Source organism: Enterobacter sp. JS8-1, assembly GCF_049187015.1.
Classification (GTDB): Bacteria; Pseudomonadota; Gammaproteobacteria; order Enterobacterales; family Enterobacteriaceae; genus Enterobacter; species Enterobacter mori.
Window position 1 is genome coordinate 3,081,083 of the sequence record NZ_CP185805.1, and the last position, 57,671, is coordinate 3,138,753.

General features: G+C 51.0%; 54 protein-coding genes and 1 other annotated feature (2 of these 55 running past the window's edge). Of the genes, 12 read left to right on the forward strand and 42 right to left on the reverse strand.

What is annotated here, in order from left to right:
* On the forward strand, positions 1–25 hold the 3' portion of the coding sequence (gene sbcB, locus ACOQH0_RS14715; RefSeq protein ID WP_421510703.1) for an exodeoxyribonuclease I. Its footprint begins 1,400 nt before the window's first position; only the last 25 of its 1,425 coding nucleotides appear in the window; the start codon falls outside the window, past its left edge; its stop codon occupies positions 23–25.
* Between the two features lie 108 nt (positions 26–133).
* Here the strand turns inward: sbcB and ACOQH0_RS14720 are convergent, their stop codons facing one another.
* From ACOQH0_RS14720 to ACOQH0_RS14735, 4 genes are all read right to left on the reverse strand, one after another.
* Positions 134–1,492: an APC family permease gene (locus ACOQH0_RS14720; RefSeq protein WP_010432055.1), complete on the reverse strand. Its 1,359-nt coding sequence runs from the start codon at positions 1,490–1,492 to the stop codon at positions 134–136.
* A complete protein-coding gene (gene yoeI / locus ACOQH0_RS14725) occupies positions 1,482–1,544 on the reverse strand; it encodes a membrane protein YoeI (protein ID WP_100166194.1) in 63 nt (20 codons plus the stop codon). Before yoeI ends, ACOQH0_RS14720 begins: the two co-directional genes overlap by 11 nt.
* A gap of 219 nt (positions 1,545–1,763) precedes the next feature.
* Positions 1,764–2,693: a LysR substrate-binding domain-containing protein gene (locus tag ACOQH0_RS14730; protein WP_042716033.1), complete on the reverse strand. Its 930-nt coding sequence runs from the start codon at positions 2,691–2,693 to the stop codon at positions 1,764–1,766.
* Between the two features lie 41 nt (positions 2,694–2,734).
* Positions 2,735–3,559, reverse strand: coding sequence for an SDR family oxidoreductase (locus ACOQH0_RS14735; protein WP_042716031.1), 825 nt, complete (start codon positions 3,557–3,559; stop codon positions 2,735–2,737).
* Between the two features lie 173 nt (positions 3,560–3,732).
* On the opposite strand from ACOQH0_RS14735, the gene hisL reads away from it, so the two are divergent.
* The 9 genes from hisL to hisIE all read left to right on the forward strand — a co-directional run bounded on the left by hisL (position 3,733) and on the right by hisIE (position 10,949).
* A complete protein-coding gene (gene hisL / locus ACOQH0_RS14740) occupies positions 3,733–3,783 on the forward strand; it encodes a his operon leader peptide (RefSeq protein ID WP_099516347.1) in 51 nt (16 codons plus the stop codon).
* Positions 3,759–3,882, forward strand: a sequence feature (His leader region). Its footprint overlaps the gene before it by 25 nt.
* A gap of 45 nt (positions 3,883–3,927) precedes the next feature.
* The gene (gene hisG / locus ACOQH0_RS14745; protein ID WP_028018500.1) at positions 3,928–4,827 is read left to right on the forward strand and encodes an ATP phosphoribosyltransferase; all 900 of its coding nucleotides are present in this window, start codon (positions 3,928–3,930) and stop codon (positions 4,825–4,827) included.
* 5 nt (positions 4,828–4,832) lie between these two features.
* Positions 4,833–6,137, forward strand: coding sequence for a histidinol dehydrogenase (gene hisD / locus ACOQH0_RS14750; RefSeq protein ID WP_421510704.1), 1,305 nt, complete (start codon positions 4,833–4,835; stop codon positions 6,135–6,137).
* Positions 6,134–7,195: a histidinol-phosphate transaminase gene (hisC, locus tag ACOQH0_RS14755; RefSeq protein WP_042716029.1), complete on the forward strand. Its 1,062-nt coding sequence runs from the start codon at positions 6,134–6,136 to the stop codon at positions 7,193–7,195. Before hisD ends, hisC begins: the two co-directional genes overlap by 4 nt.
* Positions 7,192–8,259, forward strand: coding sequence for a bifunctional histidinol-phosphatase/imidazoleglycerol-phosphate dehydratase HisB (gene hisB, locus ACOQH0_RS14760; RefSeq protein WP_042716027.1), 1,068 nt, complete (start codon positions 7,192–7,194; stop codon positions 8,257–8,259). The genes hisC and hisB overlap by 4 nt, the downstream gene beginning before the upstream one ends.
* A complete protein-coding gene (hisH, locus tag ACOQH0_RS14765; protein ID WP_042716025.1) occupies positions 8,259–8,849 on the forward strand; it encodes an imidazole glycerol phosphate synthase subunit HisH in 591 nt (196 codons plus the stop codon). The genes hisB and hisH overlap by 1 nt, the downstream gene beginning before the upstream one ends.
* On the forward strand, positions 8,849–9,586 hold the full coding sequence (gene hisA / locus ACOQH0_RS14770; RefSeq protein WP_089600476.1) for a 1-(5-phosphoribosyl)-5-[(5-phosphoribosylamino)methylideneamino]imidazole-4-carboxamide isomerase: 738 nt from the start codon (positions 8,849–8,851) through the stop codon (positions 9,584–9,586). Before hisH ends, hisA begins: the two co-directional genes overlap by 1 nt.
* Positions 9,568–10,344, forward strand: coding sequence for an imidazole glycerol phosphate synthase subunit HisF (hisF, locus tag ACOQH0_RS14775; RefSeq protein ID WP_421510705.1), 777 nt, complete (start codon positions 9,568–9,570; stop codon positions 10,342–10,344). Before hisA ends, hisF begins: the two co-directional genes overlap by 19 nt.
* Positions 10,338–10,949: a bifunctional phosphoribosyl-AMP cyclohydrolase/phosphoribosyl-ATP diphosphatase HisIE gene (gene hisIE, locus ACOQH0_RS14780; RefSeq protein WP_421510706.1), complete on the forward strand. Its 612-nt coding sequence runs from the start codon at positions 10,338–10,340 to the stop codon at positions 10,947–10,949. Before hisF ends, hisIE begins: the two co-directional genes overlap by 7 nt.
* 40 nt (positions 10,950–10,989) lie before the next feature.
* Here the strand turns inward: hisIE and wzzB are convergent, their stop codons facing one another.
* Positions 10,990–11,970, reverse strand: coding sequence for an LPS O-antigen chain length determinant protein WzzB (wzzB, locus tag ACOQH0_RS14785; RefSeq protein WP_238460023.1), 981 nt, complete (start codon positions 11,968–11,970; stop codon positions 10,990–10,992).
* A 191-nt stretch (positions 11,971–12,161) separates the two neighbouring features.
* Between wzzB and ACOQH0_RS14790 the strand changes: the two genes are divergently transcribed.
* On the forward strand, positions 12,162–13,166 hold the full coding sequence (locus ACOQH0_RS14790; RefSeq protein ID WP_421510707.1) for an NAD-dependent epimerase: 1,005 nt from the start codon (positions 12,162–12,164) through the stop codon (positions 13,164–13,166).
* 53 nt (positions 13,167–13,219) lie between these two features.
* Here the strand turns inward: ACOQH0_RS14790 and ugd are convergent, their stop codons facing one another.
* From ugd to ACOQH0_RS14975, 37 genes are all read right to left on the reverse strand, one after another.
* The gene (gene ugd, locus ACOQH0_RS14795; RefSeq protein WP_421510708.1) at positions 13,220–14,386 is read right to left on the reverse strand and encodes a UDP-glucose 6-dehydrogenase; all 1,167 of its coding nucleotides are present in this window, start codon (positions 14,384–14,386) and stop codon (positions 13,220–13,222) included.
* A 240-nt stretch (positions 14,387–14,626) separates the two neighbouring features.
* The gene (gene rfbA / locus ACOQH0_RS14800; protein ID WP_421510709.1) at positions 14,627–15,508 is read right to left on the reverse strand and encodes a glucose-1-phosphate thymidylyltransferase RfbA; all 882 of its coding nucleotides are present in this window, start codon (positions 15,506–15,508) and stop codon (positions 14,627–14,629) included.
* A complete protein-coding gene (gene rfbB, locus ACOQH0_RS14805; RefSeq protein ID WP_421510710.1) occupies positions 15,508–16,593 on the reverse strand; it encodes a dTDP-glucose 4,6-dehydratase in 1,086 nt (361 codons plus the stop codon). Before rfbB ends, rfbA begins: the two co-directional genes overlap by 1 nt.
* Positions 16,594–16,687: 94 nt before the next feature.
* Positions 16,688–18,094, reverse strand: coding sequence for an NADP-dependent phosphogluconate dehydrogenase (gndA, locus tag ACOQH0_RS14810; protein WP_421510711.1), 1,407 nt, complete (start codon positions 18,092–18,094; stop codon positions 16,688–16,690).
* A 150-nt stretch (positions 18,095–18,244) separates the two neighbouring features.
* Entirely contained in the window at positions 18,245–19,681 is a 1,437-nt protein-coding gene (locus ACOQH0_RS14815) for an undecaprenyl-phosphate galactose phosphotransferase (protein WP_421510712.1), read from the reverse strand.
* Between the two features lie 14 nt (positions 19,682–19,695).
* Complete coding sequence (gene glf / locus ACOQH0_RS14820; protein ID WP_421510713.1) at positions 19,696–20,841, reverse strand: UDP-galactopyranose mutase; 1,146 nt, start codon at positions 20,839–20,841, stop codon at positions 19,696–19,698.
* Positions 20,838–21,602: a DUF4422 domain-containing protein gene (locus tag ACOQH0_RS14825; RefSeq protein WP_421510714.1), complete on the reverse strand. Its 765-nt coding sequence runs from the start codon at positions 21,600–21,602 to the stop codon at positions 20,838–20,840. The genes glf and ACOQH0_RS14825 overlap by 4 nt, the downstream gene beginning before the upstream one ends.
* 61 nt (positions 21,603–21,663) lie before the next feature.
* A complete protein-coding gene (locus ACOQH0_RS14830) occupies positions 21,664–22,635 on the reverse strand; it encodes a glycosyltransferase family 2 protein (RefSeq protein WP_421510715.1) in 972 nt (323 codons plus the stop codon).
* A complete protein-coding gene (locus tag ACOQH0_RS14835; RefSeq protein WP_421510716.1) occupies positions 22,628–23,953 on the reverse strand; it encodes a DUF6418 domain-containing protein in 1,326 nt (441 codons plus the stop codon). The genes ACOQH0_RS14830 and ACOQH0_RS14835 overlap by 8 nt, the downstream gene beginning before the upstream one ends.
* Positions 23,954–25,351 carry a hypothetical protein gene (locus ACOQH0_RS14840; protein ID WP_421510717.1) on the reverse strand — a complete coding sequence of 466 codons (1,398 nt, stop codon included), beginning with the start codon at positions 25,349–25,351 and terminating at the stop codon, positions 23,954–23,956.
* Positions 25,326–26,591, reverse strand: coding sequence for a lipopolysaccharide biosynthesis protein (locus tag ACOQH0_RS14845; RefSeq protein ID WP_421510718.1), 1,266 nt, complete (start codon positions 26,589–26,591; stop codon positions 25,326–25,328). Before ACOQH0_RS14845 ends, ACOQH0_RS14840 begins: the two co-directional genes overlap by 26 nt.
* Before the next feature lie 41 nt (positions 26,592–26,632).
* Entirely contained in the window at positions 26,633–27,682 is a 1,050-nt protein-coding gene (pseI, locus tag ACOQH0_RS14850) for a pseudaminic acid synthase (protein WP_421510719.1), read from the reverse strand.
* A complete protein-coding gene (gene pseG / locus ACOQH0_RS14855) occupies positions 27,682–29,214 on the reverse strand; it encodes a UDP-2,4-diacetamido-2,4,6-trideoxy-beta-L-altropyranose hydrolase (protein ID WP_421510720.1) in 1,533 nt (510 codons plus the stop codon). The genes pseI and pseG overlap by 1 nt, the downstream gene beginning before the upstream one ends.
* Positions 29,192–29,902, reverse strand: a complete 711-nt coding sequence (pseF, locus tag ACOQH0_RS14860) for a pseudaminic acid cytidylyltransferase (RefSeq protein WP_421510721.1) — start codon at positions 29,900–29,902, stop codon at positions 29,192–29,194. Before pseF ends, pseG begins: the two co-directional genes overlap by 23 nt.
* On the reverse strand, positions 29,903–31,054 hold the full coding sequence (pseC, locus tag ACOQH0_RS14865) for a UDP-4-amino-4,6-dideoxy-N-acetyl-beta-L-altrosamine transaminase (protein WP_421510722.1): 1,152 nt from the start codon (positions 31,052–31,054) through the stop codon (positions 29,903–29,905). It abuts the gene before it with no gap.
* Entirely contained in the window at positions 31,054–32,052 is a 999-nt protein-coding gene (gene pseB / locus ACOQH0_RS14870; protein WP_047625690.1) for a UDP-N-acetylglucosamine 4,6-dehydratase (inverting), read from the reverse strand. The genes pseC and pseB overlap by 1 nt, the downstream gene beginning before the upstream one ends.
* Positions 32,053–32,426: 374 nt before the next feature.
* Complete coding sequence (gene galF, locus ACOQH0_RS14875; protein ID WP_010431970.1) at positions 32,427–33,323, reverse strand: GalU regulator GalF; 897 nt, start codon at positions 33,321–33,323, stop codon at positions 32,427–32,429.
* Between the two features lie 177 nt (positions 33,324–33,500).
* A complete protein-coding gene (gene wcaM, locus ACOQH0_RS14880; protein ID WP_421510723.1) occupies positions 33,501–34,892 on the reverse strand; it encodes a colanic acid biosynthesis protein WcaM in 1,392 nt (463 codons plus the stop codon).
* A 12-nt stretch (positions 34,893–34,904) separates the two neighbouring features.
* Entirely contained in the window at positions 34,905–36,125 is a 1,221-nt protein-coding gene (wcaL, locus tag ACOQH0_RS14885; RefSeq protein ID WP_010431964.1) for a colanic acid biosynthesis glycosyltransferase WcaL, read from the reverse strand.
* Entirely contained in the window at positions 36,122–37,402 is a 1,281-nt protein-coding gene (gene wcaK, locus ACOQH0_RS14890) for a colanic acid biosynthesis pyruvyl transferase WcaK (protein WP_100165926.1), read from the reverse strand. Before wcaK ends, wcaL begins: the two co-directional genes overlap by 4 nt.
* A 15-nt stretch (positions 37,403–37,417) precedes the next feature.
* Entirely contained in the window at positions 37,418–38,896 is a 1,479-nt protein-coding gene (wzxC, locus tag ACOQH0_RS14895; protein WP_421510724.1) for a colanic acid undecaprenyl disphosphate flippase WzxC, read from the reverse strand.
* Position 38,897: 1 nt separating this feature from the next.
* On the reverse strand, positions 38,898–40,292 hold the full coding sequence (gene wcaJ / locus ACOQH0_RS14900) for an undecaprenyl-phosphate glucose phosphotransferase (protein ID WP_108418179.1): 1,395 nt from the start codon (positions 40,290–40,292) through the stop codon (positions 38,898–38,900).
* 114 nt (positions 40,293–40,406) lie between these two features.
* Positions 40,407–41,777, reverse strand: coding sequence for a colanic acid biosynthesis phosphomannomutase CpsG (gene cpsG, locus ACOQH0_RS14905; protein ID WP_421510725.1), 1,371 nt, complete (start codon positions 41,775–41,777; stop codon positions 40,407–40,409).
* 110 nt (positions 41,778–41,887) lie between these two features.
* Positions 41,888–43,324 carry a mannose-1-phosphate guanyltransferase gene (cpsB, locus tag ACOQH0_RS14910; RefSeq protein ID WP_089598073.1) on the reverse strand — a complete coding sequence of 479 codons (1,437 nt, stop codon included), beginning with the start codon at positions 43,322–43,324 and terminating at the stop codon, positions 41,888–41,890.
* Positions 43,325–43,327: 3 nt separating this feature from the next.
* Complete coding sequence (gene wcaI, locus ACOQH0_RS14915; protein WP_421510726.1) at positions 43,328–44,551, reverse strand: colanic acid biosynthesis fucosyltransferase WcaI; 1,224 nt, start codon at positions 44,549–44,551, stop codon at positions 43,328–43,330.
* Entirely contained in the window at positions 44,548–45,027 is a 480-nt protein-coding gene (locus ACOQH0_RS14920) for a GDP-mannose mannosyl hydrolase (RefSeq protein WP_100166191.1), read from the reverse strand. Before ACOQH0_RS14920 ends, wcaI begins: the two co-directional genes overlap by 4 nt.
* A gap of 2 nt (positions 45,028–45,029) precedes the next feature.
* Positions 45,030–45,995, reverse strand: a complete 966-nt coding sequence (gene fcl / locus ACOQH0_RS14925; RefSeq protein WP_421510727.1) for a GDP-L-fucose synthase — start codon at positions 45,993–45,995, stop codon at positions 45,030–45,032.
* 2 nt (positions 45,996–45,997) lie between these two features.
* Positions 45,998–47,119 carry a GDP-mannose 4,6-dehydratase gene (gmd, locus tag ACOQH0_RS14930; protein WP_010431938.1) on the reverse strand — a complete coding sequence of 374 codons (1,122 nt, stop codon included), beginning with the start codon at positions 47,117–47,119 and terminating at the stop codon, positions 45,998–46,000.
* A gap of 21 nt (positions 47,120–47,140) precedes the next feature.
* Positions 47,141–47,695 (reverse strand): colanic acid biosynthesis acetyltransferase WcaF, encoded by a 555-nt coding sequence (gene wcaF, locus ACOQH0_RS14935; RefSeq protein WP_010431937.1) that lies wholly within the window; start codon positions 47,693–47,695, stop codon positions 47,141–47,143.
* Between the two features lie 16 nt (positions 47,696–47,711).
* A complete protein-coding gene (wcaE, locus tag ACOQH0_RS14940) occupies positions 47,712–48,458 on the reverse strand; it encodes a colanic acid biosynthesis glycosyltransferase WcaE (protein WP_089598071.1) in 747 nt (248 codons plus the stop codon).
* Positions 48,459–48,474: 16 nt separating this feature from the next.
* Entirely contained in the window at positions 48,475–49,695 is a 1,221-nt protein-coding gene (gene wcaD, locus ACOQH0_RS14945; RefSeq protein WP_089598070.1) for a colanic acid polymerase WcaD, read from the reverse strand.
* Positions 49,670–50,887 carry a colanic acid biosynthesis glycosyltransferase WcaC gene (wcaC, locus tag ACOQH0_RS14950; protein WP_174339811.1) on the reverse strand — a complete coding sequence of 406 codons (1,218 nt, stop codon included), beginning with the start codon at positions 50,885–50,887 and terminating at the stop codon, positions 49,670–49,672. Before wcaC ends, wcaD begins: the two co-directional genes overlap by 26 nt.
* A complete protein-coding gene (gene wcaB / locus ACOQH0_RS14955; protein ID WP_042715911.1) occupies positions 50,884–51,375 on the reverse strand; it encodes a colanic acid biosynthesis acetyltransferase WcaB in 492 nt (163 codons plus the stop codon). Before wcaB ends, wcaC begins: the two co-directional genes overlap by 4 nt.
* Positions 51,375–52,217, reverse strand: a complete 843-nt coding sequence (gene wcaA, locus ACOQH0_RS14960; RefSeq protein WP_089598068.1) for a colanic acid biosynthesis glycosyltransferase WcaA — start codon at positions 52,215–52,217, stop codon at positions 51,375–51,377. Before wcaA ends, wcaB begins: the two co-directional genes overlap by 1 nt.
* Positions 52,218–52,312: 95 nt before the next feature.
* The gene (gene wzc, locus ACOQH0_RS14965) at positions 52,313–54,475 is read right to left on the reverse strand and encodes a tyrosine-protein kinase Wzc (RefSeq protein WP_421510728.1); all 2,163 of its coding nucleotides are present in this window, start codon (positions 54,473–54,475) and stop codon (positions 52,313–52,315) included.
* A gap of 2 nt (positions 54,476–54,477) precedes the next feature.
* The gene (gene wzb, locus ACOQH0_RS14970; protein WP_010431923.1) at positions 54,478–54,921 is read right to left on the reverse strand and encodes a low molecular weight protein-tyrosine-phosphatase Wzb; all 444 of its coding nucleotides are present in this window, start codon (positions 54,919–54,921) and stop codon (positions 54,478–54,480) included.
* 6 nt (positions 54,922–54,927) lie between these two features.
* Positions 54,928–56,064 carry a polysaccharide export protein gene (locus tag ACOQH0_RS14975; RefSeq protein ID WP_063144532.1) on the reverse strand — a complete coding sequence of 379 codons (1,137 nt, stop codon included), beginning with the start codon at positions 56,062–56,064 and terminating at the stop codon, positions 54,928–54,930.
* A gap of 694 nt (positions 56,065–56,758) precedes the next feature.
* On the opposite strand from ACOQH0_RS14975, the gene ACOQH0_RS14980 reads away from it, so the two are divergent.
* On the forward strand, positions 56,759–57,671 hold the 5' portion of the coding sequence (locus ACOQH0_RS14980; protein ID WP_120157864.1) for a TerC family protein. 671 nt of this gene lie beyond the right edge of the window; only the first 913 of its 1,584 coding nucleotides appear in the window; it begins with the start codon at positions 56,759–56,761; the stop codon falls past the right edge of the window.

Here is a 57,671-nt window from a genome sequence, read left to right on the forward strand (position 1 = left end):
CCAGTACGCGCAAGAGATTGTTTGAGTCATGGGTACAAAAAAGCCGGAGACATTGTCTCCGGCTTTTTTTTCGCCCGGTGGCGCTACGCTTACACGGGCCTACGGGTGTACAGGTCGGGCACCCGACATTATGTTACGCAACGTCTTCGTACTGAGGTACCGGGTTACGGAAGCTTTTGGTTACGCAAGCCAGATAGATCAGACCGATAGCACCCCAGATCAGACCCAGAACCATTGAGCTCTCTTCCAGGTTAATCCACAGCGCACCCACCGTCAGCGCGCCACACATTGGCAGCACCAGATAGTTGAAGTGGTCCTTCAGCGTTTTATTACGCTTCTCGCGGATCCAGAACTGAGAAATCACCGAGAGGTTAACAAAGGTAAACGCCACCAGCGCACCAAAGTTAATCAGCGCGGTTGCAGTCACCAGGTCAAACTTAATGGCCATCAGTGCAATTGCGCCAACCAGCAGTACGTTCCACGCCGGGGTACGCCATTTCGGATGAACGTAGCCGAAGAAACGGGTTGGGAACACACCGTCACGACCCATTACGTACATCAGGCGAGAAACCCCTGCGTGTGCCGCCATACCCGATGCCAGTACGGTGACGCTGGAGAAGATCAGCACGCCCCACTGGAAGGTTTTCCCTGCAACATACAGCATGATTTCAGGCTGTGATGCGTCCGGCTCTTTAAAGCGAGAGATGTCCGGAAAGTACAGCTGCAGGAAGTAGGAAGCACCGATAAAGATCATACCGCCAATCAGCGCGGTCAGGAAAATCGCTCTCGGGATCACGCGCTCGGCGTCTTTGGTCTCTTCAGACAGAGAAGAGATACCGTCGAAGCCCAGGAACGAGAAGCACAGGATGGTCGCACCGGTGATCATCGGCACAACGTGCGCGCCTTCAGACCAGAACGGACGGGTGCTGGCCAGCGTACCTGCGCCTTCACCATGAGACACGCCGTAAATGATCAAACCCACGATAACCGCAACGATACCCATCTGCAGAATAACAATCAGGGTGTTGAAGTTAGCCACGGTCTTGATGCTGCGCAGGTTAGAGATGGTCATAAAGGCCACCAGCGCCACCACGAAGATCCATGACGGTACGGAAGGTACCAGCGCTTCGAAGTAAATTTTTGCCAGCAGAATGTTGATCATCGGCATGAACAGGTAGTCCAGCAGAGATGACCAGCCCACCATAAAGCCAACCGCCGGGCTAATGGATTTCTGAGCATAGGTGTAGGCAGAGCCTGCTGACGGGAAACGGCGAACCAGTTTTCCGTAGCTCAGCGCTGTAAAGAGAATGGCGACCAGCGCAAAGGCGTACGCCGTTGCAACGTGACCGTCAGTAAGGCCTGATACGATACCGAATGTATCGAACAGCGTCATCGGTTGCATATAGGCAAGGCCCATCATAACAACCGGAATCAACGTAAGCGTTTTACGTAATTCCACGCGAGAGGTGTTTGGAGTTGCGTTATGCGACATCGTTATTCTCCTTTACGGTAATAACCGCCACGTAAGCGAAAAATTGCCCCATTTCTTTCTTCCTCAGCGACAACAACTGTCGGATTTTAGTAAATATCTATCCGGTACGAAGCCCGGCCTCTTGGTTTTTAGTTTCGTTTCGTACATGCAAAAAAAAATAACCGACGCCTTTTATATCGTCGATTATTCATTTGTTTGCAGCGGCGGCATTTTGCCCCACATCAGATACAAAAGGCAATAGTTTGCAACGCACCGGGTAATTTTCTTTTTTCTAACTGGCTGATTTCTCGACACTGCCCTGAGAGTAAACTGCAGCGATAGCACTATTTGCTAAAATTTCGTCCCGCCACCATGCGCTGGCAAGCCCGGCAGTTTGTTCATTCCAGCCCACCCAAACCGATTCGTTGCTGCTTTGAGCAAGTACCTGTTTTTCAACAAGCGCACCGCTATCAATAAAGCGCTGCGCCAGATAGCGCGGCAAATAGCCGCACCCCAGACCGCTTATTTGCAGTTCCAGCTTGGTTTTAAAATCAAACACGGTGATCGCCTCTTGCTCATCAAGCAGTTGCGAAGAGACGCCACATTCAGGCCGGGAGCTGTCGCCCACCACAATAGCACGGTAGTTTTTAATAATACGGCGGTTAATGGGCTCCGGTTCATTCGCCAGCGGATGATGGGGCGCGACGGCAAAAATTTGCTCCAGTATACCCAGTCGCGCAAAGCCAAAATCGCTCAACTGGGGGGGCTCATGCAGTGCCCCAACGATGATATCCGCCCTGCCCCGCGTCAGGGCATCCCAGGAGCCGCCGAGCACACCATTAATGAAGATTAACCGGGTCACGCTGTGGCGCTGATAAAACGCTTCGATCAGCGGCGTCAGGAGAGAAAAGGGAAAGGTATCATCCACGCCGATCACCAGTTCATTTTCCCACCCCTGATGAAGTTTTATGGCCTGCTTTTCCAGTTCGCGAACCGTATGGAGAACATCACGCCCCTTTTCCAGCAGCATCTGTCCGGTTCGCGTAAAACGCGCGCGATGCCCGGAGCGATCAAGCAGCTCAATGTTCAGATCGCTTTCAAGTTTATGCACGGTATAGCTGAGCGCCGAAGGCGTTTTATAAAGCTTCGCTGACGCCGCGGCGAAGCTTCCCTCTTTTTCCAGCGCATCCAGAATAATAAGAACATCCAGCAGCGGTTTCATCTTCGCCCCCTTACGGTGTGCGATCGTCTCCGCTGATGGCATTATTCCATGGGCATCACCAGCGGATCGGGATACTGATACTCAAATCCCAGTTCATGACAAATACGATTGCCATCAACAATTTTGCCTTTCCCTTCCCCTTTCGCATCGCCAAAGACTGGCGGAGCCAGACCCAATTGACGAGCCATCAGCGGATAGAAGGTACTTCTCGATGGATGAGAGGGTGCACATATATTATAGATGTGCCCACCCTTCGGAGCCTGTAATAGCAGCTCAATTGCCCCAATAACATCCTCAAGATGGACGAGATTGACGCCATGTTGTCCATCCGGAGCCGATTTTCCGGCAAAGAACCGTCCTGGATGGCGGCCCGGCCCCACCAGCCCGGCCAGACGCAGGATATCTACCTGAGTGCCCGGCAGGTTATGCAGCCAGTCCTCCAGTTCTTTCAGCACGCGACCACTCGCGGTTACCGGTTGACGTTCACTGTTTTCCTTCACCGTCCCCTCAACGTCACCGTAGACTGAGGTGGAACTGGTGAAAATGATGCGCGGGATGTGATGCGCCAGCGCGCTGTCGACAATCTCCTGCATCGCCTGCAGATAAAAAGACTCTCCCGGCCCGCTGCGACGGGCGGGTAAGGTAATAACCAGCGCATCGACATCCATCAGCGCATCCAGATCGTCAGCATCACAAACCAGTTCAGGCTCAAGGCGCAGCTCAACGCCCTCGATGCCACACATGCGTGCGGCTTCTACCCCATCCGACGTGGTTTTGCTCCCGGTCACCTGCCAGCCTTTCGCGGCTAATGACATCGCCAGCGGCATTCCTAACCATCCTAAACCGACAATTGCGACCTTTTTCATGAAAACTCTCCGCTTACACATGCTTGTATTAAGGCTACGCCAGCCCGGCAGAACACACAATTCATAGCATCAATATGAAATGAATTAATGATCACAAAAAGCCCTTGCAATCTGCCGGGCAAGTGGTTTAGGTTAAAAGACATCAGATGCATAAGCATTCAACGAGAATTTATATGACACGCGTTCCATTTAAAAACCACCATCACCACCATCATCCTGACTAGTCTTTCAGGCGATGTGTGCTGGAAGACGTTTGGATCTTCCAGTGGTGCGCGAACGCAAGAGAAAGCCCCCGGAAGATCATCTTCCGGGGTTTTTTTTTTGGACCGCATTCAGACAGGTTAAAACAGGTTAACGAGGAATAAAGAATGTTAGATAACTCACGTTTACGCATAGCTATTCAAAAATCAGGCCGTTTGAGTGACGATTCACGCGAACTGCTGGCCCGCTGCGGGATTAAAATCAACCTGCACACCCAGCGCCTGATTGCCCTGGCTGAAAATATGCCTATCGATATTCTGCGCGTGCGTGATGACGATATTCCTGGCCTGGTGATGGATGGCGTCGTTGATCTCGGCATCATCGGCGAAAACGTGCTGGAAGAAGAGCTGCTGACCCGCCGCGCGCAGGGCGAAGACCCGCGTTACTTCACCCTGCGTCGTCTGGACTTCGGCGGCTGCCGCCTGTCGCTGGCTACGCCGGTCGATGAAGCGTGGGACGGCCCGGCTGCGCTGAACGGCAAACGTATCGCCACCTCTTACCCTCACCTGTTAAAGCGATACCTCGACCAGAAAGGCGTGCAGTTTAAATCCTGCCTGCTGAACGGCTCTGTTGAAGTGGCACCCCGTGCGGGTCTGGCTGACGCCATCTGTGACCTGGTCTCTACCGGCGCGACGCTGGAAGCGAACGGTCTGCGCGAAGTGGAGGTTATCTATCGCTCCAAAGCCTGCCTGATTCAGCGCGACGGCGACATGGCCGATGCCAAGCAGCAGCTCATCGACAAACTGCTGACCCGTATTCAGGGCGTGATTCAGGCGCGTGAATCCAAATACATCATGATGCACGCGCCGACCGAGCGCCTGGACGAAGTGATCGCCCTGCTGCCGGGTGCGGAGCGTCCAACCATTCTGCCGCTGGCGGGCGATCAGCAGCGCGTGGCGATGCACATGGTGAGCAGCGAAACCCTGTTCTGGGAAACCATGGAAAAGCTGAAGGCGCTGGGCGCAAGCTCTATTCTGGTGCTGCCAATTGAGAAGATGATGGAGTAATGGCCATGAGCTTTAACACAATCATCGACTGGAATAACTGTAGCGACGCACAACAGCGCGAACTGCTGATGCGTCCGGCGATTTCCGCGTCGGAAAGCATTACCCGAACCGTGGCCGAGATCCTCAACAACGTCAAAACCCGTGGCGACGACGCGCTGCGTGAATACAGCGCGAAGTTTGATAAAACCGAAGTTGGCGCGTTAAGGGTCACCGAAGAGGAAATCGCGGCAGCGGAAAGCCGTCTTGGTGACGACATCAAACAGGCGATGGCCGTCGCGGTGAAAAACATTGATACCTTCCACACCGCGCAGAAATTACAGACTGTTGATGTGGAAACCCTGCCCGGCGTGCGCTGCCAGCAGGTGACGCGCCCGGTTGCGTCGGTCGGCCTTTATATCCCTGGCGGCTCTGCCCCACTGTTTTCCACCGTACTCATGCTGGCTACCCCTGCGCGTATCGCCGGGTGTCAGAAAGTGGTGCTCTGCTCGCCACCGCCGATTGCCGACGAGATCCTTTACGCCGCGAAACTGTGCGGCGTGCAGGAGGTGTTTAACGTGGGCGGTGCGCAGGCAATTTCCGCGCTGGCCTTTGGCACAGAGTCCATCCCGAAGGTTGACAAGATTTTTGGCCCGGGCAATGCGTACGTGACAGAAGCCAAGCGCCAGGTCAGCCAGCGTCTGGACGGCGCGGCAATTGACATGCCAGCCGGTCCGTCTGAAGTGCTGGTGATTGCCGACAGCGGCGCGACGCCGGATTTCGTAGCCTCCGACCTGTTATCTCAGGCGGAACACGGCCCGGACTCGCAGGTCATCCTGCTGACGCCGGATGCCGACATGGCGAAACGCGTAGGCGAAGCCGTTGAGCGCCAGCTTGCGGACCTGCCGCGTGCCGAAACCGCACGCCAGGCGTTGTCCGCCAGCCGCCTGATTGTGGCGCGCGATCTCGACCAGTGTATTGCCATCTCTAACCAGTACGGTCCCGAGCACCTGATCATTCAGACCCGCAGCGCGCGCGATCTGGTCGACAGCATCACCAGCGCGGGCTCGGTGTTCCTCGGCGACTGGTCACCGGAGTCCGCGGGCGATTACGCCTCCGGCACCAACCACGTGCTGCCGACATATGGTTACACCTCCACCTGCTCAAGCCTGGGCCTCGCGGATTTCCAGAAACGGATGACCGTGCAGGAACTCTCCCGCGAGGGATTTGCATCACTGGCTTCCACCATTGAAACCCTGGCCGCCGCCGAGCGCCTGACCGCCCACAAAAACGCCGTGACCCTGCGAGTTGCCGCCCTGAAGGAGCAAGCATGAACATTGAAGAATTAGCCCGCGAAAATGTCCGACGACTGACTCCGTATCAGTCTGCCCGTCGCCTGGGCGGTAACGGCGATGTCTGGCTGAACGCCAATGAATTCCCGACGGCGGTGCAGTTCGAGCTGTCGCAGCAAACGCTGAACCGCTATCCGGAGTGCCAGCCGAAAGCGGTTATCGAAAACTACGCCCAGTATGCGGGCGTGAAGCCGGAGCAGGTGCTGGTCAGCCGCGGCGCGGATGAAGGTATTGAACTTCTGATCCGCGCATTCTGCGAGCCCGGTAAAGATGCGGTGATGTACTGTCAGCCTACCTACGGCATGTACAGCGTCAGCGCGGAAACTTTCGGCGTGGCGTGCCGCAACGTGCTGTCCCTGGAAGACTGGCAGCTCGATCTGCAGGGCATCGCCGACAACCTCGACGGCGTGAAGGTCGTCTTCGTCTGCAGCCCAAATAACCCGACCGGCCAGATTATCAACCCGCAGGATATTCGTACCCTGCTGGAAATGACCCGCGGCAAGGCGCTGGTGGTGGCGGATGAAGCCTATATTGAATTCTGCCCGCAGGCGACGCTGGCAGGCTGGATTGAAGAGTACCCGCACCTGGTGGTGCTGCGTACGCTGTCGAAAGCTTTCGCCCTCGCCGGTCTGCGCTGCGGCTTTACGCTGGCCAATAAAGAGGTCATCGACCTGCTGCTGAAAGTTATTGCGCCTTACCCGCTCTCCACGCCGGTTGCCGACATTGCCGCACAGGCGCTGGCGCCGCAGGGTATCAACGCCATGCGTGAACGCGTGGCGCAAATTCTGGAAGAGCGTCAGTACCTGGTGACGGCCCTGAAAGCGATCCCCTGCGTAGAGCAGGTGTTTGACTCTGAAACCAACTACATTCTGGTGCGCTTTACTGCTTCAAGCTCCGTATTTAAATCTTTATGGGATCAAGGCATTATCTTACGAGACCAAAATAAACAACCATCCTTAAGCGGCTGCCTGCGTATTACCGTCGGCACCCGTGCAGAGAGCCAGCGCGTGATTGACGCCCTGAAAGCGGAGAAAGTATGAGTCAGAAGTATCTCTTTATCGATCGTGACGGCACCCTCATTTCGGAGCCACCTACCGATTTTCAGGTCGATCGTTTCGACAAGCTGGCTTTTGAACCCGACGTAATCCCGGTTCTGCTCAAACTGCAGAAGGCTGGCTTTAAGCTGGTGATGATCACCAATCAGGACGGGCTGGGTACGGACAGCTTCCCGCAGGCCGACTTCGACGGCCCGCATAACCTGATGATGCAGATCCTCACCTCGCAGGGCGTGGCGTTTGATGAAGTGCTGATTTGCCCACACCTGCCAGCCGACGAGTGCGACTGCCGTAAACCGAAAGTGAAGCTGGTTGAGCGTTATCTGGCGGAAGAAGCGCTCGATAAAGCCAACAGCTATGTGATTGGCGATCGCGCCACCGACATCACCCTCGCCGAAAACATGGGCATCGCGGGCCTGCGCTACAGCAGCAGCGATCTCAACTGGGCGAAGATTGGCGAACAGCTGACCAAACGCGACCGTTACTCACACGTTGAGCGCAACACCAAAGAGACGCAGATTGATGTGAAGGTCTGGCTGGACCGTGAAGGCGGCAGCAAGATCCACACCGGCGTCGGATTCTTTGACCACATGCTGGACCAGATTGCGACCCACGGCGGTTTCCGCATGGAAATTACGGTAAAAGGCGACCTTTACATTGACGATCACCACACCGTGGAAGACACCGGCCTGGCGCTGGGCGAAGCCCTGAAGCTGGCGCTCGGTGACAAACGCGGCATCAACCGTTTCGGCTTCGTCCTGCCGATGGACGAGTGCCTGGCACGCTGCGCCATGGACATCTCGGGTCGCCCGCACCTTGAATATAAAGCCGATTTCACCTACCAGCGCGTGGGCGATCTCAGCACCGAAATGGTAGAGCACTTCTTCCGTTCGCTCACCTACACTATGGGCCTGACGCTGCACCTGAAAACCAAAGGCAAGAACGATCACCACCGCGTGGAGAGCCTGTTTAAAGCCTTTGGCCGTACGCTGCGCCAGGCGATCCGCGTTGAAGGTGACGCCCTTCCCTCGTCGAAAGGAGTGTTGTAATGAACGTGGTGATTCTGGATACCGGATGCGCCAACCTGAACTCTGTGAAGTCGGCGATTTCCCGCCACGGCTACGAGCCGGTGGTGAGCCGTGACCCGGACGTGGTGCTGCGCGCCGACAAACTCTTTTTACCCGGCGTGGGCACCGCGCAGGCGGCGATGGATCAGATTCGCGAACGCGAGCTGGTCGATCTGATCAAAGCCTGTACCCAACCGGTGCTCGGCATTTGCCTGGGTATGCAGATCCTGGGCCGCCGCAGCGAAGAGAGCAACGGCGTCGACCTGCTGGGCATTATTGACGAAGACGTGCCGAAAATGACCGACCATGGTTTACCGCTGCCGCACATGGGCTGGAACCGCGTTTACGCCAAAGCGGGCGACCGGCTGTTTCGCGGCATCGAAGACGGCGCGTACTTTTACTTCGTGCACAGCTACGCCATGCCGGTGAACGCGAACACCATTGCCCAATGCAACTACGGCGAGGCGTTTACCGCAGCGGTACAGAAAGATAATTTTTACGGTGTGCAGTTTCACCCGGAACGCTCTGGTGCCGCGGGCGCACAGCTGCTGAAAAACTTCCTGGAGATGTGATGATTATTCCCGCTTTAGATTTAATTGACGGCACGGTTGTTCGTCTCCACCAGGGCGATTACGGCCAGCAGCGCGACTACGGTAACGACCCGCTGCCGCGCCTGCAGGACTATGCGGCGCAGGGCGCTGAGGTGCTGCACCTGGTCGACCTGACCGGCGCGAAAGATCCGGCGAAACGCCAAATCCCTCTGCTCAAAAAGCTGGTTGCTGGCGTGGATGTCCCCGTGCAGGTTGGCGGCGGCGTGCGTACGGAAGACGATGTTGCCGCCCTGCTGGACGCGGGCGTGGCGCGCGTGGTGGTCGGTTCTACCGCCGTGAAAGATCCTGATACGGTGAAGGGCTGGTTCCGCCGCTTCGGCGCCGATGCGCTGGTGCTGGCGCTGGACGTTCGCATTGATGAACAGGGTAACAAGCAGGTTGCCGTTAGCGGCTGGCAGGAAAACTCCGGCGTAACGCTGGAAGAGCTGGTCGATATTTATCTTCCTGTCGGCCTGAAGCACGTGCTGTGCACGGATATCTCCCGCGATGGCACGCTGGCCGGCTCTAACGTTTCGCTGTACGAAGAGGTCTGCGCGCGCTATCCGCAGGTGGCATTCCAGTCTTCTGGAGGTATCGGTGATATTGGCGACGTGGCCGCGCTGCGCGGTACCGGTGTGCAGGGTGTGATTGTGGGACGGGCCTTACTGGAAGGCAAATTTACGGTGACGGAGGCGATTCAATGCTGGCAAAACGGATAATCCCTTGCCTGGACGTACGTGACGGCCAGGTGGTGAAAGGCGTGCAGTTCCGCAACCACGAGATCATTGGCGACATCGTTCCGCTGGCGAAACGCTATGCCGATGAAGGTGCCGATGAGCTGGTATTTTATGATATCACCGCCTCCAGCGATGGACGCGTGGTCGACAAAAGCTGGGTCGCACGCGTGGCAGAAGTGATCGACATCCCATTCTGCGTGGCGGGCGGAATCAAATCCGCTGACGACGCGGCCAAAATTCTCTCGTTTGGCGCGGATAAAATTTCCATCAACTCTCCTGCGCTGGCCGATCCGGAACTCATCACCCGCCTGGCCGATCGCTTTGGCGTGCAGTGTATTGTGGTCGGTATCGACACCTGGTTTGACGATACCACCGGCAAGTACCACGTTAACCAGTACACGGGCGACGAAAGCCGCACCCGCGTCACCCAGTGGGAGACGCTGGACTGGGTGCAGGAAGTGCAGAAGCGCGGCGCGGGCGAGATTGTCCTGAACATGATGAACCAGGACGGCGTGCGTAACGGCTATGACCTGGAGCAGCTGAAAAAAGTGCGCGCCGTGTGCCACGTTCCGCTGATTGCCTCCGGCGGCGCGGGCACCATGGAACACTTCCTTGAAGCCTTCCGCGATGCGAACGTTGACGGCGCGCTGGCCGCGTCCGTGTTCCATAAACAAATTATCAATATTGGTGAGTTAAAAACGTACCTGGCCGAACAGGGCGTGGAGATTAGGGTATGTTAACAGAGCAACAACAGGCGCAGCTGGACTGGGAAAAGACTGACGGATTATTACCGGTAGTTGTCCAGCATGCTGTTTCAGGTGAAGTGCTGATGCTGGGGTATATGAACCAGGACGCGCTGGCAAAAACGCTCGACAGCGGTAAGGTCACCTTTTTCTCGCGCACCAAACAACGCCTGTGGACCAAAGGCGAAACCTCCGGTCATTTCCTGAACGTGGTCAGCATTACCCCTGACTGCGATAACGATACCTTGCTGGTGCTGGCAAACCCCATTGGGCCGACGTGCCACAAAGGGACCAGCAGCTGCTTTGGTGAGGCGAGCCACCAGTGGCTGTTCCTTTACCAGCTTGAGCAGCTTCTGGCTGAACGTAAAACGGCTGACCCTGAAAGTTCGTATACCGCGAAGCTGTACGCCAGCGGAACCAAGCGCATAGCGCAGAAAGTGGGCGAAGAAGGCGTCGAGACGGCGCTGGCGGCGACAGTGCATGACCGGGACGAGCTGACTAACGAGGCGTCGGATTTGATCTACCACCTGCTGGTGCTGCTGCAGGATCAGGAGCTGGATTTAACGGCGGTGATTGAGAACTTACGTAAGCGCCATAAATAAAAAAAAGACCGGGGAAACCCGGTCTTTTTTTGTCTGCGAATCAGGCTTTTGGCTTGTAGTTACGCAGCGCGTTGCGGCCCAGTACTACACCAGAACCGATAATCCCGCCCAGCAGTACGGCTAGAATCAGGGTGATGGCTTTTTTGGGGCTATCGCGACGGATAGGAAGATCCGGTTTCATGACGTAACGATAAACGTGAACGGTGTCTGGATTTACGTTCAGATTTTGAATATCAAGCAAATTTTGTTTGGTCTGGTAGTACGCACCAGAGAAGACCAACGGACGAGAAGCTTCGTTATCAATCATCGACTTCAGCGCTTCGCTACCCAGAAGGAACATCGTTTCCTGGGTCACGTCCTGCGTTTGCTGAATCTGCGGCGTAGTAATTTTTGCCGCTTCGGCGTTCTTAAGCGCCTCGGTGATCTGTTTGATTCGCAGATCTTTTTGCTCCTGAGAGACTTTCTCCTGGTTTTCCAGGGAGTCGTTCAGAGTGGTAATCTGCTGCTTGATATTGTCTCGAAGGTCAAGCGTCAGCTCTTTTGCGGTTTGCTCGTCAACCTGCTGGATGTACTGCGCAAGCTGCTTCTGAGCCGCTTCGGCAGATTCGCCCTGATAGGTTACGGTTAATGGTAATGCCTGACCCTTAACGGTAGTGTCGATGGTCAGCTTCTCTGAAATCTCCTGGTTTTCCAGCGCCTGAGCTAAAGCTGAAAACGAAGAGTTGAAGCGGCCAATCGCACGATTCTGGATATCCGACATTGAAGGGGCTGCGCCACCGTAGAGGATATTCAGTGCATTTGCGTAAGTGGCAATCTGAGCCGCATCGGGCTGGGCAATGATAGCAGATGAGGTCCATTTCTCTTTTGCTACCGTGATGTAAACGCCTGCTAATACGATAAAAACAGCGACAAACGCCCCTATTACCCACTTTCCGCGCCAAAGTTGCAGCACTAAATCAAGTAAATCAATTTGCTCCGGGTCAGTACTGCGAGTAACCAGGCTATTGTTGTTTTGTGTCATACAATCCCTAACAGATGAAAAGGGCAAAAAAAATATGTTTACGTAGTTTATCTGTTGCTGCGGATTTTTCTATAGGAATTCGATGAGTTATATCGGAAAGATGGGTTATGTAACTTATGCGCTACGCGCTATCATAGACAAATTCTGATGCCCCAAGCATCAACAGGAACGAAGCGTTAACGAGGAAAGATATGAAATTTTTGGTTACGGGCGCAGCAGGTTTTATCGGTTCACATGTCAGCAAGCGATTACTGGACGCAGGACATCAGGTCGTCGGTATTGATAATCTGAATGACTATTACGATCCGAACCTAAAGCTGGCACGTCTGGATCTGCTCAACTCCGATAATTTCACCTTCCAAAAGCTGGATTTAGCCGATCGTGAAGGCATGGCCGCACTCTTCGCCAATGAGAAATTTGACCGTGTGATCCATCTGGCCGCGCAGGCAGGCGTTCGCTACTCGCTGGAAAACCCTCACGCATACGCAGATGCCAACCTTGTCGGTCATCTTAACGTGCTGGAAGGTTGCCGTCATAATAAGGTTCAGCACCTGCTGTATGCCTCTTCCAGCTCCGTGTACGGTCTTAACCGTAAGATGCCATTTTCTACCGATGACTCTGTAGACCACCCGGTGTCACTCTATGCGGCAACCAAAAAAGCCAATGAGCTGATGTCGCACACTTACTCGCATCTCTACAACCTGCCGACAACCGGGCTTCGCTTCTTTACGGTGTACGGTCCATGGGGACGCCCGGATATGGCGCTATTCAAGTTCACCAAAGCGATGATCGAAGGCAAAAGCATTGACGTCTACAACTACGGCAAGATGAAGCGTGACTTCACCTACATCGATGACATCGCTGAAGCGATTATCCGCCTGCAGGATGTGATCCCTCAGGCCGATGCGAACTGGACTGTTGAGACCGGTTCGCCAGCGACCAGCTCCGCACCGTATCGCGTCTACAACATCGGCAACAGCTCGCCTGTCGAGCTGATGGATTATATTACCGCGCTGGAAGACGCGTTAGGTAAAGTGGCAGAGAAAAACATGATGCCCATCCAGCCCGGTGACGTGCTGGAAACAAGCGCCGATACGAAGGCGTTATATGACGTGATTGGTTTTAAACCGCAGACCTCGGTAAAAGACGGAGTGAAGAACTTTGTCGACTGGTACCGTAATTTCTATAAGGTTTAATACAAAAAAACCCGGCGCATGAGCCGGGTTTTTTATGTGCGGTAGACGGGAGATTAGTCGCTACCAAACAGATCGCGGGTATAAACCTTATCCGCCACGTCTGCCAGCTCTTCCGCCATGCGGTTCGAGATAATCACATCCGCTTCTTTCTTGAAAGCGTCCAGATCGCGAACCACGCGAGAATGGAAGAACTCGTCTTCCTGCATCGCGGGTTCATAGATAATGACCTGCACGCCTTTGGCCTTAATACGCTTCATGATCCCCTGAATAGAAGAAGCGCGGAAGTTATCAGAGCCGCTCTTCATGATCAGACGATAGACGCCCACCACTTTCGGCTGACGCGCAAGGATAGAATCAGAGATGAAGTCTTTACGCGTGCGGTTGGCATCCACAATCGCGGAAATCAGGTTGTTTGGCACCGCCTGATAGTTTGCCAGCAGCTGCTTGGTATCTTTTGGCAGACAGTAACCGCCGTAGCCAAATGACGGGTTGTTGTAATGGTTGCCGATACGCGGGTCGAGGCACACGCCTTCGATGATCTGGCGGGTGTTCAGGCCCAGACTCTCTGCATAGCTATCCAGCTCGTTGAAGTAGGCCACGCGCATTGCCAGATAGGTATTGGCGAAGAGCTTGATCGCCTCGGCTTCGGTGGAGTCAGTGAACAGTACCGGAATATCTTTCTTGATAGCGCCTTCCTGCAGCAGTGCGGCAAAACGTTCCGCACGCTCAGAGCGCTCACCGATCACGATACGGGATGGGTGCAGGTTATCGTACAACGCCCTGCCCTCGCGCAGAAACTCTGGCGAGAAGAAGACATTATCAATACCCAACTCTTCTTTAATCGATTTGGTGAAGCCTACCGGAATGGTCGACTTAATGATCATCACCGCTTTCGGATTGATGGCGATAACGTCTTTAATCACCGCCTCCACGGTTGAGGTGTTGAAGTAGTTGGTCTTCGGATCGTAATCCGTCGGGGTCGCGATAATGACATAATCCGCATCGCGGTAAGCATCTTCTTTGTCCGTTGTGGCACGGAAATTTAACGGTTTGTTTGACAGATAGTCCTGGATTTCTTTATCGATAATCGGAGACTTCTTCTGATTAAGCATATCCACTTTGGCCGGAATGATATCAAGCGCGACCACCTCATGGTGTTGTGCGATCAGAATACCGTTTGAGAGACCAACATAACCGGTTCCGGAGATTGTTATTTTCATTTACTTGACTTCTTCAGTATGAGTTTCTGGTGACATTCAAAATCCCACCACAATAGTTAACTGGTGGTTTTTTATCGCTAATGCCAATTCACTGTCAAGGTACCCGGATTGCCTTAACCCGGCTTTTGCTCTGCATTACACACCAACAAAACGCGATACAAAACACCTATTCTCCAGCAGCGATGGGGTTATTAAACATTTATCACAGCTAATAAAGGGTAAACGATAAGCCGGTTCAAATCAGACTAATCCCTTAGTCAGATTGAGCAGGTATTGACCATACCCCGTCTTTTTCAACGGTTCAGCCAGCAACAGAAGTTGCTCTGAACTGATAAAACCTCTGCGAAACGCGATCTCTTCAGGACAGGAGACTTTTAGTCCCTGACGCTCTTCAATAGTTGCGATAAAGTTGCTGGCCTCTATCATGCTCTGATGTGTACCGGTATCCAGCCAGGCATAGCCACGTCTCATCATTGCAACGGACAGTCGCCCCTGCTGCATATAGAGGCGGTTGATGTCTGTGATTTCCAGCTCACCACGCGCCGACGGGCGTAAACTTTTAGCCATTTCGATCACGTCGTTGTCGTAAAAATAGAGGCCTGTGATCGCGTAATTACTTTTTGGTTGGAGAGGTTTCTCTTCAAGACCGATTGCGGTTCCGGCTTTGTCAAACTCGACAACACCATAACGTTCCGGATCGCTGACATGGTAGGCGAATACGGTCGCCCCTTCTTCCTGACCGGCCGCGCCTTCAAGAAGCCTTGGCAAATCATGTCCATAAAAGATGTTGTCACCTAATACCAGCGCGCAATTGTCCTCGCCGATAAATTCCTCACCCAGGATGAAAGCCTGCGCAAGACCATCAGGATTTGGCTGCACTTTATACTGCAGACGTAACCCCCACTGACTGCCATCACCAAGCAACTGTTTAAAACGAGGCGTATCCTGAGGAGTACTGATAATCAGGATGTCCCGGATGCCTGCGAGCATCAGCGTTGAAAGCGGGTAATAGATCATCGGCTTATCGTAAATCGGCAGCAACTGCTTACTTACCGCCATCGTTACGGGATAAAGACGAGTGCCGGATCCTCCGGCTAAGATGATACCTTTACGCTTAATCATTACTTACGCTCCCCATAATTCTGCTCAATCCAGCTCTTATAGGCGCCACTTTTAACATTTGAGACCCACTGCGGGTTGTTCAAATACCACCCGACGGTCTTGCGAATGCCACTCTCAAACGTTTCCTGTGGTTTCCAGCCCAGTTCAGCCGTGATTTTATGGGCATCAATTGCATAGCGACGGTCATGCCCAGGGCGATCGGTAACATAGGTAATCTGGTCCCGATAGGATGTTGCTTTGGGTACCATTTCATCCAACAGGTCGCAGATGGAATGGACAACCTCAATATTTTTCTTCTCGTTGTAACCGCCAATATTATATGTTTCGCCCGTTTTACCTCTTGTCAGAACGGTATACAACGCGCGCGCATGGTCTTCAACGTACAGCCAGTCGCGAATCTGGTCACCCTTGCCATAGACAGGCAATGCCTTATTTTCGAGTGCATTCAGGATTATGAGTGGGATAAGTTTTTCCGGGAAATGGTAAGGTCCATAGTTATTAGAGCAATTAGTCACAATCCCCGGTAACCCGTAAGTGCGGGTCCATGCGCGAACTAAGTGATCGCTGGATGCTTTTGAAGCTGAATATGGACTGCTTGGCGCATAGGCCGTTTTTTCAGTAAAAAGCGGTAAGGACGTATTCTCATCATGCTCGTCAGGATGAGGTAAATCACCATAAACTTCATCGGTAGAAATATGATGAAAACGAAACGCAGATCTTGCCTCATCATCCCTGTTTAACCAGTAGGAGCGGCTTACTTCAAGCAGAACATAGGTTCCGACAATGTTGGTTTCAATAAACGCAGCAGGTCCGGAAATAGAACGATCGACATGGCTTTCTGCCGCCAGATGCATCACTGCATCAGGTTGATGAGTAGCAAAAATCCGCTCCATGGCATCTTTGTCGCATATGTCAGCATGCTCAAAAACATAGCGTTCGCTATCGCTTACCCCACGTAAGGATTCGAGATTACCGGCATAGGTCAATTTATCAACGTTAACAACGCTATCCCGAGTATTGCTGATGATATGTCGGATAACTGCAGAACCGATAAAACCGGCACCGCCAGTAACAAGAATTTTCACGCAATCTATTCCGTTTATAAAGTAAGTGGATTGGGTGTTATAAAAAAGCCCGGTATCTCTACCGGGCTTGATGATATGGCAAAACTAAATCAGATTAATCCAGCCATTCGGTGTGGAACACACCTTCTTTATCGGTACGTTTATACGTATGCGCACCAAAGTAATCACGCTGTGCCTGAATCAGGTTCGCTGGCAGTACGGCGGCACGGTAGCTGTCATAGTACGCCACCGCAGCGGAGAAGGTCGGAACAGGGATACCGTTCTGCACTGCGTAAGCAACCACGTCACGCAGCGCCTGCTGGTATTCGTCCGCGATTTTCTTGAAGTACGGTGCCAGCAGCAGATTCGCGATGCCGGCATTTTCAGCGTAGGCATCTGTGATTTTCTGCAGGAACTGGGCGCGAATGATGCAGCCAGCACGGAAGATCTTCGCGATTTCGCCGTAGTTTAGATCCCAGTTATTTTCGTCTGAAGCAGCACGCAGCTGAGAGAAGCCTTGTGCATAAGAGACGATTTTACCCAGATATAGAGCACGACGAACTTTCTCAACGAATTCTGTTTTATCACCAGCTGGCTTGGACTGCGGACCAGACAGCACCTTGGATGCCGCAACGCGCTGCTCTTTCAAAGAGGAAATGTAGCGAGCAAATACGGATTCAGTGATCAGAGACAGAGGCTCGCCTAGATCCAGCGAGCTCTGGCTAGTCCATTTACCGGTGCCTTTGTTCGCTGCTTCATCCAGAATCACATCAACCAGGTATTTCCCTTCTTCATCTTTCTTAGTGAAGATATCTTTGGTGATGTCGATCAGGTAGCTGTTCAGCTCGCCTTTGTTCCACTCGGTGAAGGTCTCGGCGAGTTCTTCGTTAGAGAGGTTCAGGCCGCCTTTCAGCAGGGAGTACGCTTCTGCAATAAGCTGCATGTCACCGTATTCGATACCGTTGTGAACCATCTTCACGTAGTGGCCAGCACCATCAGCACCGATGTAGGTCACGCACGGCTCGCCGTCTTCAGCAACAGCTGCAATTTTAGTCAGGATTGGTGCGACCAGCTCATACGCTTCTTTCTGACCGCCAGGCATGATAGATGGGCCTTTCAGGGCACCCTCTTCACCACCGGACACACCGGTACCGATGAAGTTGAAGCCTTCCGCAGACAATTCACGGTTACGACGGATAGTGTCATGGTAGAAAGTATTGCCGCCATCAATAATGATGTCGCCTTTATCCAAATACGGTTTCAGTGAATCGATAGCAGCATCGGTACCCGCGCCCGCTTTCACCATTAACAGGATACGACGTGGCGTTTCGAGAGACTCAACAAACTCTTTAACCGTATAGAAAGGAACCAGTTTCTTGCCTGGGTTCTCGGTAATCACTTCTTCGGTTTTTTCACGGGAGCGGTTGAAAACGGAGACGGTATAACCACGGCTTTCGATGTTGAGCGCCAGGTTGCGCCCCATCACTGCCATACCGACAACGCCGATCTGTTGCTTGGACATTACATACTCCTGTCAGGTGTGGATACCCCGCCGTAAGGGAGCCGGCGGGTAAAGTGAAGAACATGTTAACTCAGGTTAGCGTCCAGAAGGTAGCAATAGATGTCTTATTTAGAATGGTCTTAAATCACATAAAGCCCGCGAATTGGTGCATTAATATGCACCATCACGATGAAGAACGACCTTGACAGTTTTGAACAAAATTGCGATATCGTTCCAGAGAGACCAGTTTTTTACATACCAGGAATCAAAGTAGACGCGCGTATCGTAATCGACATCATTGCGGCCACTCACCTGCCATAAACCTGTCATGCCAGGTTTCGCCATCAGATAGTAATCGACATTATCATCATATCGAGGCAGCTCTTCAGAAATAATAGGACGTGGCCCAACCAGACTCATTTGCCCTTTTAGCACGTTGAATAACTGGGGCAGTTCATCAAGGCTCGTTTTCCGGATAAACCGACCAACCGAAGTGATCCTGGGGTCATTTTTTAACTTAAAATCACGCTCCCACTCTTCACGGGCCGCCGGATCCGAATCAAGAAGCTTTTGCAAAACTTCCTGTGAATTCAGAACCATAGAGCGGAACTTATAGCATGGAAAAAGCTTACCATGTCGCCCGACGCGCATATGTCCATAGATTGCCGGGCCACCATCACGTGTCACTTTATACCAGAGATAAATAAGCAAAGGTGACGCAATCAGGATGATAAGTGACGAACAAACAATATCGAATGTACGTTTCAGGAAACGAGAGGTCCTCTTCGCCAGATTATTATGGATTCGAAGAAGCATAACTTCGTGGCTGAAGATAAATGACATATCGGTGTTATACAGTGGTAATCCTCGTAAAGAAGGTATCACGGTAACTGAACGACAGTCTTTCTTAGACAACTCTCGCAACCAGTTAAGCGTCTTATCGCTGTTTTCCATTTCAAAGGCGACAATGAAATGAATATCCCCTGTTTTCTTCATTTGCCAAAGAATTTCGGGGTCACGCAAAACAGGCAGTCCCTGGAGCATCGATTCCGTCGACTCGTCATCGTAGAAGGCCACAACATCGAAACCGAGCATTTCTTCGCTCTGTAACGCGAAGTAAGCTTCAACAGCATTGCTTCCGCTTCCCATGATGATGGTTTTTTTCTTCCAGATACCAAGACGATTAAGAAGATGCTTCGTCATGGCTCTAAAGAATGGAAGCAGGATTATCGCAAAGGTCCAGCAAAAAACCCACACATATCGCGAGAACTGCCATTTTGAAAAAGCAACAAGCGCCAAATCAAAAACAGCAAAGATAACGATAGTCCGGATAATTTCCTTTAATTCAAACCAAAAGGGTTTTCGATAAGAATAATGTCGCAACCGAACCCAGAACCATCCCACGCAAATTATACTTAATATGATGTGGGAAATGATACGCATCTCAAGCTGATTATCGGGGATAAAACGATAGAGATCGTTAAAGATCCAGTAGACACAACCAATTGATAGTGCTAGTGAAACGTTAAAGAAAATAAAATCCGAGGCTGCCAGAAAAATCTTGCATAGCAACGGGTTATATTTATTCAAAAAATTATCCGTATCCATGACAACACCTGAGATTAACGAGGATTAATATTAAATACAGGCATTGGCTCCTGATTTCTTTGGCATTCGAGATATTTTTTGGCCACGTCAATGGCTTCGCGAATAGTAACGTCCATATCCAGATAGCGATATGTGCCAAGGCGTCCAACAAACGTGGTATTGCTTAGCGCCTGAGCTTTATCTAGGTAACGGTTGAGTAACTCTTTTTCCTTTACCATACGAATTGGATAATAGGGAACGTCGTTTTCAGTGCAGAAACGACTGAACTCACGGTAGCACGTCGTATTTTCGTGAGATTCCCACGGAGAAAAATGCTTATGCTCGGTGATTCGGGTGTAAGGAACGTCTTCTTCACAATAATTGATAACTGCCGTCCCTTGATAGTCGCCTTCAGCAGAGAATTTTTCGAAATCCAGGGTACGATAACCAAGACGCCCTTCGCTAAAGTTAAAGTATCCATCAAGCGCACCAGACCAAAATACGTGCTGGTAGGCATTGCTTTCATCCGCAGAAAACTCAGTGTCTGTTCTCACCTCGATCAGTTCATGGTCGAGAATTTTTGAGACCATATCAGTATAGCCCTCTTTAGGCATGCCCTGATACTTGTGGTTGAAGTAGTTATCATTGTAGTTAAAACGCAATGGGAGGCGCTTCAGAATGCTTGCCGGCAATTCAGTCGGTTCAACGCCCCACTGCTTACGCGTATAACCCCGGAAGAACGCTTCATAAAGCTCCCGACCAATCATACTGATTGCCTGTTCTTCGAAGTTCTGCGGGTCGACAATAGATTTATCCGCTTTTGATTCGATGAAGGCTCTAGCTTCATCCGGACGCAGCGTTTTATTGAAGAACTGGTTAATGGTGTGCAGGTTAACAGGCAGCAGATAAACGTTGCCTTTGTAGACAGCCTTTACACGGTTGGTGTAAGGCATAAATTCTGAATAATCATTTACGAAATCCCAAACCTCTTTATCATCCGTATGGAAGATATGGGGGCCGTAAACATGTAACATTACATTCGTCTGCGGATCACGTTCAGAATGGCAGTTACCTGCGATATGCGAGCGCTTATCAAAAACAACGGATGAAATTCCTTGCTCAGCTAACAGCCTGGCGATAACGGCCCCAGAGATACCTGCACCAACAATAGCGACTGTCATTTTGTTCCCCAAAAATGTCGTTTTAATAATCCAATACCTTTCAAAACCAAGTTCTCACCATCAATATTCACCACCGGCATATATTTGATGCTCAACCGATCGCGCTGATGATGAAGCCATACGTTGAAAAGTCTTTCTGCCATAAAGCCAAATACGCGTTTTTGGTACGCATCATAATTTTGGTAATCTATTTTTTGTTCCAGCGCGAACAGCAGCGGGAAGAGCCAGGCAAAATACTCGTCAATCAAGGATTTTTTACAGACGAACATATTGTAAAGACTGATTTTGGTTCCGCCCATGACATGGTCGAAATCGGCGACATAATCAGGCTGCTGCAAAACAATTTCGTCACGTAACTGAGTATAGTCGGACTCATGGTGAGCGTGGATATAATGGCTTTTAATACTGGTGATGAGATAGTTGCGTGGCTTTGCAACCAGAATATCAGCACTTTTAAGCATATCCGCCATCTCTTCTGGAGACGCAATACGTTTGCCCTTTACCGTCAGGTTGCTCGTGGAGGAGGCAAAGTATCGACGATAGTGTGCAAGGCCGACAACCTCTTCCTGAACGTTTTTCCAGATCCAGTAGGCTGCGGTGAGTTCGCAGAAGGACGGATTTAAGTGAGCGATATTATCGCTTACACAATCCTGCTCGTAACTCGAAGAAATGTCATCACTCGACATACCAACTTTAAGAGGCACATACTCCCGAGTGATTGGGAATTCATAAGGCTTATGAGACACTACAAATACTTTCATTTATTACCTTTATATAATCACTACCAGGTTCGACACAACAAAAACTGGCCGATCCACTTGTTTATTTACTAATAATCTTGTATAGCATCTTGAAACAGAAAAAACCGACCTTGTTCATTTTTAAAAGTGAAAAACAAATTTTGTCTGGACGGTTAGCATCACATTGCAATATTGTAGAAAGTGAATATCGATTAAATTTTGCGTAAATAACTTCTTGATTTTTATTTAATGTAAGTGAAGAACCATCTGCTTTAGATGTTTTATATAAAGTAATCAATGCACTTCTCGATAAGTGCGCAACACAAGCATAAAGACTGGGTCGATATTCATTAAATCCTTCGACTCTGTCCTCAAGAAGCGAGAGCGCAGTTACCAACTCCATATTTCTTAGCACATTAAAATTGGTCAACGAATCTTTTCTGATGCGGTAATGATAGAGCACTTCATTGATTCTTAGAACTTTTACAGCCCTGGCATTCAGCAAAGGAATCGTTACAGAATCCTCATAAATAATACCTTCTGGAAAAAGATTATCGCTATACATCTCTCGCCGCACAATTCTTATCCAGGGGTAGTTGTGCAGAGCATAAAGCGTCTTTTTCGGAACATATTCAAACGAAGAAAAATTAACGTCATAATTATTTAATACTTCGACACTTGCACCATCATGAAATTTCTCATAACGGTAAATAATCGTGTCAACATTTTGAAAGTTTTTGATTGAAAAGTCTAAATATTTAAAAAATGCTGGGGAAAGTATATCATCCGGATCTAAACATGAAATAAACTTACCGGAGGCATGACAAATACCGTGATTCCTTGCAGTTGACACGCCACCATTTACTTTATCTAAAACAATTACTCGCGGGTCATCTTCGGCAAAAAGTTTGAGTATCTCAGCTGACGAATCAGTAGAGCCATCGTTAATAAAAATTATTTCGCAAGACAATGTGCAAAGCTTGAAAGGCGAAAAAAAATCCCTAAGATAAGCAGACACATTATAGACGGGTATGATAAAAGAAATATCAGGCATTAGTTCCATAAACTCTGTTTTTTGTATGTGCGACCAAGGCAAATATCAAAGGCAACAGTAAAAGAATGATTTTCCATTCAAACAAAAGATATACTCTGCCCATTAATATGAACTGAATAGCAATATTGAATACCTTCATCGCTATAAATAACAAGATATAATCTCTGTTTCTTAGCGTATATACTGTGAACCAGAGTGCCAGTGCAAGGAAAACGGCCAGTATCGCACATACCAGAAGAGAAAAAAATGGTCCAAAAAATAGTAGTATATTTGCAGGGAATGCCATCGTCAAAGCAATTCCCGCCTCTTGGTAAACATTGAATAATTGCTGAGGCATTACCAACCCCATCAGATATAACATACCTGTATTTTCAGGCTGAACTCCAATACCGAAAAAGTTACCAGTAATATTCAATATATCAATTTCAGTATTTCTCGCATTTTCTGTCAACGACCACCAAAGCTGGCTCTGCGCGGCAATACGCGTTTTAAGGGATTCAAATGCAAGCGAACTATCTCCAGAAAGCGAGAAATAGCTAGTCCAAACCAAAATAATAAAAATAATGGCCAGTATTGAGAAAAACAATATACTTTTAAATGAAAACAATTTCTTGCTGATTGTCTTGTTAGATGCGATAAGAAAACATACGCTGAAGAAAAGAAGCATCTGGAAGATTCCCGTGAATTTTTCCCCAACAAGAATTTGTGAGATTAAACCAAGAAGAAACACTCCAAGAATAATTTTACTCTTAGTTCTTGCATAAATACAACCAAGAATAAATACTGACTGTTCCACAAACAATCGCACAAGATTGCCCCAAGCTGGAGCAACGTTGTTCCAGTAATAAAATCTGTCCTGTCCGTAGTCGCTTGGTCTACCGAACTTGATGAAGAAAAATATCACGACAATGGTGGCAAATAGCACTAATACTGGATATGTCTTTTCTATAATTGCATTCAAAAAAAATGATGTATTTAAATTAACCATTATACGATCATTCATGAAAACAAAAACATTCGAGGCAATCAAAAGGGTTATTACTGCTAAGCTAAGATTAATAGCAGTTGCACCATTTAGAGTAGACATTTCCCCAAGTTCAGGTAAAACCACACCAGTTTCAAGAATCAAACCGCTTATGGCTGTTGTTAAGATCGACCACAAGAAGAAGCTGCTAATGATAAAAAAAGATTCTTTTTTCATTAAAAGGAAAAATAGAACTACTATATAACCCAGCACGATAACCAGATTAAATATCTCTGAACCATGGAGGATATAGCTTGCTATAAACAAACATATCCAGCACCACAACATTAACATTTAGTAATCCTTTAATGTGTGCATTATTTGTAAGCTAACTTTTTCAGCAAACTCATTAGCTGGGAATTTTGCATAATTTATTGTTAGCGGGAAACAAAGCGAATCATAAGCACCGACGAACCTGATATTGTATTCGCTGTAATTCGCAGATTGGTTCAGATCAATATGCTGAACAGCATTAATAATATCATGGTACCCTTTGCATTGATGAACAAGAGGGTGCCCCATATAAAATACATCACCAAAAACTGCAACTGGCTTATTCATCAGTACAGCTTCATAGCCTACCGTACTAGTTAATGTGAATACGCCCAGTGATTTTTTTATCAATTCTTTCGAATTCAGTTTTGGGTTTGCAAGTTTAACGTTAGGCAGTTTAATGATTTTTTTATAGAACTCTAACCCTTCATACCCTGTAGCAGAGATATGATCTTTTACCACCAAAGTTTTGCCATGCGGGAGACTAAAAGCTAAATTACGAATAAGATTATATTCATCATAAAATTTTGCAAGTATAGACGTTGACGATTCTGGATGATAGTGTAATGGATATAGGTAGAAGGGTTGCGAGGTAAGATCTTCGCTAAATAAATTCTTTATTTTCCTTACACAAAACCATCTTTTCACTTCTCTGAAATTCATGTGGAAGCTTTTTAGTAAAGGATTTCCCACCTGAAACAAAATATTTTTGCCGACAATGGTTTGTCTGATAGTTTCTGTAATGAAAGTAAAATCTCGTTTCTTTAAAATTTTATTCATAAAATTAACGGAAGAAAGGCCGTTATTTTTCATATAATCAGGTTGGATATATTGAATATTATCAATGTATTCACTTAATTCAGCTTTCTTTTCCTGACTGAGTTCAGGCATTGTATCAGTCAGCTTAAATATTTCTCGAGATAAACTGTCATCCAGAGAAGAAAATAAAGACTTACCAGGCAAACGACTCGCTGTTAAGCCTAAATACTGAACGCCGAATTTTTTAGCAACTTCATTTGCAGTATATGCCAATCCATTTGAAACGTTTTCATAAAAAATAAAATCAAATTTTTGCTTGCTAAATACACTTTCAAAAAAACAATATAAATCCTTAGAGACGCCCCCCCAGAAATTACTTTCGCTAGTTTTGACTGAGTGATAATAGTTATCACGATCATAGTCAGAATGTATATTCCACTTGTCATATTGAGTCATTAATTCAGTGTTTTTATCTTTCCTGGAATATTCTTCAAAGCAAATAATTTCACACTGAACCTCTTGAAGCTTATATTTTCTTATAGAGAAATAACTATCGGTAACAATGGTAACATCAACATTTTTATTTTTTAATTCAATCGCTATTTTTTTAAATACCGGAGAGAAAATTGCATTGTTAATTAAGATGACGCCCTTCACCATTGAACTCCTTAATAAAAATATTATATTTAGCCATCAGGATAAATAGATTAGAACCAATCAAACCTATTAATATTGCAAGCATACCACTATCAGGAAGTAACTTAATACCGACGAATGAAGTTATTACAAATAATAGCAACGCCATTGCATTAATACAAATGATGGATATATCTTTCTTCTTTGAATATAACACATAGTGATATGGCATTGACATATTTAAAAAAGATGTTGCAATGATAATTAAAATGTACCATGAAAAGCGGTCAGCATATTCAACTTTACCTGTCAATTTAATTATTAGATAAGTAGCTGGGATAGATAATGCAAAAAGGGTAAAATTATACAAGAAGATTTTCTGCTTGAATATTAGAAATGCTTTTTTTGCCTCCACCAAATCATTAGCTTGAACGGCTTTAACTAGAGAAGGGTAATATCTTGTCACGACTAAAACATCAATAATTGCCTGAACGGCGGCCGTTATTCCAAAAAAGAAGACATACACCCCTAAATTGGGCGATGAAATAAAATGAACAGCAATAACTTTATCAACGTAGTTTATTACCCGAAGACATATCGTACCTAGAAAAAAAAGAAATGATGTTTTAATCCCTCGTTTCAACCATTGAATGTCAATTTTAAAATCATAAAATGCCATCGATTCAAATTTTGCGATAAATATAACACCGATAACTGCGGATATTGCAGAAAAGACAAGCCATAAATAAAATATTTGTTCTAACTTTATAAATTGGAAATACAGCAATGGCACACATAAATAGCACCATATTCCTGAACGAATAAATAATATAAAATTAGCAAGCGTAATTTTTTCTTTAATAATTAGTATACGATAACATTCCTGGGAAAGATGTTCAGTAATTGTTAAAACAAATAACAATCCACCGACTCCAGTGATTGCGGATAAAGTCAATAATCCAGGCCAGACTGCAGCAAGTAGTAAATAGCTAAAACCAAAAAAAATAAACTGATTAAAAAGTATCTCACCTGTTTTTTTCTTAACTTTTGGATCTAACATCTCTCTGGTTGAATAAATGTAGAAATCCAGTCCAACAAAATAAAGTGAGATGACTATTATACTAACATACAACCCATAATCGCCAACATCTTTGACTGTTAAGAATCTGGCAATAGCCATCATCAGCAAAAATTTACCACCAAGCGCAGCGATTCGTAAAGACAAATCAAATAGATATGTTGGAGCTTTTATTTTCAATAACATTACACCATCCTAAGAACTCTTAACCGTCCTTGGTTAATATTTCAATTAAAATGTTCTTTCTGAAGTGGAGTGCCTTTAATGAGATCACGGGTAGAAAATTTACCAATTACATCGTCATAATTTTTTGGCGCAAGCCCATAGCCAGGACGAATGCTTTTGACATTTTCAGTCGTTAGCTTTTCACCTTTTTTGACATCCTTAACAATATAGAGTGAACGACGGAACTTAACATTCCCTTTTTCGCTTTCTTTGCGTTCATAATTTACTCGGCCTAACGCTTTCCACGCTGTTTTTGCATCTCGGCATAAGGCAATTAACTCGGCTGGTTCAAGCGAGAAACTGTCATCTGGCCCCCCACCATTTCGATCCAACGTAACATGTTTTTCAATGACGTTAGCACCAAGGACAACTGAAGCAACTGCAGTTGTATTATCAATTGTGTGATCGGATAATCCAGTAATGACGCCAAAACGCTCAGCCATATCTGGAATAGTCGCCAGATTATAATCTTCGGCTGGTGCTGGGTAACCACTCACGCAATGTAGAACGACAAGTTCCTTACAACCACCGTCACGTGCTGCCGTAATAGCTTCTTGAATCTCCTGCTCATCAGCCATACCCGTTGAAATAATCATCGGCTTGCCTGTTTTTGCAACGTATTTTATGAGTGGCAGATCGATAGCTTCAAATGAAGCAATTTTATAGGCAGGAGCTCCGAGTTCCTCCAGAAGATCTACAGCTGTATAATCGAAAGGACTACTAAAAATAGTAATTCCAAGTTCTTTAGCTTTATCAAACAGAGGTTTATGCCATTCCCATGGCATTTGCGCCCCTTTATATAAATTAAAAAGGGTTTGCCCATCCCATAGGCCGCCATGAATCTGAAAATCTTCAGTATCACAATCAATGGTGATGGTATCTGCACGGTATGTTTGTAATTTTATGGCATCCGCACCTGCAGCTTTCGCTTCTTCCATAATCTTAAATGCACGGTTGATGTCGCCATTGTGGTTCGCCGAAAGCTCAGCAATAATATAAGGAGGATGATCTTTGCCAATTTTACGACCATCAATAGTAATAAATTCGTTCATTATTTTTTCTCGCTGATATATTCGCTGGATGATAATTTATAGAATCCAATACGCTCAAATAATTGATGCGATGTATGATTTGCAGGTAAAACCGTTGCCAGTATGGTTATTCCCTTATGCAGCATTATGGCACGTTTGATAGCTGCACTCGCAATGCCTTTACCGTGACATGCAGATGTCAGAAAAATAGATATTTCATAGTTTGCGAAGGCATGTTCAACAGGGTCTAATCGAATGACACCACATGCCCCTTCATTTTCAATGATATAAAAGAATGAATTCTTGGTATTTAACTTACGTTTCATCCATTTGACGTGAGTCTCGTATACAGGAACTTCAGGATTACGGGCATACTTACGCGTTTGCGGCTCACACTGAAGTTGATACACAAAATCGATATCGTCGAATGTTGCCTGGCGAAGAGTCACATTAGTGCCATCTTTAGCTGACATAATTATTATTTCCTGGATATCCCTGTTAAGCCCCTGTCCATCACATATATTCATAGCAAGGAGGCGCTGCTCGTGATAATGCGCGATCAAATGATTGAGTGCCACGCCCAGCTCCGCAGCATTAAAATTATCCGCATATAGAACAATCGCACCAACGTTAGACAGATTATTTGCGATGGTTTTTTGATTATCCGCAATGGCTACGTTTACCGCAGGTAATCCCATAGCACATCGTTCCCACGTTGTTCCCCCCATAGCGCCGATTGCGAAATCGTGTTCCAGCATCAGTTCTGCCATATTTGATACATTAACGAGAACGTCGACGTCATATTTAGATTTATTCGCAAGAGAGATAGTTTCAGAACGGTGTGGACAGGCAGCACCCAATACAACAGTGATTTTTTCTATGTTTTTAAAGTTTGACTGCTCAAGGAATACGAGCATTTTTCCAGCAACATTATGTGCATCCACCCCACCCATTGTTAATAATAGTTTTTTCGGTGCAGTAATAGTAGTTTTACGAGCAATTGATTGATTTCTTAATTTCGAAAACTCAGGATTAAGCAACGCATATTTTGCGCCAGCGAGGACTTTACCTTCTCTTTTATTGAATTGGGCATATTCACTGGCGCTGCGCATATAGGTTTGATCAATCAGTAAATCACAACAATGCGGCCGGTTGCAGAGATCATCGATCACCACTAAATGTGTAGCAGGAAAGCGTCCTTTCACAATCGCTTCCCATTCGTAATCAAGAGAATAGTGATCTACAATGATGATATCTGGATCAGAACAGTTTTCTACTATTGAATCGATAAATTTCTCAGCATCATCGCACTGACTTCCATTAAGCCATGACTTTTCGTCGCTGATGTAGGCACTTGATTTATCGGAAACTGTGATAACTTCGACAGGAAAACCTTCCTGTTTTATTTTATCCAGAATATTACCAACGTGGTCTTTTGATATAAATGAACAACGAGCTCCTGCTTTTTCTAAGACTTTCGCAAGATTCAGACAACGGATAATATGACCAGAACCGATCGATAGCGATGAATCAGCCCGCAGAAAGACGTTCATTTTTAAACTCCATGGCTTTAAACAACCACTCTGCTACGCGCCAGTCTTCTGGAGTATCAATATCCTGGACACGTTCACGCGGAAGTTCAATCGAGTAGGAATCTGCGCTAAAAATCGGCTTTTCGTTTAACCAGGCTGAGGATGTCCCCCAATAAAATTGCCCGGCATCGTGCCACGATTCTTCAAGATCTTGTGAACGAACATGGAACATATCAGGTGAAAACATACTTATACGTTGCTCATCGCTGACTTTAAGTGCTCGTTGAATGGGATAAGGAAATCTAGAAACAGTGAAAGCATAATCGCCTAGCTGCTCCTGGAGAGTCCCTAATCCCAGAACAATATCTTCAGCGCGGATAAAAGGGGCTGTAGCATAAATACAGCAAACGAAATCAACCGCACAATCGTGACTGATGAGCCAGTCAGTAGCATGGCGAATAACAGGGATAGTTCCCGCAAAGTCATTCGACAATTCTTCGGGCCTCATGAACGGCACTTCCGCACCATATTGGCGTGCAACCTCAGCAATCTCTTCATCATCTGTTGAAACAATGATTCGATCAAAGACGCCGCTCTTTTGAGCGGCTTCAATGGACCAGGCAATCATTGGTTTCCCACAAAATTCTTTAATGTTTTTGCGTGGAATACGTTTACTGCCACCACGCGCAGGAATGATTGCCACATTCATTTAAAAGAACTCCCGGATGCACTGGATGACGTAATCCTGCTCTTCATCTGTCAACGTGGAGTACATAGGAATGCTAATTGCACGCGCGTAGTAATCCTCCGCGACCGGGTAATCCCCTGCTTTATGCCCTAGCTGCACATAGTACGGTTGAGTGTGAACGGGAATGTAGTGCACGTTAACACCAATCCCTTTTTCACGCAGGTGATCGAATAATGGCTTGCGCATGGCAGGATCGTTGACCGTTAACGGGTAAAGATGTAATGCGCTGTAGCCACTTTCTGCTTGAAGAGGTGTCGACACGGGAATGCCATCAAATGCAGTATGATAACGTTTTGCGAGTTCATGACGGCGCGCCACAAATCCATCGATACGCTTAAGCTGGGTCACCCCCAGTGCTGCCTGCAGTTCGGTCATGCGGTAGTTCAAACCAAGATCAACCTGCTGGTAGTACCAACCACCTTCAGATTCTTTGGTCATTTTATCGCCGTCACGCGTAATGCCATGGCTGCGGAAAAGTTGCATGCTTTCAGCCAATGCATCATTGTTCGTCAGCGCCATACCGCCTTCCGCCGTGGTGATGATCTTAACCGGGTGGAAGCTCAGAATGGTAATATCAGCAAAACGGGAGTTACCAATTTTGGCCCCCTGGTAGTTGCCGCCGATGGCATGTGATGCATCTTCAATAATGGCAAAACCATACTCTTTCGAAAGCTGATGGATCGCTTCCATATCGCAAGACTGTCCAGCAAATGCCACCGGTACAACAATTTTAGGCAACTTGTCTTCTGCTTTCGCCGCAATGAGTTTGGTTTTCAGCGCTTCAACGCTCATGTTGTAAGTCTGCGGATCAATATCCACGAAGCTTACATTTGCATCGCAATAGAGCCCACAGTTTGCCGAAGCCACGAAGGTGTTTGGCGATGTCCACAGCCAGTCACCTTTTTTTAGCCCCAGTGCCAGGCATGCAATATGAAGCGCAGACGTCGCACTGTTTACCGCAACGGCGTGTTTAACGCCAACGTAATCAGCGATGGCCTGCTCGAACTGTGGAACACATGGCCCCTGAGTCAAGAAATCAGACTTCAGTACGCCCACTACTGCATTGATATCTTCATCAGAGATATCCTGCCGTCCATAGGGGATAAATTTCATTAGATATTGCCTACTTTTTCGCGATTATCATCAATCCATTGACGCAGTTCTTCAATGCTCATCCATTCTGCATTGCTATCACTCTCGTAAACGAAGCCTTCTGGAACGCGCTTGCCATCCTTAATACGTTCTGGAGAATCGCACCAGTTGTGGATTGCAGGCAGGATTTTGAAGTGTTCAGGGTATTCATAGGTGTAATGAGCATCTTCAGCACTGATCATCTGCTCATGCAGTTTTTCACCAGGACGAATACCAATCACTTTCTGAGCTGCATCTGGCGCAACGGCAGTTGCGACATCGGTCACTTTCATTGAAGGGATTTTCTTGACGTAGATCTCGCCGCCTTCCATATCATTAAAGGCGTGCCACACCAGTTCAACGCCCTGTTCCAGGGTGATCATGAAGCGGGTCATGCGATCATCTGTGATTGGCAATTCGCCCTTGTCTTTGATAGACAGGAAGAAAGGAATAACGGAACCGCGGGAACCCATTACGTTACCATAACGAACGACGGCGAAGCGGGTTTTGGTTGCGCCTGAATAGGAGTTACCGGCAACAAATAATTTGTCGGAAGCCAGTTTTGTCGCACCGTAAAGGTTGGCCGGGCTACTTGCTTTATCTGTAGACAACGCAACCACGCGCTCAATACCTTTATCAATACATGCATCAATGACATTCATCGCGCCATTAATGTTGGTTTTTACACATTCGAATGGGTTGTATTCAGCAGTAGGTACGATTTTAGTGGCTGCTGCATGCACAACGAAATCAACACCATCCAGCGCACGGTACAGACGATCTTTATCGCGCACATCACCAATGAAGAAGCGGATACGGCTTTCATCTTTGAAATGTTTCGCCATTTCCCACTGTTTCATCTCGTCGCGAGAATAAATAATAATCTTTTTGGGATTATATTTTTCAAGGGTCATGCGAACGAACTTATTACCAAAAGAACCCGTGCCACCAGTTACCAGAATCGTTTTATTATCAAACATGTTTTTCACCAGAAAATAACAACTTATTGAATGCTACAATTGAAGAGATTGTAACCCAGACCTGTAAGGGTTTTGCCCACGCTACCGCCCCTGGCTTAACAGCTACCAGTGCACTGAACGAAGGTTAAATGTTCCATTTGTTGAAGTCCGACACCGAACTCTTACTGGCGCTGGACAACTGCAAAAAACTGCCGTTAATTGTCGTCCTAAATGGACTCGGAAACAAGCACAAATCGTTACAAATCAGTCCACATTTGAATCAGATAACTCCATGTTATCACTAGAATTAATAACAAAAAGCGGCAGTTACCATTATGGTTATGTTTACACATACCAAATGATAACTGCCGCTTTTTCAAACAGAAAGAGAAAAATCAGTCGTTAGCCAGCAGCTTCTCAATGCGGCTTCTGAACTTCGCCCCTTCCTTCAGGTTACGCAGGCCGTAGTTCACAAACGCCTGCATATACCCCATTTTCTTACCGCAGTCGTAGCTGTCGCCGGTCATCAGCATGGCATCTACGGACTGTTTTTTCGCCAGTTCAGCAATCGCATCGGTTAACTGGATACGGTCCCAGGCGCCTGGCTCCGTTTTTTCCAGCTCGGCCCAGATATCCGCGTTAAGAACATAGCGGCCAACGGCCATCAGGTCGGAGTCAAGCGTCTGAGGCTGATCCGGCTTTTCGATGAACTCAACAATGCGGCTCACCTGCCCTTCCGTCTCCAGCGCTTCTTTCGTCTGAATGACAGAGTACTCAGAGAGATCGCCATCCATGCGCTTCGCCAGCACCTGGCTGCGGCCCGTCTCGTTGAAACGCGCCACCATCGCCGCCAGGTTGTAACGCAGCGGATCCGCAGATGCGGTATCAATGATGATATCCGGCAGAACGACGATGAACGGGTTATCACCCACGACCGGACGCGCGCACAGAATCGAGTGGCCCAGACCCAGCGGCTGCGCCTGGCGCACGTTCATGATAGTTACGCCAGGCGGGCAGATAGATTGAACTTCTGCCAACAGCTGACGCTTAACGCGCTGCTCAAGCAACGCTTCGAGTTCGTAAGAGGTGTCGAAGTGGTTTTCAACCGCATTCTTCGAGGAGTGCGTGACCAGAACGATTTCTTTGATCCCTGCAGCAACAATCTCGTCGACGATGTACTGAATCATCGGCTTGTCGACGATCGGCAGCATCTCTTTAGGAATTGCCTTGGTGGCTGGCAGCATATGCATGCCCAGACCCGCTACCGGAATGACTGCTTTCAAATTAATCATTATATCTTCCACCTTAAAATGGTTGACGAATTATAGCTTTTAAACCTGTTTTCGCCAGTACGTTTTGCTGTAATTCTGGATTCATGTTACGCCCAGGCACCACAAATTACAGTAGTTGTAATCTGAATAGATCACATTATCCAACCAGGAATCGTCGCAAAAATTACCCGCGGATGATTATCTACTCGGCAGCGCAAAATTCAGCCGTTCCGTATTCACAACATGCTGGTCAACCCGGTCAATATCCACCGAGCTTTGCCCCTTTTCATTGACGGCCTCAATGTTTGCCAGCGACAGCAGCGTTTCGTCTTTGGCCATGAACTTGCCCCGCACGTCCTTACGCAAATCGAATTTGATTTTCAGCGCCGGTCCCACGGCCGATTCCTGCATCACGTTGATGTTACGCAAGAAAAGATGCTGAGGCTTGTTGTGCAGTTCAAGCGTCGCGCGCTGCATGTCAACGTTAGTGATGGCGACAAACGAGGTCGCGTTGCCGGATGAAATTTGTATTCCGCGCAGCTTATAGGCAAGTTGCCGATTATCCAGGCGAATATCGTTGAGCTTAAAATTCTGCGGTATCGACAGGTAGTTGCCTTTAATTACGCCGTAACCGATTAACATTCCAGCACTATTGACCATGTCGACATTATCAATAACGAAATTATCACAGCCGTAAATCGCTACCGTGGCGTTATCTATTCCCGCTTTTTTGCTGAAGTCGGGGGTAATGTTTTTAGCCTTAATATTGCGAATAACAAAGTGCTTACCGTTTTCGACATGGACTAACTGACGACAGTTGCTGCCCGTTATATTGGCCACCACGAAGTTCTTCACGGTTTGCTTTTCAGGGTAGTCATTGTCGTAGGTACTGCCCGCAAGCCCGATGCCAATCCCCCAGTTGATTTTGCCGTTGGTACAGTTGATGTTGTCGATCACATGGTCAGAGAGCAGAATGTTACGGTCGTTGATCGCCACGTTCCACTCAATCGCGTCACCCTGCAGGTGGCTAAATCGACTGTTGGTAATGCGCGCACCGTCCACCTGATTATGGAAGCCCTGTCGCAAAATGGCGTAGTTGGCCTGGCTCACGTTGATATTGTCGATGAGGAGGTTGCGCATCACCCTCGGCTTTTTGCCGCCGATGTAGATCTGCGTGACGGGGCCAAAGCCGCTCATCGCCAGACCTTTGATGACGCAATCGGAGCCGCGGACATCCAGCGTGATGTTGTGCGTGCGCCCTTCTCCCTCACCGATGACTTTACTGCCTTCCTGGAGCACAAAGCGCCCGCGCCCGTTGCCTTTGAGCCCACCCCGTATCAGGAGCGTTTTACCGTCGGGGATAAAAATCCCGGTATTGATGTTATCGCAGACGAGATCGGCGGGTACCACAACGGTGTCGGCCTCGGAGAACGCCTGCTTAAAAGCGGCGATCCAGTCGCTGTTGTTGTACTGTTCCACAGAGACCGTCCTCCCGGTGGCTGCCCGTGCGGCGCGCGGCGACAGCAGCGGCATTGCCGCCAGGACGGATAAGGAAGAGACAAAATGGCGTCGGGTAATCTTTTTCAGCATACAACCTCGGCGTTACAGCGTTTGCAGCAGGCTCGCTAACTGGCGATTAATCACCTGCTGGTTAAATTCTGTTTCGACTTTTTGTCGGGCATTTTGCAGCACCGGTACCAGCTCTTGCTGGTCGATGTCGCTGAAGGCCGCTAAGCGATCGGCCAGGGCGAAAGCATTATTTTCAGGCACCAGCCAGCCGGAATACTCCGATCTGATCAGTTCAGGGATCCCGCTGTGCAGCGTAGATACAACAGGAATCCCCACGGCCATGGCCTCCATCAGCGCGACCGGAATACCTTCCATATCACCGTCCGCACCGGTCACGGAGGGCAGCAGGAAAACGTCCGCCTCGTCGAGCATCGCCTTTACCTCATGGCTTGGCTTGAAGCCCGGCATCTCCACGCAGCCTTCCAGCTGGTACTGTTCGATCAGCGTACGCAGTCGGCGCTCCCAGGGGCCGATACCTAAAATGCGATAGTGGAAATCCACCCCACGCGCTTTTAGCTGGCGGCAGGCTTCAATCGCGACGTGCAGCCCTTTCTTCTCGGTTAAACGCGCGACCGAGATAATCTGCAGCGGTTTCCCCGGCACCTTCACCGGGCGCTGGGTGAAGCGCTCCATATCGACGCCCATCCGCGAAACGGTAATTTTTTCGCTCGGGCAGCCCATCTTTTTCAGCCGACCGGCCCACAGTTCGCTGATGGGCAGCATCATGTCACCGCGGCGGAAAAGCTGCTGATACTCCGGGGTATAGTGGTTCAGCACTTCCCGGCTGGAGATATCGATACCGTGGAAAATGGTCGCGATTTTGCCGTCAATTACCCCCAGCTCGCGGAGCTTCGCGGCGGTCACGCCCGCCGGGCCGAAGTGGGCGATAAACACATCCGCACGATACGGCTGCGCCGTTTGCCCGCAAATGGCGGAGAGGATCAGATTGCGGGATTCCGCCCCGTAGCGTGACACATTCAGCGCCCGCCACGTCGAGGGACGGTGCAGCCCGCGCAGCGTCTGGCTGGCGCGGTAGCGCAGTTTGTTCAGCCGCCCGCCCGGCTCATCCTGCAGCCAGCGGGTTTTGGCTTCCAGCCCATACTGGGTGTACGCCGCATGGGTGTTTTGCGTATCGCCCTTTTGCAGGGCGATAATCTCCACGTCATATCCCATATCGATAAACGCGGTGATTTGGTTCAGTACAAAGGTCTCAGACGACAGCGGAAATTTCAGTAAGAAGAAACCAACCTTCATTTCCCCTCCCCGACGCGGTCGAGCACCGATTTCACCATGCCGATCCCTTTTTCGCGCTCGGCTTTCACCGCCACGGCCAGGCGTTCGTTAATCGCAGGCAGCTGTCCCAGCGTGTCGCCGACCATAGCACCCAGCGAACCGTCGAGAAGATGACGAATATCGACCGCCATTTCCGGCATGCCAAGCTGCTGCATAATGCCCGCTGATTTGTGCTCGTAGTTAATGGCAATCGCTGGCGTGCCGAAGTTCATGGAGATAATGGCCGAGTGCAGGCGCGTGCCAACGGTGAGGTCACAGGCGGAGAGCAGTTTGCCCATCTCCAGGTCGTTCAGCTCGTCCATCACCACGTGGTAGCGCGACGGGTCGTTCACCAGGTGACTCAGGTTAAGTGCCACCATGCGGTCATCTTTGTTGTAGCTGTCGATACCGGTACAGGTGGAGAGCGCCAGCACCTGGTAGCCGCTGTCCAGCACGCGGTTCACCACGTCGGCGAAGGCTTTCTCATACGCCGCCTGCGTGGTGCCAAGACGTTTATCAAATGGCGCGAGCTCGCGCAGGGTGATGGCGACGGTTTTCTGTTTCGCCGCCACGTCGAGCCAGTGCTGTACCGCGTAGCTCGGCTGGAAATTATCGACCTGGTGATCCACCAGCCAGGCGGTGTCCACGCCGTGCTCAACTTTTGACGTGTCGATCTCGCTACGCTTCATCAGGTCCAGGCTAACGGACTCGCGCAGGATCAGCGCGTCGCAATGACCAAACACGTAGTTCGCCAGCTGGTTAAACTGCGGATCCTGGAACGGCCCGACGCTGTGGCCGATCATAAACAGCGGCTTTTTCGCCATAAAGGTGCAGAGCGCATGCTCAAACTGCGGCACGCCGTAGAGATCGACAAAGAACGAACCGCCGACCTGAATAATGGCGTCATAGCCGGAGAGCAGACGGACAAAATCCGTAAAGCCCTGGGCAATGGCGATATTGCGCAGCTTGCCGGTGTCGGTCACGCGGGAAAGCAGCACCTGATGCTGGTAGCGACGGCGCAGGACTTTCTTCACGCGCCCCATCACGCCCGCGGCGTTGTTGTGCTGTTTCATCTGGCTGTAGAGCGGGTCGCCCATCACCGGGCGGTTCAGTAACCAGGATGAGCTGACCGGATAACGGCTCATCACATCCACTTCTGTCTCAGGCTCAAGGGTGTTAATTGCATCCAATAAACCGCGCAGGATGGCGCTGTCGCCACGGTTGCCGCAGGTATGGTTGCCAAGAATAAGTAATTTCATAATGGCCTCTTAAAATTAGCCTGCGCGAAGCAGCGTTTTCATTTTTTCGTTACGGCAAAGCTGGCGCTTCATCTCAACCACCAGCGCATTACGCGACAGCACAATCATCACGCCGAACGCCAGTGCGCCCGAGGCGACCTGTACCGCCAGCAGCGCCGCCAGCGGCAGATGACCGCTGAGCACCACGCCCAGGCCATAGCTGACCGCAAGCGTAGGTAAGGAGAGATAAAACGGCAGCCACAGGCTCAGGATGTACTGACGGTAGCTGGAGCCCAGCACCGGCTTGATCATCACGAAGTAGCTCAGCACGGTGTTGATAATTTGTACCAGCAGGAACCCGAGCGTAACGCCGATAGCGCCCGCCATGTGTCCACCCACGATGATTGCCGGAATAAACAGGAAGGTTTTAAACACGTTGAACTTAAAGCTGATATCCACGCGCGCTTTTGCCATCAGCAGGGAACCAATCGGATTTCCCACGGATCGCAGTAGCCCTACCACACACAGCAGCTGCAGGATCGGGATGATGCCGTTCCACTTCTCACCAAACACCAGCGGCACGAAGTTGCTGGAGACCACCATCAGCCCCAGCAGCACCGGGAAGTTAATAATCCCCACTACGGAAAGCAGCTTGTAGAAGTTAACGCGCAGCTTTTCGGTGTCGTCCTGAATCTTGGCAAACGCCGGGAACAGCACGCGGGTGATAATCGGGTTCAGCTTCATCGGAGGAACAACCGCGACGTTGTAGGCCAGGTTGTAGCCCCCCGCCACGCTCGCGCCCAGAATGCGCGCCAGCACCAGCGTCGAGAGGTTGGTATTGACGTAGTTGATAATGCTGTCCGCCGTCAGCCACGCGCCAAAGCGGAGGTTGGACGAGACGGAAGCGAGAGAGAAATGCAGCCCCGGACGGTAAATCTTGCGGCCAAAGTAGCCGAACAGCAGTGTACGCACGGCAGAGTTAACCAGGTAACCGAGGATGGCGGTCATCGCCAGCGGCCAGAAATGGGCGCTCACCACGGTGAAGGTAAAGCCCGCCAGCACGGCACTTGTTTCAATCATGCCGATCTTGTTGAACTCCAGCTCTTTTTGCATCAGCGCGCGGAACTGCTGCCCGTGTGGGATCACCACAAAGGCAAACGACAGCGTACGCATCAGCGGAGCCAGATCCGGGTTGTGCAGCACGCGGGCGATGGTGTCGCTCAGCAGGAACACCAGTACGAACACGAAGATCCCCAGCCCGACGTTCAGCCAGTAGAGCGTGGTCAGCTCCAGATGACTGATCTCTTTGCGCTGGATAATCGAGTTGGCGATACCGAAGTCAGACAGCGTATCGGCCAGCGCGATAATCACCAGCGAGACGGTCAGCAGGCCGAACTGGTGGTTATCGATAATGCGCGCCAGCACCGTCATCTGCACCAGCCCAAGGCCGATGATGACGATGGTGGCCATGGCCGACCACTTGGCGCCGCTGATGGTTTTTTCACGTAAGCTCATCTTAGTACGCCGCTTTGTTCACGAAACCTTTGAAGATAGTCAGAAAAACAATCTTGATATCGAACCAGAGGCTCCACTCACGGATGTACTCCAGATCGAACTCAATACGTTTTTCCATTTTTTCCAGCGTGTCGGTCTCGCCGCGCCAGCCGTTGATCTGCGCCCAGCCGGTGATGCCTGGCTTCACCTTATGCCGCAGCATGTAGCCTTCAATCAGTGAACGGTACTGCTCGTTATGGGCTACCGCGTGAGGACGCGGGCCAACAATCGACATGCCGCCGGTGAAGACGTTAATGAACTGCGGCAGCTCGTCCAGCGAGGTCCGGCGCAGGAAGTTCCCCACGCGGGTCACGCGCGGATCGTTTTGCGTCGCCTGGGTCACCACCTTGTCGTTTTCCATCACCTTCATGGAGCGAAATTTCCACACCATGATCGGCTTGCCGTCCATGCCGTAGCGTGTCTGGCGGAAGATAATCGGCCCGGGTGAACTGATTTTCACTGCCAGCGCAATGCAACACAGCACAGGCGAAATCAGCAGCAGGATCAGCGAAGAGAGAACAATATCTTCCACGCGCTTGAGCACGCGGTTAATACCGGACAGCGGCGTATCGTACAGCGGCACAACCGGCACGCCGTTCACTTCTTCAATGCGGGAATGGAGGATGTTGAAGGTAAAGACATCCGGGATCAGGATCACCGAGCAGGTGGTATCCGCCAGCTCGCGCATCAGTTTCTTAATGCGGGATTCGTCTTTCATCTGCATGGCGATATAGACGTTGTGGATCTTCCCTGCTTTCGCGTCGTCGATAAGCTGCTCGTAGTTGCCAGCCCACTCAGACGGGACGCCGCCCGGCTTCGCGTCGTGGTAGATCCCCACCACTTCAAAACCTAACCACGGCTCTTTGCGGAAGCTGTCGAGCAGCACCTGGCCGACGGGCAAATCCCCTGCTACGGCCACATAGCGTCTGTTGTAACCCCGATTGCGCAGCCAGCCCGCACCGAAGCGGATCAGCGAACGGCAGACCACCATGCCCACGCTGGTCAACAGGTACCAGCAGAGATAGGTCACGAGGCGGTTATCAAAATCATGGCTGAATGCCACCAGCCCGGCGCTGAAAATCAGGCTTAAGGTCCAGTTTTGCAGCAACAACATCAACTCGGTGGTGATTTTCACCCCACGCCACGAGCGGTAAAAATCGGTCATCCCGCCGATCATTTGAAACACGACCAGCGCAATCAATGCCATCAGCAGATGCATATATAAGAACGGTTGCCCGCTAATCCGACACACCGCCCACAATCCGCCGACCATGATGGTGATATCAGAAAAACGCTGCACCATAGAGATTAACGATGCATTCGTTCTCGCTCGTTCGCGTTTTTTTAGATTCGTCATCGTTGTTCCTTTAGTTCAAAACCTTACCCCTCGCCCTACCCCTCTCCCCACAGGGGAGAGGGAACTTGAACACCCTCTCCCCTGTGGGGAGAGGGCTGGGGTGAGGGGCAATTGTTACTGATTCAACAGCGCCAGAATGTCCTTCGTTCGGGCTTCCATCAGCGCCGTGTCGGCACGGGATTCCACGTTCAGACGCACCACCGGCTCGGTATTGGACGAGCGCAGGTTGAAGCGCCACTGCGGGAACGCCATGCTGATGCCGTCGGTACGGTCAATTTCCAGCGCGTGGATGGCAAAGTGCTGTTCCACGCGGGCAATCGCCTCGGCAGGCTGCGCCAGCTTGCTGTTGATCTCACCGCTCGCCGGGAAGGCCGCCATGCGATCACGCACCAGCTCGCCCAGGGTCTGCCCTTTCAGGCACAGCAGCTCGGTCACCAGCAGCCACGGGATCATCCCGCTGTCGCAGTAGGCAAAATCACGGAAGTAGTGGTGAGCGCTCATCTCGCCGCCGTAAATGGCGTCTTCTTCACGCATGCGCTCTTTGATAAAGGCGTGGCCAGTTTTGGACATCACCGGCGTACCGCCCGCCGCGGACACCACATCGACGGTATTCCAGGAGAGGCGCGGATCGTGAATGATCTTCGCCCCCGGGTATTTCTCGAGGAAGGCTTCCGCCAGCAGGCCGACGATGTAGTAGCCCTCGATGAACTGCCCTTTCTCGTCGAACAGGAAGCAGCGATCGAAGTCACCGTCAAAGGCGATACCCATATCGGCACCGTGCTCAATCACCGCGTTACGGGTGTCGTCGCGGCACTCTGGCAGCAGCGGGTTAGGAATACCGTTCGGGAAATTGCCGTCCGGGGTGTTATGCACTTTGATGAAGGTGACCGGCACGTTCAGCGCCTTAAAGCGGGCTTCCAGGGCATCCACCACCGGACCGGCCGCGCCGTTACCGGAGTTGATGACCAGCTTCAGCGGCTTCAGGTTTGCCACGTTGATGTAGCCCAGCAGGTGATCGATGTACTCTTTTTGCAAATTGATCTGCTTGTAGCTGCCGCGCTTCGCGTCGTTCACCGGCGGGAAGTCGTTGGCTTCCGCGAGACGCTGTACGTCGCGCAGGCCGGTATCGCCACTGATCGGACGCGCGCCCTTGCGCACCAGCTTCATGCCGTTGTAGTCCATCGGGTTGTGGCTGGCGGTCACTTCAATACCGCCGTCCACGCCCAGGTGGAAGGTGGCAAAATAGATCTCTTCAGTACCGGAAAGGCCGATATCCAGCACGTCCACGCCCGCATCCTGCAGCCCTTTCGCCAGGGCCAGCTTCAGGGACTCGCTGGTCAGGCGCACGTCGCCGCCCAGCACGATAGTTTGCGGCTTTAAATATTCGCCGTACGCGCGGCCAATACGCCACGCAATGTCTTCATTCAGCTCTTCGCCCAGCTTGCCGCGAATATCGTAGGCTTTAAAACAGGTTAACTTTTCCATGATGACCCCTTTTTCAGGCAACAGTTGGCCCTGACCAATTAATGGCCAAATTCTTTTTTTTCATTCGTAGGCCCGGTTAGCGCAGCGCCACCGGGCAGGAAGCAGAGGCGCTACACCCGTCCGTAACGATCCTGGAAGCGAACGATATCGTCCTCCTCCAGATACGAACCGGAGCGCACTTCAATTAAGTCGAGCGGAATTTTCCCCGGGTTCTCCAGACAGTGCGTGGCCCCCAGCGGAATGTAGATGGATTCGTTTTCGCCCAGCAGTTTGATTTCGCCGTCGATGGTGACTTTTGCGGTTCCCGCCACCACCACCCAGTGCTCGGCGCGATGGTGGTGCATCTGTACGGACAGCCCTTCACCCGGCTTCACGGTAATACGCTTCACCTGATAGCGGTCGCCGGAGTCGATGGAGTCATACTTGCCCCACGGACGGTAGACTTCGCGGTGAATGTGGTGCTCGTGACGACCATCGGCCTTGATTTGTTCAACCACTTTTTTAACGTCCTGCACGGCGTTACGGTCGGCAATCAGCACCGCATCTTTGGTCTGCACGACCACCAGATCCTTCACCCCAACCGTGGTGACCAGGCCGGATTCGGCATAAACATAGCTGTTTTCCGTTTTGTGGCTAATCACATCACCGTGATGGACGTTACCCTCCGGGGTATGCGCACTGATCTCCCACAGGGATGACCAGGACCCCACATCGCTCCAGCCCGCGTCCATCGGCACCACGACGGCATCCGCCGTGCGCTCCATGACCGCGTAGTCAATGGACTCCTCCGGGCAGGCGAGGAAAGATTGCTCATCCACACGAATAAAGTCGAGGTCAGGATCGACCACCGCCATCGCTTTCTCACAGGCGCTCAGGATGTCCGGACGGTATTTTTCCAGCTCTTCCAGGTAGCGTCCGGCGCGGAACAGGAACATGCCGCTGTTCCAGTAATATTCCCCGCTGGCCACATAGGCCTGCGCGGTTTCCAGATTCGGTTTTTCGACGAACTGCGCCACGTCAAACGCCACGCTGTCGCCTTCGCCCGGCGTCACGCTGCCGCGACGGATGTAGCCATAGCCGGTTTCCGGCAGGTCCGGCACGATGCCGAAGGTCACCAGCTTGCCGCTTTCCGCGTAAGGAATGGCCGCACGGACCGCGTCGCGGAACGCCTCTTCCTGCTGAATGACGTGGTCAGCCGCCAGTACCAGCATCAGCGGGTCGCAGTTCGGGCTGCTGCGTTTTGCCGCCAGCGCCGCCAGGGCGATCGCAGGGGCAGTGTTACGACCGGCAGGCTCCAGAATGATGTTTTCTGTGAGTTTGTTCAGCTGGCGCAGCTGCTCGGCAACGATAAAACGGTGCTGTTCGTTACAAATAACGACCGGACTTTCACACTCCACGCCGTGCAGACGGTTGACCGTCGTTTGCAGCATGGTGAGGTCCCCTTTCAGGCAGAGGAACTGTTTTGGATAGAGCACGCGGGACAGCGGCCACAACCGGCTACCAGAGCCACCTGCCATCACAACCGGATACAACGTGGTTTGACTCATGATTTATCCCCGTATATCTGCAATAAATTGGCTCAGCACGTTCTCTTTTTCGAGCGTGCGTTCGGCATATTCACGTGCCACCGTGTTCTCTTTTGGCATGGCGAGTGCCTGCTCAATACCGGCTACCAGCGCGGGAACGGATTCTGGCTCCACGCAAACGGCAATGCCGGGATAGCTGTTACACAGCTGGCCTAATTCTGTTTCGGCTTCTGCCGTAATCACCGCGTTGCCGCCCACCGCCAGAATGTTGGTCAGCTTGGACGGCAGCACCGCGTCCGCCGCGCCGCGCTTTTGCACGACCAGATGGCAGTCGCCCATCTTCAGCAGGGCAGGTAGCGCCTCGTAAGACTGAAGCGGGAAAAATTTCACGTTGGTCAGGCCGCGTTCGAGGGTCATTTTTTCCAGCCGCGCTTTTCCACCGCCCTGCCCGACAATCACAAACGTCCACGGATGTTCGCTAAGCTGCTGCGCCGCTTCAATGACGCTCTCCAGCCCCTGCTTTTCGCCGATGTTACCCGAGTAAAGAATGATTTTTTGATCTTCAGGCAATCCGAGCTGCGCGCGGAGCGCATGAGCATCTTGCTCTGTCACATCGCGGAAACGGGCCACTTCGGACCAGTTCGGGAAGAAAATGACTCTCTCCGCCGGGACGCCCTTCTCCTGCGCCTTGTTCATCATCGAGCGCGAGATAGTCGAGACGTAATCCACGTTGTGCAGCCCGCTGCGCTCAAAGGCGCTGGCGAGCTTCGCCACCTTGCCGCCCTTGCCCTTGCCCGCCATTCCCAGGCCGAGCATGGCGTCCACTTCATAATCCTGAATGTGCAGCAGGGTGCGCGCGCCAGAAAGTTTGCCCAGCAGGCGCATGCCCGGCGTGCAAAACAGCGTCGGCACCACGCCGATAATGCGATCCGGCTTCCAGCGACGCTGCGCCATCAGCGGGAAAAAACTGCTCAGGGCAAAGCTGCCCAGATGAATTAAACGTTTCAGCGTCGAAGGCTGTTTTGGCACGTAGAGTGGGCAGCGCCACACAGTCGCAGCACCCTCTTCGCGGCGATAGCGCCAGCTTGAGTAGCGCTCGCCCACCTTCCACTCCGGGTAGTACGGCGGCGCGGTAATGACCCGCACGTCATGTCCCTGGCTCGCCATCCACTCGACCATCTCGCCGGTGTATTTCCCGATGCCGGTTAATTCCGGCGAATAGTTAATGCCATACACAAGGATCTTCATAAACCCGGCACCCCGGACTGACGTTCTGCGAGGAAGTACGCTCGACTGTTATCGTGAACGTTATCGCTCGCCAGCAGCGCCTCTGGCGTCTGCCAGCGGTAGTCGTCATGCTGAGAATCAGGCAGATGCAGATCTGCCTCACTCACCTTCAGGCGGAACCCCAGCACGATGTAGTGCGTGGAGAACCCGGTGCCTGAAAAGTTATCGTCATAGAAGTGCTGCCAGACCCCGTAAAACTGGCCTGCCGCCATCGGCAGCTGCAGGCCCAGCTCCGCCAGAGTGAGACGCTCAAACGCATCGGTCAGCGTCTCATCCTTCTGCACGCGCCCGCCGGGCACGAACCAAAAGCCCTGTGCAGGACGATTGGTTCGTTTCCCCAGCAAGAACTCGCCGCGTTCGTTCTCCACGATCAAATCGATTGAGATCAGCGGAGTAGAACGCACTACCGTGGCAAAATCTTCCTGACTTAAAAACATCATTACCCCCGGAAGCGGTGCTGGTTTTCCAGGAACCACTGGTAGGTGCTGGCCAGCCCCTGCTCCAGTGACACCTCGTGATACCAGCCCAGCTGATGCAGGCGGGTCACGTCCAGCAGTTTGCGCGGCGTGCCGTCCGGCTTGGTGGCGTCAAACACCACGCGGCCTTTGTAGCCCACCACCTGCGCGATAGTCTGCGCCAGCTCGCGGATGGTGCAGTCAACGCCGGTTCCGACGTTGATGTGCGACAGCATCGGCTCGGTGTTCTCCTGCCACACTTCGCGATCCAGCTCCATTACGTGAATGCTGGCCGCAGCCATGTCGTCCACATGCAGGAACTCGCGCTTTGGCGTACCGCTGCCCCACACCACCACGTCCGGCGCGTTCTCGGCGGTCGCCTCGTGGAAACGGCGGAGCAGCGCCGGGATCACGTGCGAATTGCTCGGGTGGAAGTTGTCGTGCGGTCCGTACAGGTTGGTCGGCATCACCGAACGATAGTCGCGGTTGTACTGACGGTTGTAGGACTCACACAGCTTGATCCCGGCAATTTTGGCAATCGCGTACGGCTCGTTGGTCGCTTCCAGCGTGCCCTGCAGCAGTTCGCTTTCCGCGATGGGCTGCTTCGCCATTTTTGGGTAAATACAGGATGAACCGAGGAACAGCAGCTTATTCACGTTGTGCAGGTGCGCCGCGTGAATGATGTTGCTCTCGATCATCATGTTCTCGTAGATGAAATCTGCCGGGTAGGTGTTGTTGGCAACAATGCCGCCCACTTTCGCCGCCGCCAGATACACCTGGTCAATACGTTCGTTGGCAAAGAAGTCCTGTACCGCTTTGCTGTCTAGCAGGTTCAGCTCGTCGCGGGTGCGGACAATCACCTCTACATCACCGCGCTGCTCCAGCTGGCGAACAATCGCGGAACCCACCATTCCGCGATGACCGGCGACAAAAATACGTTGTTTTGTCATTCTCAGGACTCCAGCGCGATGGCAACCTCGTAGCCATGAGACTTGAGCAGGGAGTGTTTTTTCGCTGCTTCAAGATCTTTGGCCACCATCTCGGAAACCATCTCCTGCAGAGTGGTCTCTGGTTTCCAGCCCAGGGTTTCGTGCGCTTTGGTTGGGTCACCCAGCAGGGTTTCCACTTCAGCAGGACGGAAGTAGCGTGGGTCAACCTGAACGATAACGTCGCCCGGCTTCACGCCCGGTGCGTCGTGACCCGTCACGGAAACCACAATGCCCTTCTCTTCCACGCCAGTACCTTCGAAGCGCAGTTTGATGCCCAGCTGCGCGGCAGCCATTTCAACGAACTGACGCACGGAATACTGCACGCCGGTCGCGATCACGAAGTCTTCTGGTTTGTCCTGCTGCAGCATCATCCACTGCATTTTCACGTAGTCTTTCGCATGGCCCCAGTCACGCAGGGAGTCCATGTTGCCGAGGTGCAGGCAAGATTCCAGACCCTGAGCGATGTTGGCGATCGCGCGGGTGATTTTACGGGTCACGAAGGTTTCGCCGCGACGCGGGGATTCGTGGTTGAACAGAATGCCGTTACAGGCGTACATGCCGTAGGATTCACGGTAGTTTACGGTGATCCAGTAGGCGTACAGTTTAGCGACCGCATACGGAGAGCGCGGGTAGAACGGCGTGGTCTCTTTCTGTGGAATTTCCTGCACCAGGCCGTACAGCTCGGAGGTGGACGCCTGGTAGAAACGGGTTTTCTTCTCGAGGCCCAGGAAGCGAATGGCTTCCAGCAGACGCAGGGTGCCCATGGCGTCAACGTCGGCGGTGTATTCCGGGGATTCGAAGGAGACCGCAACGTGGCTCATCGCGCCCAGGTTGTACACTTCATCCGGCTGCACTTCCTGCAGGATACGGGTCAGGTTTGAGGAATCGGTCAGATCGCCGTAATGCAGATGGAATTTCGGGTTCGCGGAGTGAGGATCCTGGTAGATATGGTCAACACGCTCGGTGTTGAACGAAGAGGCACGACGTTTAATACCGTGTACTTCATACCCTTTTTCCAGCAGCAGTTCTGCCAGGTAAGAACCATCTTGTCCGGTAACGCCGGTGATGAGAGCGACTTTAGACATGTTTATATTCCTCTGTACTTATCAAAGTTTTTCAGTTTCAACGCGTTCGCGTATCACCACTGCGGGGTTGCCACGGCAAATTGTATTTGCCGGTAGCGATTTAAAAACGCTGCTGCGGGCACCGACTACCGTGCCATCGCCAACAGAAACACCAGGTGCAACAAAGACATCTGTTGCCAGCCAGCATTTTTCACCAATCACAATTGGCGAAGCGGTAATATCAAAATGCTGACTCATAAAATCATGGCTGCCGGTGCACAAATAACACTTCTGCGATACCACCGAATTTGCGCCAATCGTAATCTCGCCCAGGGTATATAACACCGCGTCATCCCCTACCCAGGCGTAATCCCCAAGCGTTAATTTCCAGGGATAGGTAATTTTCACCGAGGGGCGAATCACTACGTTTTTTCCGATTTTTGCGCCAAAGAGACGCAATAAAAAGGCTCGCCAGCGGTACAGTATTTGCGGAGACCAGGCAAATAATGTCGCCTGAACCGCCCACCACAACTGCACCTTAATACCATTCCCGCCCCGAAAGCCTTTCGGCACGGAGAATCCGTTAAGTTCCTGCATTAGGCTTCCTTATATTTCAGGCTTTGTTATATAAGGCTTTCGCTTTACCTGTCGTTTTCAGACGTAAAAAATAAGACAATTCCGCCCAGAACCCCGGCACGCGTAATATTTTACGCTGCACGTTTTTTGCATCCTGGCACAATTCCAGATTATTTGAAGTTGACACACCGCCCATGGAAAATTCAGATACCAGTCCTTTAATACGACGGAATGGATAACCTGATTTGTACAGGCTGGCAGTCAGTGCATAATCTGAAGACACTTTATACTGCAAATCGTAAGGCTGTTTTTTCAGGCCCTCGACCGGAAAGAAAATGGCCTGATGGCTGGCCGGCAGGCTGTGGTAGATATACCAGCCCGGCTTGGCGCTGCGCAGCACTTTATTTCCGTCACCAAAATCGAGCAGGGCATCGCCAATATACAAGGCGTCCTCTTTCTGGCGGGCGAGCTGACGGGCAAACAGGGCCACGTCGTCATGGAACACATCGCCAGAGTTCAGGAAGATGGCGTAACGTCCCTGCGCCATCGCGATGCCTTTATTCATCGCGTCGTAAATGCCTTTATCTTTCTCGCTGATGTAACGTAAGTTGAACTCACCGTTGAGTTTTTCCAGAAACTCAGCCGTACCGTCGTTCGAACCGCCATCAACCACGATCCACTCAAAGGTGAGGCTCGGATCGCGCGCCAGGTTGCGCAGCGAGCGCCAGGTTTTTACCACCCCTTCGTAGTTACGAAAGGCGACAGTAATGACGCTAAGAAACATAAATCACCTCATTTCGTCATACGCGCGTAATATTGAGCGCTTTGCGCAAAATAAACGGGCAGACAATCAAGAAAGCATATTCCGGGCTAAATATTGACCCCGTAAAGAACAACGACACTGGCGTAAAAAGATAAAGCTGCACGCGAAAGTTTTGGTTATCACCAAACGCGTTAATCATCATTTTAAAAACTTTAAACAGATACCAGATCGTCAACAGTACGGCGAACCACGAAAAATAAATAATTAACAGATACAGACCATTGTCTATGGTTTTACCGACATCCGCACCGTTAAAGATTCCGAATGATGCAACATATTCGTAAAGTGAGCCGAATCTTACTACCCCATCAATATGGGTTAAGGAATAACCCACCATCACCAGTGGCCCGATGATGCGATAATAGGAAGAAGACCCTTCCGTTCCCAAATCTCCCAGACGTTCTGAGATGTACGGGAAGGCAAATATCACGCCAACCATAAATACCGTCAGGGAGATAATCGCCAGCGGCAGTTTTTTCTTAATCGCATCTTTGTTCAGGTACTGGAATGCCCACTCCAGGAGGTAAAACAGGATAAATGTCATTACCCCTGAGAACGATCCAGACAGAACAATTCCTGCAAGAATCATAGCATCGGTTTTGGGGGTTTTGATACCAAACTGTTTGATGCTGAGCCAAATTGAGATTAACGCCAGAGCGAAAAACGCCGGTTCAAAATAGAGCGCAGTAGTACGCTTACCACCAAACTTAATGAAGTTCAGTACATAGCTGTTACTGTATATGAGATATTTCGAAATTATCTCCATCAAACTGCTGCCGCCGGTCAAAATAATTTGCGCCATTTCCATCGCGGCAAGCATAACAATGACCCCAACGACAATATAAAAGAACCTAAGGATTTTCTTATAATTGTGCGGCGAAATAGTTTTAAAGCGAATACTCCACACCATGCCAATAATGATAACGATATAAACAAACAGCATGGTTGAGGTGACGTATTTGCTGGCATCCAGCGACTGACCAAAGATGTAGTTAAACGCGGTCAGACCCACCCCGAGCCCTAACGCTATCATCAGCTTCTTGAGACTGATTTTCTCAACGTAGAGTAAAAGCAGAACGGGCAAGAAGGTGACGATGGTAATCGGGAAACTCTCCCCCAGCTGGGCAATCTTGACGTTGACCAGCAGGTAGATCAGCGGCAGCAGCAGATAACTACAGATTCTGATAGAACGAGACATACTCCTCCAGCATCTGTTGTCCACTGTAGGCCTTGCGGCTGCGGTTGCGGAACGATTCCAGGTCAGTGCCAAAAACGGCCTGCGCAATAGCGGCCTTCGGCAGTTGCACCAGCGGCAGCACCTCCTGCTCCGCGAAGGTTTTTCCGCCGGATTTCTCCAGTACTTCGCGCGCGGCGTCGCTGTGGGTGGCAATGACAGGCACGCCAATAGAGAGCGCTTCGCAGAGGATCAGCGGATAGTTGTCCACGCGGGAGCTGAACACCAGCGCATCCATACCGTTCAGGGCGCTCATCAGCTTGCGCTTGTCGGTTTCAAATCCGTGGTTCACCACGTTCGCCCCTTCAAACGGGGAAAACTTGCCGAAGGTGTGCAGTTCAACCTTGTCGCCGAGCGCCATGATGTCGCGCACCAGCTGCTGGTTGGTTTTGCCGTCGTAGCGCAGGTCATGCGCAACAATGGCAATTTTCGGTTTGCCCGGTGTTTCGGCTACGGGCGTCAGTTCCGCCAGGATCTCTTCCGTTGCTACGTCGATGCCGTTGTTGATGATCTTGCAGCGCCCTGCCCCGTACAGGCTGTTGAAGGCATCCGCCACGTGCTGGCTTGGGGAAATAAAGGTGCAGCCGAGCGAAAGCATGTCGCGGAACAGCTGACGCTTGCCCTCAACCAGCTGATGTGCGCGATCCACCTTCACCGGCGGATAATTGTTCAGCGTCGGACATTTCTGGCAGTTATCTTTCCAGCCTTCGCAGCCGTCGGTAAAGGCGCAGCGTCCGGTCACGCTCCAGTGATCGTGCAGCGTCCAGACGAATCGGGTGTCCGGCTTGTGCGCTTTCACCTTCTCACAAAACGCCACCACCTCTTCCAGATTCAGCCAGTAGCTGTGCAAAACGTGAAAATGCAGCACAACCGGACCGGTCGTGCGCGTCACGGTGCGGTAAAGGTTGTTCAGGTTGCCAAACAGATCGCGGTTAAACAGGCGGAACAGCGCAATGTTGGCAATGGAGGTCAGACGCGGGGTCTGCTTCAGCACCTGAGGATAGTTATCATGGCTAACGCTTTTTTTGCCGCCTTTGCCGTAGCCGTAAACAAAACGCGACTGTAATCCTTTTTGCAGCGCGCGCTGGTGCAGATCCAGCGCCACGCCAGCCGCCCCGCCTTCTGCGAGGCGTACGTTAAATTGCAGAATGTTCATTTAATCACCTTCACGCGGGCTTTCTCTCCCACCACCAGCGCATTGTCCGGAATGCTGTCCAGCACCACGCTACCTGCGCCAATCGTGACATTGTTGCCGATCGTGATGTCACCGATGATCACCACGTTGGCGCCCAGCTCGACGTTATTGCCAATCACCGGACAGGCCAGGCTTTCTGGCCCACGGTTGCCGATGGTGACCGCGTGGCGAATAGTGAAATCATCCCCCGCGACGACGAACTTATTGATCACCACGGCATACCCATGGTGGATGGTGAAGCGTCGGCCAATGGTGGCAGCGGCCTGAATTTCATAGCCAAAAAAGCATTCAGTAATGATGCGGTACAGCACCAGCACGGGTGCCGCCCAGATATTGTTTAAAACGTTTTTCTTACGCCACACCGAGCAAAAGTGCGCGATGCGGTACGCCAGAACCATGCAGCACGGGCGCAGGCTCCAGCTGTTAGCGCGGCAATCTTCCAGAAACATTATTTCCCCCGAAGCCCGTCGGCCAGACGCTTGCCGTTACGCACGGAAAGCAGCGTCAGCAGCGTGCGCCAGTTCATGCGCTTGTTGCGGATCTGATACAGGGTAAAGAGCTGATACTTCCGGCTGGCACGGTCAAACTTGTTCTTGTGCTTGCGGTAGAAGTGGAAGTAGCCCGAGAATTTCTTCGGTGACGAGGTGATTTGCATCTCCCCATGGTTGATGTGCAGGATCTGCGTGGCCTCTTCCACTTTCCACGGCTCGCCGTACTCCACCACCATTCGCAGGAAGATGTCGTAATCCTGCGCGGCCTTCAGTTCGGTATCGAACAGGCACTCTTTGAAGCGCCATGCCCAGGTGAAGACCTGATTACCGATAATGTTGCGCTTGTAGAACAGGCGGCGGGAGTACGGTGATTTCGGGTACAGCGGCAGGCTGGCCGGCTGCGAGTACACTTCACCCTGGCAAACGTAGTCGTTGGCATACAGGAACGCGTGCGTCCCCAGCTGCGCTTTGTGAGAGAGGAAGATGGACAGACGGTTTGGCGTCCATTCGTCATCGTCGTCAATCCCGGTCAGATACTGCCCTTTCGCCTGCATAATCGCCTGATTACGCACCGCACATGCGCCGGAGTTAATGGCGTTATGCGTATAGACCACCCGCGGGTCGTTGAGGTCAGTCACAAACTTTTGCAGCTGTTCATACGAGGAAGAGCAGTCATCGACGATGATCAGCTCCCAGTTATCGTAATCCTGTCGCAGGACGGATTTGATTGCGCGGATCGCCAGCTGCTGACGATTCCATGTCGGCATATAGATTGAAACTAAAGGGCGTTGTGTGGTCATGGTCTTCCCCTTATCCCTCACCCCGCCCCTCTCCCGGAGGGAGAGGGAGAAAAGCTGCTCTCCCTCAGAGGAGAGGGTTAGGGTGAGGGGGATTTTTATTTACTGTCAGATTTATATTCGTACTCGTAATACCCGTAATCCTGGTATCCGGTCGCGCGGCGGAAGATGGAGTTCAGGATCACCCCTTTCACCTCAATGCCGTTCTGCTCGAAGCGGCTCAGGCTGGTCTCGACTTCCTTCAGCGTGTTCACCGCGTAGCGCGCCACCATCAGCGTGGTGCCTGCATGACGGCCCACCACGGCGGCATCGGTCACGGCCAGAATTGGCGGCGTATCGATCAGCACCAGGTCGTAATGCTTACTCGCCCACTCCACCAGCTCGGTGAAGCGTTCGCTCATCAGCAGCTCGGACGGGTTCGGCGGCACCTGACCACGCGGGATCAGGTCAAATTTCGGGATAGAGGTCGGTTTCGCGCTCTCGCTAATCTCCCCTTTGCCGAGCAGAATTTCCGACAGGCCGTTAACGTTGTTGGTGCCCAGCAGCTCATGGGTGTAGCCCTTACGCATATCGCAGTCGATCAGCAGCACACGCTTGTTGGTCTGGCTTACCACCGCCGCCAGGTTGGCACAGACGAAGGTTTTACCGATTGACGGGCTAACGCCGGTCATCATCAGGACGTTGTTTTTCGCCTGCATCATGGCGAAGTGAAGGCTGGTACGCAGGCTGCGCACTGCTTCAATCGCCAGGTCAGTCGGGTTACCCACGGCCAGCAGCTGGCTCTGTTTGTAACGCTTAACCCCTTTGATGGTTTTGACGCTGTCACGCGATTTTTGCCATTCGGAAAGCGGGATGCTGGCGTACACGTTGATGCCGTGCTCTTCCAGCACCTGCGGACTTTCGATACCGCGGTTGAACAGCGAACGCAGCAGCACACCCACGATGGAGAGCATCAGGCCGAGAATAATGCTGCCGAGAATAATCAGCGCTTTCTTCGGCTTCAGCACACCGGGCTGGGTGATGGCAGGGTCGACGATACGCACATCACCCACCGTACTGGCTTCGGTGATCTTCAGCTCCTGCTGTTTGTTCAGCAATTGCATATAGACCTGCTGACCGGATTCCACATCGCGGGTCAGACGCACAATTTCCTGCTGCGTCTTCGGCATGGCGGTCACGCGGTTGTTCAGCTTCGCCTTCTCTTCTTCCAGCGTCTGGCGTTTTTCCAGCAGCGTGCGGTAGGCCGGGTGGCGTTTGGTGTAGAGCTTGGAGATTTCCGCCTCTTTGAAGGTCAGTTCATTGAGCTGCGCATCAATGTTCACCATCGAATCAAGAACGGATTTCGCTTCCAGCGGCAGGTCAACGGAGTCTTTGTCCTGACGATAGGCATTCAGCTTGTTCTCTGCGGCATCCAGACGGGAGCGCACTTCCGGCAGCTGTTTGGCGAGGAAGGCGAGGCTTTTTGCGGCTTCCGCAGATTTACGCTCGACGTTCTGCTCAAGGTAGTTGCGGGTAATGCTGTTCAGGATATCGCGGATTTTGTCCTTATCTTCACCGGTGAAAGTCATGCTCAGGACGCCGGTGTCCTTCCCATTTTCGGTGACGGTAAGGTTGTTTTGCAGGTTATTGATCATCCCCAGCGTGGAGAATTTGGTGACGGTAAACTCACCGCCTTCCTGGGCGTGGATTGCACTCACCATCATGCTGACGCCGTCTTTGGTCAACATCTGCCCCACTTCACCGCGCGCGCTAAGGCCCGCGTCGCTGGTCAGCTGGTAGTGCTTCGGACCCAGCACCGTCAGGGTAAAGGTCTGATCGCCCGCCCCTTTTGGCAGCACGAAGTCCGTCACTTTGACAGTGTCATTGCTGCGCCCCATCAGGCGATCCCAGCCCGCCCCGAATATCGGGAAGGTGTTTTTAGTGACGGAGATATCCAGCCCGAGGTCGTGCACCGTTTTGCCCAGTACCAGACGCGACTGGATCAGCTGAATTTCAGCGTCAGATGCGGGCGGTTTGTTCGCCAGCGCAGAGCCGATATCCTGTACCAGCGAGTTACCGGTGTTCTGTTCAATTTGCACCAGCGCGTCAGCGCTGTAGATAGGCGTCGCGAACAGCGTATAAACGATCGCCGCCACGGCAAACACGGCGGTGATCCCTATCACCCACCACTTCGCTTCAACAACGGTGCCGACCAGGCGACCAATATCGATTTCATCACTGCCCGAAGTCGGGGCGGCAGAAGGTTTTGTTTTTTCTGTCATTGTTATCCCTGCTGAGCTTTCAGTGCCTGCGCCCACTGACGGGCAGACTGGTCAAGTAAGGTGTATACCGCCTCAAATGCCTCACGGCTCTTGCGATACGGATCGGGGATTTCACGCTCGCCATCCCAGTGACCAAACAGCATCACCTTGCCGCGCATCTCCGGTGCGATCTCGCACAGCGCGTGAATGTGGCGTCTTTCCATCGTGAGGATCAGGTCATATTCCCGGCACATCCGGCCTGAGACCTGACGGGCAACATGCCCGTCAAGGGAGAGGTTATGAGCCTGCGCAACGCTCGTCGCCCGCTCGTCGGCCCCTTTGCCAACCAGCGCGCCAAGCCCTGCGGACTCCACCGTTAACGCTGGCTCGTACTGCTTCAGCAGCCGCTCAGCCGTGGGGGAACGGCAAATGTTCCCCACGCATACCACCAGAATTTTGTTAAACATCGCGGATTACCAGGTATGAATGTCGCGCGCCGTATCCGTCATGTAGCGAACGCCACTGATGGTTGGCAGCAACTGGTTGATCAGGCGGTTCCAGCGAGCAACCGGCGCGGTGGTAACGTAGACCACATCGTATGGCTGGAGGCGGAACTCCGTTGCCATCACCAGCGACGTCGCGTCAGACATATCCAGCTGGTAGATGTTGGCAATCTTGCCTTTCGTGCCCTCGCCTTTCAGCGGACGGATAACGAAGATACCGCTGGCGTTCGACGAGGTCAGGTCGATGCCTTCCGCGTTGCCCAGCGCTTCGGTCAGGGTCATACCGCTGAAGTCCATCTTGAGGGTGCTCTGTTTCTTCACTTCACCCATCACGAACACTTTCAGATCGTCGTTGCGTGGCACATACAGAATGTCACCCGGATAGAGCAATCGGTTCTGCGTCAGGTCGCCATTCTGCATCAGCGCCTGCAGCGAAATGCGCTGCTCTTTGCCTTCGTGGGTCAGGACAACGTTGCGCCAGTCGGCGCCGTCGGTTAAGCCGCCTGCGGCGTTGATGGCATCCAGAACCGTCAGCGGGACGTTAGTGATGGCCTGCTGGCCGGATTTGTTCACCTGGCCGGAGATATAGGCTTTCTGCGAGCGGAAGGCGGCGATATTAACGTCCACCTGCGGGTCAGCGATGTACTGCGCTAAGCGGCCGGTAATATCACTACGGATCTCGGCCAGCGTCTTGCCAACCACATGCACTTTGCCGATGTACGGATAGAACATCGTGCCATCAGACTGAACCCAGTTACCGGTGTCGCTTGAGCTGCGGTACTGGCCCGCTGGGGTCGTCAGTTCCGGGTGGTCCCATACGGTCACGTTGATCACGTCACCCGGTCCTACGCGGTACTGATAAGAGGCGATTTCCTGGTCCAGCGACATATTCGGCTGGGCAACATTGGGACGCGGGCGTAATTGTTCCACCAGACGTGGGGTCAATGGATAAACATTCACCATTTTGTCGAGGTCAAAATCGGCGTCCTGCTGTTTGATCACATCCTTGCCCATAGTTGACATATTGCTGCCGGGAAAGACCGTGCAACCACTCATCAAGGTCACAGACACCAATAATGGCATCAATTTCATTTTGGATTTCATCATTGATTATTTATCACTTTGGCAGAGTAATTATCCTGTGCAATTTAAATAAGCGCGGGTCGTTTTGGCATTCAGAATGCAGTTAAGCAATTAGAAATATAACTGGCATCAGTCCTAAAAAAAGCTTATTCATCCATTGGCTATTGACAGAATAATCGAGGCTGATTCACACGCTTTCAGGCACGCTACCGCCCTTGGCTTTCAGTTACCAATCCACTGACTAAACAATGTGTTATGGATAGACACCCTCTCAAACAAGGTCTTATGGAAATATTTCAGCCACGTTAAATAGCCCGTTGGCAATGAATTGCCACACCATAAGAACGAAACAAAAATAGCAACAAAGAAATTTAACATTTGATGCTGGGAGAATTGTTGCAGCTAACCTAATAGCAGGCAAGGAGACAACCCTCCTAATATCTGTTTTTAAGATTAATATTAATAGCAAAGTTTTGAGGTTTTAGGATTTTCTTTATATTGACAAAATATGCGTTAAAACCATTTACTGCGATATATCCTAAATGTGACCCAGTGTAATTAAATCTTCTCCATTACCTTATTTACACGGCTCAGTTTTTCACTCGTTTTATCCTCTCTTCTATTAAGAGAAATCTCAGCCTGGCATTGCAATTTCGGTCAGCTTTATCCATGATCGAAGTGTGACATTGCTCATATAACTGAAGGTATTGCTATTACTATGGAATGGATTGCCGATCCATCAATCTGGGCCGGGCTGGTTACGCTGGTCGTCATCGAATTAGTGCTCGGTATTGATAATCTGGTCTTTATCGCCATCCTCGCCGAAAAGCTGCCCCCTGCGCAGCGCGACCGTGCGCGCGTTACGGGTTTGCTGCTGGCGATGGTGATGCGTTTACTGCTGCTGGCCTCAATCTCCTGGCTGGTTACCCTCACCACACCGCTGTTTACGCTTTACGGCCTGAGCTTCAGCGCGCGTGACCTGATCATGCTCTTTGGCGGGTTGTTCCTTCTTTTCAAAGCCACGGTTGAACTCAATGAGCGGCTCGAAGGCAAAGACAGCGATAGCCCCACGCAGCGGCGCGGGGCGAAATTCTGGCCGGTGGTGGCGCAGATTGTGGTGCTCGACGCGGTTTTCTCCCTGGACTCCGTTATCACCGCCGTGGGCATGGTCGATCACCTCGCGGTGATGATGGCCGCCGTGATCATCGCCATCACGCTGATGGTAATGGCAAGTAAAGCGCTCACGCGGTTTGTGAACAGCCACCCGACCATCGTGATCCTGTGTCTGAGCTTCCTGCTGATGATTGGTTTCAGCCTGGTCGCCGACGGATTTGGTTTCCACATTCCTAAAGGCTACCTGTACGCGGCGATTGGCTTCTCGGTCATGATCGAATCGCTAAATCAGCTGGCAATCTTTAACCGTCGCCGTTTTCTCTCTGCAAATCAGACGCTGCGCCAGCGCACCGCCGATACGGTAATGCGCCTGCTGAGCGGGCGAAAAGAGGATGCCGAGCTGGATGCCGAATCCTCTGCGATGCTGGCCGATCACAGCGACGGGCAGATCTTCGATCCGCAGGAACGACGCATGATTGAGCGGGTGCTCAACCTGAACCAGCGCTCCGTCAGCAGCA

Bases quoted from the DNA above. Each gene is read 5' to 3' on its own strand.
- ACOQH0_RS14720 (WP_010432055.1), bottom strand. From the start codon at position 1,492: ATGTCGCATAACGCAACTCCAAACACCTCTCGCGTGGAATTACGTAAA.
- ACOQH0_RS14730 (WP_042716033.1), bottom strand. From the start codon at position 2,693: ATGAAACCGCTGCTGGATGTTCTTATTATTCTGGATGCGCTGGAAAAA.
- ACOQH0_RS14735 (WP_042716031.1), bottom strand. From the start codon at position 3,559: ATGAAAAAGGTCGCAATTGTCGGTTTAGGATGGTTAGGAATGCCGCTG.
- hisG (WP_028018500.1), top strand. From the start codon at position 3,928: ATGTTAGATAACTCACGTTTACGCATAGCTATTCAAAAATCAGGCCGT.
- hisD (WP_421510704.1), top strand. From the start codon at position 4,833: ATGAGCTTTAACACAATCATCGACTGGAATAACTGTAGCGACGCACAA.
- hisC (WP_042716029.1), top strand. From the start codon at position 6,134: ATGAACATTGAAGAATTAGCCCGCGAAAATGTCCGACGACTGACTCCG.
- hisB (WP_042716027.1), top strand. From the start codon at position 7,192: ATGAGTCAGAAGTATCTCTTTATCGATCGTGACGGCACCCTCATTTCG.
- hisH (WP_042716025.1), top strand. From the start codon at position 8,259: ATGAACGTGGTGATTCTGGATACCGGATGCGCCAACCTGAACTCTGTG.
- hisA (WP_089600476.1), top strand. From the start codon at position 8,849: ATGATTATTCCCGCTTTAGATTTAATTGACGGCACGGTTGTTCGTCTC.
- hisF (WP_421510705.1), top strand. From the start codon at position 9,568: ATGCTGGCAAAACGGATAATCCCTTGCCTGGACGTACGTGACGGCCAG.
- hisIE (WP_421510706.1), top strand. From the start codon at position 10,338: ATGTTAACAGAGCAACAACAGGCGCAGCTGGACTGGGAAAAGACTGAC.
- wzzB (WP_238460023.1), bottom strand. From the start codon at position 11,970: ATGACACAAAACAACAATAGCCTGGTTACTCGCAGTACTGACCCGGAG.
- ACOQH0_RS14790 (WP_421510707.1), top strand. From the start codon at position 12,162: ATGAAATTTTTGGTTACGGGCGCAGCAGGTTTTATCGGTTCACATGTC.
- ugd (WP_421510708.1), bottom strand. From the start codon at position 14,386: ATGAAAATAACAATCTCCGGAACCGGTTATGTTGGTCTCTCAAACGGT.
- rfbA (WP_421510709.1), bottom strand. From the start codon at position 15,508: ATGATTAAGCGTAAAGGTATCATCTTAGCCGGAGGATCCGGCACTCGT.
- gndA (WP_421510711.1), bottom strand. From the start codon at position 18,094: ATGTCCAAGCAACAGATCGGCGTTGTCGGTATGGCAGTGATGGGGCGC.
- ACOQH0_RS14815 (WP_421510712.1), bottom strand. From the start codon at position 19,681: ATGGATACGGATAATTTTTTGAATAAATATAACCCGTTGCTATGCAAG.
- glf (WP_421510713.1), bottom strand. From the start codon at position 20,841: ATGACAGTCGCTATTGTTGGTGCAGGTATCTCTGGGGCCGTTATCGCC.
- ACOQH0_RS14825 (WP_421510714.1), bottom strand. From the start codon at position 21,602: ATGAAAGTATTTGTAGTGTCTCATAAGCCTTATGAATTCCCAATCACT.
- ACOQH0_RS14830 (WP_421510715.1), bottom strand. From the start codon at position 22,635: ATGCCTGATATTTCTTTTATCATACCCGTCTATAATGTGTCTGCTTAT.
- ACOQH0_RS14835 (WP_421510716.1), bottom strand. From the start codon at position 23,953: ATGTTAATGTTGTGGTGCTGGATATGTTTGTTTATAGCAAGCTATATC.
- ACOQH0_RS14840 (WP_421510717.1), bottom strand. From the start codon at position 25,351: ATGGTGAAGGGCGTCATCTTAATTAACAATGCAATTTTCTCTCCGGTA.
- ACOQH0_RS14845 (WP_421510718.1), bottom strand. From the start codon at position 26,591: ATGTTATTGAAAATAAAAGCTCCAACATATCTATTTGATTTGTCTTTA.
- pseI (WP_421510719.1), bottom strand. From the start codon at position 27,682: ATGAACGAATTTATTACTATTGATGGTCGTAAAATTGGCAAAGATCAT.
- pseG (WP_421510720.1), bottom strand. From the start codon at position 29,214: ATGAACGTCTTTCTGCGGGCTGATTCATCGCTATCGATCGGTTCTGGT.
- pseF (WP_421510721.1), bottom strand. From the start codon at position 29,902: ATGAATGTGGCAATCATTCCTGCGCGTGGTGGCAGTAAACGTATTCCA.
- pseC (WP_421510722.1), bottom strand. From the start codon at position 31,054: ATGAAATTTATCCCCTATGGACGGCAGGATATCTCTGATGAAGATATC.
- pseB (WP_047625690.1), bottom strand. From the start codon at position 32,052: ATGTTTGATAATAAAACGATTCTGGTAACTGGTGGCACGGGTTCTTTT.
- galF (WP_010431970.1), bottom strand. From the start codon at position 33,323: ATGATTAATTTGAAAGCAGTCATTCCGGTAGCGGGTCTGGGCATGCAT.
- wcaM (WP_421510723.1), bottom strand. From the start codon at position 34,892: ATGCTGAAAAAGATTACCCGACGCCATTTTGTCTCTTCCTTATCCGTC.
- wcaL (WP_010431964.1), bottom strand. From the start codon at position 36,125: ATGAAGGTTGGTTTCTTCTTACTGAAATTTCCGCTGTCGTCTGAGACC.
- wcaK (WP_100165926.1), bottom strand. From the start codon at position 37,402: ATGAAATTACTTATTCTTGGCAACCATACCTGCGGCAACCGTGGCGAC.
- wzxC (WP_421510724.1), bottom strand. From the start codon at position 38,896: ATGAGCTTACGTGAAAAAACCATCAGCGGCGCCAAGTGGTCGGCCATG.
- wcaJ (WP_108418179.1), bottom strand. From the start codon at position 40,292: ATGACGAATCTAAAAAAACGCGAACGAGCGAGAACGAATGCATCGTTA.
- cpsG (WP_421510725.1), bottom strand. From the start codon at position 41,777: ATGGAAAAGTTAACCTGTTTTAAAGCCTACGATATTCGCGGCAAGCTG.
- cpsB (WP_089598073.1), bottom strand. From the start codon at position 43,324: ATGAGTCAAACCACGTTGTATCCGGTTGTGATGGCAGGTGGCTCTGGT.
- wcaI (WP_421510726.1), bottom strand. From the start codon at position 44,551: ATGAAGATCCTTGTGTATGGCATTAACTATTCGCCGGAATTAACCGGC.
- ACOQH0_RS14920 (WP_100166191.1), bottom strand. From the start codon at position 45,027: ATGTTTTTAAGTCAGGAAGATTTTGCCACGGTAGTGCGTTCTACTCCG.
- fcl (WP_421510727.1), bottom strand. From the start codon at position 45,995: ATGACAAAACAACGTATTTTTGTCGCCGGTCATCGCGGAATGGTGGGT.
- gmd (WP_010431938.1), bottom strand. From the start codon at position 47,119: ATGTCTAAAGTCGCTCTCATCACCGGCGTTACCGGACAAGATGGTTCT.
- wcaF (WP_010431937.1), bottom strand. From the start codon at position 47,695: ATGCAGGAACTTAACGGATTCTCCGTGCCGAAAGGCTTTCGGGGCGGG.
- wcaE (WP_089598071.1), bottom strand. From the start codon at position 48,458: ATGTTTCTTAGCGTCATTACTGTCGCCTTTCGTAACTACGAAGGGGTG.
- wcaD (WP_089598070.1), bottom strand. From the start codon at position 49,695: ATGTCTCGTTCTATCAGAATCTGTAGTTATCTGCTGCTGCCGCTGATC.
- wcaC (WP_174339811.1), bottom strand. From the start codon at position 50,887: ATGAACATTCTGCAATTTAACGTACGCCTCGCAGAAGGCGGGGCGGCT.
- wcaB (WP_042715911.1), bottom strand. From the start codon at position 51,375: ATGTTTCTGGAAGATTGCCGCGCTAACAGCTGGAGCCTGCGCCCGTGC.
- wcaA (WP_089598068.1), bottom strand. From the start codon at position 52,217: ATGACCACACAACGCCCTTTAGTTTCAATCTATATGCCGACATGGAAT.
- wzc (WP_421510728.1), bottom strand. From the start codon at position 54,475: ATGACAGAAAAAACAAAACCTTCTGCCGCCCCGACTTCGGGCAGTGAT.
- wzb (WP_010431923.1), bottom strand. From the start codon at position 54,921: ATGTTTAACAAAATTCTGGTGGTATGCGTGGGGAACATTTGCCGTTCC.
- ACOQH0_RS14975 (WP_063144532.1), bottom strand. From the start codon at position 56,064: ATGATGAAATCCAAAATGAAATTGATGCCATTATTGGTGTCTGTGACC.